This window comes from Candidatus Pelagibacter sp., assembly GCF_052049835.1.
Classification (GTDB): Bacteria; Pseudomonadota; Alphaproteobacteria; order Pelagibacterales; family Pelagibacteraceae; genus Pelagibacter.
Window position 1 is genome coordinate 1 of the sequence record NZ_JBNGZF010000004.1, and the last position, 56525, is coordinate 56525.

At 30.2% G+C, this 56525-nt stretch carries 65 protein-coding genes and 4 tRNA genes (1 of these 69 running past the window's edge); 53 read left to right on the forward strand and 16 right to left on the reverse strand.

Features of this window, described 5'->3' with window-relative positions; translation table 11 throughout:
- Positions 1-743, reverse strand: a 743-nt coding sequence (locus ACTT9R_RS03690) for a glycosyltransferase (RefSeq protein ID WP_440926706.1), incomplete at its 3' end; no start/stop codon positions are given.
- 35 nt (positions 744-778) lie between these two features.
- On the opposite strand from ACTT9R_RS03690, the gene ACTT9R_RS03695 reads away from it, so the two are divergent.
- Positions 779-3343: an NAD-dependent epimerase/dehydratase family protein gene (locus ACTT9R_RS03695; protein WP_440926707.1), complete on the forward strand. Its 2565-nt coding sequence runs from the start codon at positions 779-781 to the stop codon at positions 3341-3343.
- A gap of 22 nt (positions 3344-3365) precedes the next feature.
- On the opposite strand, the gene ACTT9R_RS03700 is transcribed toward ACTT9R_RS03695, so the two are convergent.
- A tRNA-Thr gene (locus tag ACTT9R_RS03700) sits at positions 3366-3441 on the reverse strand.
- A gap of 33 nt (positions 3442-3474) precedes the next feature.
- The gene (gene rlmB, locus ACTT9R_RS03705) at positions 3475-4218 is read right to left on the reverse strand and encodes a 23S rRNA (guanosine(2251)-2'-O)-methyltransferase RlmB (protein ID WP_440926708.1); all 744 of its coding nucleotides are present in this window, start codon (positions 4216-4218) and stop codon (positions 3475-3477) included.
- A gap of 129 nt (positions 4219-4347) precedes the next feature.
- Here rlmB and ACTT9R_RS03710 point away from each other — a divergent pair.
- From ACTT9R_RS03710 to ACTT9R_RS03915, 42 genes are all read left to right on the forward strand, one after another.
- Positions 4348-4433: transfer RNA gene (locus tag ACTT9R_RS03710), tRNA-Tyr, on the forward strand.
- Between the two features lie 44 nt (positions 4434-4477).
- Positions 4478-4551, forward strand: a tRNA-Gly gene (locus ACTT9R_RS03715).
- A 47-nt stretch (positions 4552-4598) separates the two neighbouring features.
- Entirely contained in the window at positions 4599-5789 is a 1191-nt protein-coding gene (gene tuf / locus ACTT9R_RS03720; protein WP_440926709.1) for an elongation factor Tu, read from the forward strand.
- A 10-nt stretch (positions 5790-5799) separates the two neighbouring features.
- Positions 5800-5875: transfer RNA gene (locus tag ACTT9R_RS03725), tRNA-Trp, on the forward strand.
- A 17-nt stretch (positions 5876-5892) separates the two neighbouring features.
- Positions 5893-6084 carry a preprotein translocase subunit SecE gene (gene secE, locus ACTT9R_RS03730; protein ID WP_072090353.1) on the forward strand — a complete coding sequence of 64 codons (192 nt, stop codon included), beginning with the start codon at positions 5893-5895 and terminating at the stop codon, positions 6082-6084.
- A complete protein-coding gene (gene nusG, locus ACTT9R_RS03735; RefSeq protein ID WP_145597949.1) occupies positions 6084-6614 on the forward strand; it encodes a transcription termination/antitermination protein NusG in 531 nt (176 codons plus the stop codon). Before secE ends, nusG begins: the two co-directional genes overlap by 1 nt.
- Positions 6614-7039, forward strand: a complete 426-nt coding sequence (gene rplK / locus ACTT9R_RS03740; protein ID WP_023853690.1) for a 50S ribosomal protein L11 — start codon at positions 6614-6616, stop codon at positions 7037-7039. The genes nusG and rplK overlap by 1 nt, the downstream gene beginning before the upstream one ends.
- Entirely contained in the window at positions 7039-7728 is a 690-nt protein-coding gene (gene rplA / locus ACTT9R_RS03745) for a 50S ribosomal protein L1 (RefSeq protein WP_440926710.1), read from the forward strand. The genes rplK and rplA overlap by 1 nt, the downstream gene beginning before the upstream one ends.
- Positions 7729-7733: 5 nt before the next feature.
- Positions 7734-8252: a 50S ribosomal protein L10 gene (rplJ, locus tag ACTT9R_RS03750; RefSeq protein WP_440926791.1), complete on the forward strand. Its 519-nt coding sequence runs from the start codon at positions 7734-7736 to the stop codon at positions 8250-8252.
- Positions 8253-8257: 5 nt separating this feature from the next.
- Positions 8258-8623, forward strand: coding sequence for a 50S ribosomal protein L7/L12 (gene rplL / locus ACTT9R_RS03755; RefSeq protein ID WP_145597943.1), 366 nt, complete (start codon positions 8258-8260; stop codon positions 8621-8623).
- Between the two features lie 56 nt (positions 8624-8679).
- Positions 8680-12768, forward strand: coding sequence for a DNA-directed RNA polymerase subunit beta (gene rpoB, locus ACTT9R_RS03760; RefSeq protein WP_440926711.1), 4089 nt, complete (start codon positions 8680-8682; stop codon positions 12766-12768).
- Complete coding sequence (rpoC, locus tag ACTT9R_RS03765) at positions 12768-16937, forward strand: DNA-directed RNA polymerase subunit beta' (RefSeq protein WP_440926712.1); 4170 nt, start codon at positions 12768-12770, stop codon at positions 16935-16937. Before rpoB ends, rpoC begins: the two co-directional genes overlap by 1 nt.
- Positions 16938-17109: 172 nt before the next feature.
- On the forward strand, positions 17110-17481 hold the full coding sequence (gene rpsL / locus ACTT9R_RS03770; RefSeq protein WP_440926713.1) for a 30S ribosomal protein S12: 372 nt from the start codon (positions 17110-17112) through the stop codon (positions 17479-17481).
- The gene (rpsG, locus tag ACTT9R_RS03775) at positions 17481-17951 is read left to right on the forward strand and encodes a 30S ribosomal protein S7 (RefSeq protein WP_440926714.1); all 471 of its coding nucleotides are present in this window, start codon (positions 17481-17483) and stop codon (positions 17949-17951) included. Before rpsL ends, rpsG begins: the two co-directional genes overlap by 1 nt.
- A gap of 6 nt (positions 17952-17957) precedes the next feature.
- Positions 17958-20036 carry an elongation factor G gene (gene fusA / locus ACTT9R_RS03780; protein WP_440926715.1) on the forward strand — a complete coding sequence of 693 codons (2079 nt, stop codon included), beginning with the start codon at positions 17958-17960 and terminating at the stop codon, positions 20034-20036.
- A 2-nt stretch (positions 20037-20038) separates the two neighbouring features.
- On the forward strand, positions 20039-20347 hold the full coding sequence (gene rpsJ, locus ACTT9R_RS03785) for a 30S ribosomal protein S10 (protein ID WP_023853699.1): 309 nt from the start codon (positions 20039-20041) through the stop codon (positions 20345-20347).
- 2 nt (positions 20348-20349) lie between these two features.
- Complete coding sequence (rplC, locus tag ACTT9R_RS03790) at positions 20350-21060, forward strand: 50S ribosomal protein L3 (RefSeq protein WP_440926716.1); 711 nt, start codon at positions 20350-20352, stop codon at positions 21058-21060.
- Entirely contained in the window at positions 21060-21683 is a 624-nt protein-coding gene (gene rplD, locus ACTT9R_RS03795; protein ID WP_440926717.1) for a 50S ribosomal protein L4, read from the forward strand. Before rplC ends, rplD begins: the two co-directional genes overlap by 1 nt.
- A 1-nt stretch (position 21684) precedes the next feature.
- Positions 21685-21978, forward strand: coding sequence for a 50S ribosomal protein L23 (gene rplW, locus ACTT9R_RS03800; protein ID WP_072091192.1), 294 nt, complete (start codon positions 21685-21687; stop codon positions 21976-21978).
- A 3-nt stretch (positions 21979-21981) separates the two neighbouring features.
- The gene (rplB, locus tag ACTT9R_RS03805) at positions 21982-22821 is read left to right on the forward strand and encodes a 50S ribosomal protein L2 (protein WP_440926718.1); all 840 of its coding nucleotides are present in this window, start codon (positions 21982-21984) and stop codon (positions 22819-22821) included.
- On the forward strand, positions 22821-23117 hold the full coding sequence (rpsS, locus tag ACTT9R_RS03810; protein WP_023853704.1) for a 30S ribosomal protein S19: 297 nt from the start codon (positions 22821-22823) through the stop codon (positions 23115-23117). Before rplB ends, rpsS begins: the two co-directional genes overlap by 1 nt.
- Positions 23118-23119: 2 nt before the next feature.
- Positions 23120-23518 carry a 50S ribosomal protein L22 gene (gene rplV / locus ACTT9R_RS03815; protein ID WP_440926719.1) on the forward strand — a complete coding sequence of 133 codons (399 nt, stop codon included), beginning with the start codon at positions 23120-23122 and terminating at the stop codon, positions 23516-23518.
- The gene (gene rpsC / locus ACTT9R_RS03820) at positions 23502-24182 is read left to right on the forward strand and encodes a 30S ribosomal protein S3 (protein ID WP_440926720.1); all 681 of its coding nucleotides are present in this window, start codon (positions 23502-23504) and stop codon (positions 24180-24182) included. The genes rplV and rpsC overlap by 17 nt, the downstream gene beginning before the upstream one ends.
- Positions 24182-24592, forward strand: a complete 411-nt coding sequence (gene rplP, locus ACTT9R_RS03825; RefSeq protein ID WP_075503628.1) for a 50S ribosomal protein L16 — start codon at positions 24182-24184, stop codon at positions 24590-24592. Before rpsC ends, rplP begins: the two co-directional genes overlap by 1 nt.
- Positions 24592-24783: a 50S ribosomal protein L29 gene (gene rpmC / locus ACTT9R_RS03830; protein WP_023853708.1), complete on the forward strand. Its 192-nt coding sequence runs from the start codon at positions 24592-24594 to the stop codon at positions 24781-24783. The genes rplP and rpmC overlap by 1 nt, the downstream gene beginning before the upstream one ends.
- Entirely contained in the window at positions 24776-25012 is a 237-nt protein-coding gene (rpsQ, locus tag ACTT9R_RS03835) for a 30S ribosomal protein S17 (protein ID WP_440926721.1), read from the forward strand. The genes rpmC and rpsQ overlap by 8 nt, the downstream gene beginning before the upstream one ends.
- Positions 25012-25380 carry a 50S ribosomal protein L14 gene (gene rplN, locus ACTT9R_RS03840; protein ID WP_440926722.1) on the forward strand — a complete coding sequence of 123 codons (369 nt, stop codon included), beginning with the start codon at positions 25012-25014 and terminating at the stop codon, positions 25378-25380. The genes rpsQ and rplN overlap by 1 nt, the downstream gene beginning before the upstream one ends.
- Positions 25380-25625: a 50S ribosomal protein L24 gene (rplX, locus tag ACTT9R_RS03845; protein ID WP_440926723.1), complete on the forward strand. Its 246-nt coding sequence runs from the start codon at positions 25380-25382 to the stop codon at positions 25623-25625. The genes rplN and rplX overlap by 1 nt, the downstream gene beginning before the upstream one ends.
- Complete coding sequence (gene rplE / locus ACTT9R_RS03850; protein WP_440926724.1) at positions 25625-26179, forward strand: 50S ribosomal protein L5; 555 nt, start codon at positions 25625-25627, stop codon at positions 26177-26179. The genes rplX and rplE overlap by 1 nt, the downstream gene beginning before the upstream one ends.
- A gap of 2 nt (positions 26180-26181) precedes the next feature.
- Positions 26182-26487, forward strand: coding sequence for a 30S ribosomal protein S14 (gene rpsN / locus ACTT9R_RS03855; protein WP_023853713.1), 306 nt, complete (start codon positions 26182-26184; stop codon positions 26485-26487).
- 11 nt (positions 26488-26498) lie between these two features.
- Entirely contained in the window at positions 26499-26894 is a 396-nt protein-coding gene (rpsH, locus tag ACTT9R_RS03860) for a 30S ribosomal protein S8 (RefSeq protein ID WP_145597901.1), read from the forward strand.
- Complete coding sequence (rplF, locus tag ACTT9R_RS03865; protein ID WP_440926725.1) at positions 26894-27433, forward strand: 50S ribosomal protein L6; 540 nt, start codon at positions 26894-26896, stop codon at positions 27431-27433. The genes rpsH and rplF overlap by 1 nt, the downstream gene beginning before the upstream one ends.
- A complete protein-coding gene (rplR, locus tag ACTT9R_RS03870) occupies positions 27433-27789 on the forward strand; it encodes a 50S ribosomal protein L18 (protein WP_440926726.1) in 357 nt (118 codons plus the stop codon). The genes rplF and rplR overlap by 1 nt, the downstream gene beginning before the upstream one ends.
- A gap of 2 nt (positions 27790-27791) precedes the next feature.
- Positions 27792-28307: a 30S ribosomal protein S5 gene (gene rpsE, locus ACTT9R_RS03875; RefSeq protein ID WP_440926727.1), complete on the forward strand. Its 516-nt coding sequence runs from the start codon at positions 27792-27794 to the stop codon at positions 28305-28307.
- Positions 28307-28759, forward strand: coding sequence for a 50S ribosomal protein L15 (rplO, locus tag ACTT9R_RS03880; protein ID WP_440926728.1), 453 nt, complete (start codon positions 28307-28309; stop codon positions 28757-28759). Before rpsE ends, rplO begins: the two co-directional genes overlap by 1 nt.
- A gap of 9 nt (positions 28760-28768) precedes the next feature.
- Positions 28769-30049 (forward strand): preprotein translocase subunit SecY, encoded by a 1281-nt coding sequence (gene secY, locus ACTT9R_RS03885; protein WP_440926729.1) that lies wholly within the window; start codon positions 28769-28771, stop codon positions 30047-30049.
- Positions 30050-30613: an adenylate kinase gene (locus ACTT9R_RS03890; protein ID WP_440926730.1), complete on the forward strand. Its 564-nt coding sequence runs from the start codon at positions 30050-30052 to the stop codon at positions 30611-30613.
- 55 nt (positions 30614-30668) lie between these two features.
- Positions 30669-31052: a 30S ribosomal protein S13 gene (gene rpsM / locus ACTT9R_RS03895; protein WP_023853721.1), complete on the forward strand. Its 384-nt coding sequence runs from the start codon at positions 30669-30671 to the stop codon at positions 31050-31052.
- Between the two features lie 2 nt (positions 31053-31054).
- On the forward strand, positions 31055-31504 hold the full coding sequence (gene rpsK / locus ACTT9R_RS03900; RefSeq protein WP_440907953.1) for a 30S ribosomal protein S11: 450 nt from the start codon (positions 31055-31057) through the stop codon (positions 31502-31504).
- Positions 31504-32532, forward strand: coding sequence for a DNA-directed RNA polymerase subunit alpha (locus tag ACTT9R_RS03905; protein ID WP_440926731.1), 1029 nt, complete (start codon positions 31504-31506; stop codon positions 32530-32532). The genes rpsK and ACTT9R_RS03905 overlap by 1 nt, the downstream gene beginning before the upstream one ends.
- On the forward strand, positions 32532-32975 hold the full coding sequence (gene rplQ / locus ACTT9R_RS03910; protein ID WP_440926732.1) for a 50S ribosomal protein L17: 444 nt from the start codon (positions 32532-32534) through the stop codon (positions 32973-32975). Before ACTT9R_RS03905 ends, rplQ begins: the two co-directional genes overlap by 1 nt.
- Positions 32976-32985: 10 nt before the next feature.
- Complete coding sequence (locus tag ACTT9R_RS03915; protein ID WP_440926733.1) at positions 32986-33903, forward strand: RluA family pseudouridine synthase; 918 nt, start codon at positions 32986-32988, stop codon at positions 33901-33903.
- Here ACTT9R_RS03915 and lipB read toward each other — a convergent pair.
- The gene (gene lipB, locus ACTT9R_RS03920; protein ID WP_440926734.1) at positions 33881-34498 is read right to left on the reverse strand and encodes a lipoyl(octanoyl) transferase LipB; all 618 of its coding nucleotides are present in this window, start codon (positions 34496-34498) and stop codon (positions 33881-33883) included. The genes ACTT9R_RS03915 and lipB overlap by 23 nt on opposite strands.
- Positions 34499-34559: 61 nt before the next feature.
- Between lipB and mgtE the strand changes: the two genes are divergently transcribed.
- Entirely contained in the window at positions 34560-35933 is a 1374-nt protein-coding gene (gene mgtE, locus ACTT9R_RS03925) for a magnesium transporter (protein WP_440926735.1), read from the forward strand.
- A 2-nt stretch (positions 35934-35935) separates the two neighbouring features.
- Here the strand turns inward: mgtE and panC are convergent, their stop codons facing one another.
- A complete protein-coding gene (gene panC / locus ACTT9R_RS03930; RefSeq protein WP_440926736.1) occupies positions 35936-36781 on the reverse strand; it encodes a pantoate--beta-alanine ligase in 846 nt (281 codons plus the stop codon).
- Between the two features lie 4 nt (positions 36782-36785).
- On the opposite strand from panC, the gene ACTT9R_RS03935 reads away from it, so the two are divergent.
- Together ACTT9R_RS03935 and ACTT9R_RS03940 are read left to right on the forward strand one after the other, a co-directional pair.
- Positions 36786-37601 carry a sugar phosphate nucleotidyltransferase gene (locus tag ACTT9R_RS03935; RefSeq protein ID WP_440926737.1) on the forward strand — a complete coding sequence of 272 codons (816 nt, stop codon included), beginning with the start codon at positions 36786-36788 and terminating at the stop codon, positions 37599-37601.
- Positions 37598-38896 carry a UDP-glucose dehydrogenase family protein gene (locus ACTT9R_RS03940; protein WP_440926738.1) on the forward strand — a complete coding sequence of 433 codons (1299 nt, stop codon included), beginning with the start codon at positions 37598-37600 and terminating at the stop codon, positions 38894-38896. Before ACTT9R_RS03935 ends, ACTT9R_RS03940 begins: the two co-directional genes overlap by 4 nt.
- Before the next feature lie 2 nt (positions 38897-38898).
- On the opposite strand, the gene ACTT9R_RS03945 is transcribed toward ACTT9R_RS03940, so the two are convergent.
- From ACTT9R_RS03945 to ruvX, 7 genes are read right to left on the reverse strand one after another with little or no spacing between them, the layout of a single operon-like run.
- The gene (locus ACTT9R_RS03945) at positions 38899-39360 is read right to left on the reverse strand and encodes a RidA family protein (RefSeq protein ID WP_440926739.1); all 462 of its coding nucleotides are present in this window, start codon (positions 39358-39360) and stop codon (positions 38899-38901) included.
- Positions 39357-39572 (reverse strand): hypothetical protein, encoded by a 216-nt coding sequence (locus tag ACTT9R_RS03950; protein ID WP_440926740.1) that lies wholly within the window; start codon positions 39570-39572, stop codon positions 39357-39359. The genes ACTT9R_RS03945 and ACTT9R_RS03950 overlap by 4 nt, the downstream gene beginning before the upstream one ends.
- A complete protein-coding gene (topA, locus tag ACTT9R_RS03955) occupies positions 39569-42154 on the reverse strand; it encodes a type I DNA topoisomerase (protein WP_440926741.1) in 2586 nt (861 codons plus the stop codon). The genes ACTT9R_RS03950 and topA overlap by 4 nt, the downstream gene beginning before the upstream one ends.
- Before the next feature lie 37 nt (positions 42155-42191).
- Positions 42192-42770, reverse strand: a complete 579-nt coding sequence (gene plsY / locus ACTT9R_RS03960; RefSeq protein WP_440926742.1) for a glycerol-3-phosphate 1-O-acyltransferase PlsY — start codon at positions 42768-42770, stop codon at positions 42192-42194.
- Positions 42771-42772: 2 nt separating this feature from the next.
- A complete protein-coding gene (gene pyrC, locus ACTT9R_RS03965; protein ID WP_440926743.1) occupies positions 42773-44059 on the reverse strand; it encodes a dihydroorotase in 1287 nt (428 codons plus the stop codon).
- Positions 44060-45001 (reverse strand): aspartate carbamoyltransferase catalytic subunit, encoded by a 942-nt coding sequence (locus tag ACTT9R_RS03970; protein WP_440926744.1) that lies wholly within the window; start codon positions 44999-45001, stop codon positions 44060-44062. It lies immediately after the preceding gene.
- A 42-nt stretch (positions 45002-45043) separates the two neighbouring features.
- Positions 45044-45499 carry a Holliday junction resolvase RuvX gene (gene ruvX / locus ACTT9R_RS03975; protein WP_440926745.1) on the reverse strand — a complete coding sequence of 152 codons (456 nt, stop codon included), beginning with the start codon at positions 45497-45499 and terminating at the stop codon, positions 45044-45046.
- Positions 45500-45549: 50 nt separating this feature from the next.
- Here ruvX and gatC point away from each other — a divergent pair, with 50 nt between their 5' ends.
- From gatC to ACTT9R_RS04010, 7 genes are read left to right on the forward strand one after another with little or no spacing between them, the layout of a single operon-like run.
- Positions 45550-45837 (forward strand): Asp-tRNA(Asn)/Glu-tRNA(Gln) amidotransferase subunit GatC, encoded by a 288-nt coding sequence (gatC, locus tag ACTT9R_RS03980; protein WP_440926746.1) that lies wholly within the window; start codon positions 45550-45552, stop codon positions 45835-45837.
- The gene (gatA, locus tag ACTT9R_RS03985) at positions 45837-47294 is read left to right on the forward strand and encodes an Asp-tRNA(Asn)/Glu-tRNA(Gln) amidotransferase subunit GatA (RefSeq protein WP_440926747.1); all 1458 of its coding nucleotides are present in this window, start codon (positions 45837-45839) and stop codon (positions 47292-47294) included. The genes gatC and gatA overlap by 1 nt, the downstream gene beginning before the upstream one ends.
- On the forward strand, positions 47291-48754 hold the full coding sequence (gene gatB, locus ACTT9R_RS03990) for an Asp-tRNA(Asn)/Glu-tRNA(Gln) amidotransferase subunit GatB (protein WP_440926748.1): 1464 nt from the start codon (positions 47291-47293) through the stop codon (positions 48752-48754). The genes gatA and gatB overlap by 4 nt, the downstream gene beginning before the upstream one ends.
- A gap of 5 nt (positions 48755-48759) precedes the next feature.
- Positions 48760-49410 (forward strand): O-methyltransferase, encoded by a 651-nt coding sequence (locus tag ACTT9R_RS03995; RefSeq protein ID WP_440926749.1) that lies wholly within the window; start codon positions 48760-48762, stop codon positions 49408-49410.
- Positions 49410-50315, forward strand: coding sequence for an oxygen-dependent tRNA uridine(34) hydroxylase TrhO (gene trhO, locus ACTT9R_RS04000; RefSeq protein WP_440926750.1), 906 nt, complete (start codon positions 49410-49412; stop codon positions 50313-50315). The genes ACTT9R_RS03995 and trhO overlap by 1 nt, the downstream gene beginning before the upstream one ends.
- 14 nt (positions 50316-50329) lie before the next feature.
- Positions 50330-51667, forward strand: a complete 1338-nt coding sequence (locus ACTT9R_RS04005) for an MATE family efflux transporter (protein WP_440926751.1) — start codon at positions 50330-50332, stop codon at positions 51665-51667.
- A 12-nt stretch (positions 51668-51679) separates the two neighbouring features.
- Positions 51680-52207, forward strand: a complete 528-nt coding sequence (locus ACTT9R_RS04010; RefSeq protein ID WP_440926752.1) for a thermonuclease family protein — start codon at positions 51680-51682, stop codon at positions 52205-52207.
- Positions 52208-52209: 2 nt separating this feature from the next.
- Here ACTT9R_RS04010 and ACTT9R_RS04015 read toward each other — a convergent pair whose 3' ends face one another.
- The 4 genes in view from ACTT9R_RS04015 to ACTT9R_RS04030 are tightly spaced (at most 1 nt apart) and all read right to left on the reverse strand, a layout consistent with a single transcriptional unit that may run on beyond the window.
- Entirely contained in the window at positions 52210-52773 is a 564-nt protein-coding gene (locus ACTT9R_RS04015) for a sarcosine oxidase subunit gamma (protein ID WP_440926753.1), read from the reverse strand.
- Entirely contained in the window at positions 52766-55771 is a 3006-nt protein-coding gene (locus tag ACTT9R_RS04020) for a sarcosine oxidase subunit alpha family protein (protein WP_440926754.1), read from the reverse strand. The genes ACTT9R_RS04015 and ACTT9R_RS04020 overlap by 8 nt, the downstream gene beginning before the upstream one ends.
- Before the next feature lies 1 nt (position 55772).
- Positions 55773-56048 (reverse strand): sarcosine oxidase subunit delta, encoded by a 276-nt coding sequence (locus ACTT9R_RS04025; protein WP_145597818.1) that lies wholly within the window; start codon positions 56046-56048, stop codon positions 55773-55775.
- Positions 56048-56525: the 3' portion of a sarcosine oxidase subunit beta family protein gene (locus ACTT9R_RS04030; RefSeq protein ID WP_440926755.1), read on the reverse strand. The gene runs 776 nt beyond the window's last position; only the last 478 of its 1254 coding nucleotides appear in the window; its start codon lies off the right edge, out of view; its stop codon occupies positions 56048-56050. The genes ACTT9R_RS04025 and ACTT9R_RS04030 overlap by 1 nt, the downstream gene beginning before the upstream one ends.

Consider the following 56525-nt stretch of genomic DNA (forward strand, 5'->3'; position numbering starts at 1 on the left):
ATTAAGAATAAGACAAATAGAAAAGGTAAATAAAAATAAAAATTTTTTAAATTAATTTGTCTTAAAATAGGCCACATAAAATATCCATACAAAAATCTTTTTTTTATAAAATGAAAAATATTGACATTTTCGTGATAAATCATTGACTTTGGATTATATAAAAGTTTATTTTTTGTTTTACTCATTCTTTTATAAACAAAATCCCAATCTTCATTTCGAAGCATATTTGAGTCCATGTATCCAAATTTGATAAAATTACTTTTACTCATTATCCAATTGCAACTTGGCATAAAACTAACAAATTTTGGTTTAAGGATATTTTTTTTTTGTAATGACGGATTCATTGTAATTAACAAACTTTTTTTTACTTGACCCACAATATTTCCCTCAAAATTTTGAATTTTAGGATCAACATGTGGCCCTGCAATAATTCCGATTTGTTTATTTTTTAAATATTCAAAACTATTTTCAATCCATCCTTTAGAGGGATAAGCATCAGAATCTATAAATGCCAAATATTTTGTCTTTGCCAATTTTACTGCTATATTTCTTTTTGCACCAATACCTTTTTGAGAAGTAAAAATGAATTTAAGATTTTTATCTTTTTTATTTTTTACTTTTTGATTAAGACAGACTATAATTTTTATCTTTTTATATACTTTTCTGATTTTTATAATTGATTTTTTTACATCCTTGAGCGCAATACACGGTATAATTATAGTGAAATTATTTAAATTATTCATTATAAGAATTTATTTATATCTATATATAGAGTTTTATGAAAAAAAAAATCATTATAACGGGTGGACTTGGTTATATAGGTACTGAGTTATGTAAAATATATTCTGGTTATAGCTGGAATGATCAAATAACTGTAATCGATAATAGATTCGTATCTGAAAGAGTGAGTCAGATTAGAAATTGGAATATGAATTTTGTTCAAGGAGATATTCTTGATAAAGAATTAATATACACTCATTGTCATGACGCTGATATTGTTCATCATCTAGCTGGTATAACTGATGTTCCAAGAGTTCAAAGTGAAAGCAACAAGGATCGCGAAGATAAAATAAAAATAGTTGCAGAACAGGGAACACAAAATATTTTAGATGTAATAAGTGATAAATGTAAAATTATTATGCCTTCTTCTCATGTTGTTTTTGAAGGAATGGAAAAGGTAAAAAAAGATATTAAAGAAGATGAAAAAACCTCACCAGTTTTATCTTATGGTAAGTCAAAAGATTTTAATGAAAAGCAGTTAAAAACTTCTGGAAAAAATTATATTATTTTAAGATTAGGATCAGTTTACGGATACTCAACTGATACAGCTAGAATAGATATAATGGCTAATTTTTTTTCTAAAATGGCTTCACAAAATGGAACCCTAAGACTTTTTGCTGGAGGACGACAGGTTAAAAGTTTAGTTCCATTAATTGATGTGGCCAGATGCTTTAAGTTTATGGAAGAAAGAGAAGATTTATCCTATGATACTTTTAATTTAACTAAAGATACGGTGACAGTTAAAGAAGTTGCTGAAATATGTAAAAAATATAATCCAAAAGTTATCTTAAGAGAAACAAACGATGAAATCCCAAATATGGGATTTTCACTATCTAATAAAAAAATTTTAAACACTGGTTTTAAGTTTTTATATGCACTTGATGAGAGTATTAAAGAAATGATTCTTAAGTGGTCTAAACAAGACTTAATAAAAGATCTAGAACATGTAAGAGATGGGGGTAATGAGTTTATTGATGAACGTGGAAAGATTAGCAACCATGAATTAACTGAGCCAATTAATTTAATTGGTTTAATTGACTCAAAAAAAGGAACAATTAGAGCAAACCATTATCATCCACAACAGGAACAAAAATGTTTATTTACTAAGGGACAAATTATTGAAATTTTTCAAGACATACTTAATCCTAACTCACCAAAAATTACACAAGTTGTTAATGAAGGTCAGTTATCAATAATAAAACCAAACGTAGCGCACACTATGATTTTTACTAAAGACACTACTTTTTTAAATTTAGTAAGAGGAGAAAGAGATCATGAAAATTATGGAATATCTCATACTATAAGACATTGGTTTGTTGATGAGGCAGAGAGAGACCTTCTTATGAGTTGCTATAAATTTGAATGTAGATCTTGTGGAAATGTTAAATTAAAAAGAGTTGTTTCATTAGGTTATCAACCATTGGCGAATAATTTATTAAATAAAAAAGAGGATAAATGTGAGTTATATCCATTAGAAGTAAATTACTGTGAAAATTGTCATAATTGCCAATTATCTGTTGCAGTAGATCCAAAAAAAATGTTTTCTAATTATTTATATACTTCATCTACTTCTGCCAGCTTTAGAGAACATTTTATTATTGCTGCTAAAAATTATGTAAAAGAATTTAAATTAAAACTAAAAAAATCCTATATAATTGATATTGGAAGTAATGATGGTGTAGCTTTAAAACCATTTAAAGATTTAGGTTTTAAAAAAATTCTAGGTATTGAGCCAGCTAAGAACTTAGCAAAACTTGCTAACAAAAATAAAATAAAAACCTTTAATGGGTTTTTAAGTAAAAAAAATATAAAGAATATTAAAAAAAATGCTGATTTAATTTTAGCATCAAATGTTTTTGCACATTCGGATAATTTAAAAGAAATGGCTGAATGCATGATCCAGCTTTTAAGCAAAAAAGGTACAATTATAATTGAGGTTCAGTATTTAATGGATACTCTTAAAGATTTAACTTTTGATAATATCTATCATGAACACTACAATTATTGGTCTTTAACATCTTTAGTTAATTTCTTTAAACAATTTGATGTAAAGATATTTAAAGCAGAAAAAATTGATACTCATGGAGGTTCTATTAGAATTTATATTAAAAAAGGTAAAAATATAAAGATTGAAAATAGTGTAAAAAAATTACTTGAAGAAGAAGTAAAATTTGGAATTAAAAATTTTAAAACGTACCAAACTTTTGGGGAAAAAATTTATAAAATCAGAGAAAATGTCACTAAGAATTTGAAGAGTCTTACAAAAAATAATAAGAGTATTATCGGTTATGGTGCTCCAGCAAAAGCCACAACAGCTCTTAATTTCTTTGGTATTAATAAAGAAATTGAATATATCATTGAGGATAATAAATTAAAACATAACAAGTTTGTACCAGGTATGAAAATTCCTATTAAATCAAAAAAAAACTTAACTAATAAAGATAGTATAGTTTTAGTTTTAGCTTGGAATTTTTTTGAAGATATAAAAAAAAATAATGAGGATCTAAATTGTAAATTTTTAAATATAAAAGATTTAGAAAAAAATAAATTTACTTTTAAATAAAATTAAAAAAAATGAGATTTTGTGGTGCCCCCGCACGGATTCGAACCGCGGACCTATTGATTACAAATCAATTGCTCTACCAGCTGAGCTACAAGGGCATGCGCAATAATTATTAACTATTTGTTAAATAATCAACTCTTTTTTTTTATATAACTAAGGTGGTGAAACACAATTGCAGCACTATTTGAGATATTTAAACTTTCAATCTCTTCATTAATATTAATTTTAACAAAAAAATCTGCATATTTACCAGTATGCTGTCTCATGCCAAATCCTTCTGATCCAAATAGAAGAATATTATTTCCTTCCCATTTTATGTCAGTGAAATCTTTTTGACCTTTCGCATCAAAACCGTAAACCCAGAAATTTTTTTCTCTTAGGTTTTTTAATGTGGAATTAATATTAGATACTTGAAATATATTCACATGCTCCATACAACCACTCGCTGATTTATACATTAGTTTACTATCTCTAGGAAAATGTCTTTCTTTAATTATCAATCCATCTATATCAAATGATGCAGCACTTCTAATTAATGAACCAATATTTCTTGGATCAGTAACTTCATCGAGACAGACAAATGTTAAATTGTTTTTGTCTTTAATAAATTGTTTAAGATCTGGTTGATCTAAATGCTCAATCTCTGCAACATAACCGTTATGCATTAATAGTTCTTTAGAAGTATATTTGTCTAATTCTTTTTTAGATTTAAAATAAACTTTAACATCTTCTAAAATGTTTTTATTTGGGTTTTTTCTATGAATATTTTTTTTAGACTCTTCAGTTAAAAAGACACGTAAAACTTTTCTTTTAGGATTTCTAAGAGCTTCAATAACCGCATGTTGACCAACAATAAAAAATGACGATTTATTCATAAATAAATAAGTGTTTTACACGTTTTTTTTGATATTTTCTTAATAAATGACGTGTTGCATTTGCACAAATAAAATATATAAAACGCATGTTATTTGAAGCTTTATTGAACAAGGGGACACTTCCCCAAAGGAGGGGTTCCAGAGCGGTCAAATGGGGCGGGCTGTAAACCCGTTGACTTCGGTCTTCGAAAGTTCGAATCTTTCCCCCTCCACCATTTAATAAATTTTAGATAACATGGAGTGTTACTCTTGGGGTTGTGCGGGTGTAGTTCAATGGTAGAACGCTAGCCTTCCAAGCTGGATGTAAGGGTTCGATTCCCTTTACCCGCTCCAAGAAATTAAAATTAAAGGAAACAAAAAAAAACTGAGGTAAAAAAGTAATGTCAAAAGAAAAATTTGTAAGAAATAAACCCCACTGTAACATTGGGACTATTGGTCATGTCGACCATGGTAAAACAACTCTTACTGCCGCAATTACAAATGTATTAGCACAAGCTGGCGGTGGAACTGCAGTTGCTTATGATCAGATTGATAAAGCACCTGAAGAAAAAGAGAGAGGTATAACAATTTCAACAGCACACGTTGAGTATGAAACTGAAAAAAGACACTATGCTCACGTAGATTGTCCTGGTCACGCTGACTATGTTAAAAATATGATAACTGGTGCTGCACAAATGGATGGAGCAATTTTAGTTGTTAATGCAGCTGATGGTCCTATGCCACAAACAAGAGAACATATTCTTTTAGGAAGACAAGTTGGTATTCCAGCAATTGTTGTTTACTTAAACAAAGTAGACCAAGTAGATGACAAAGAAATGATCGATCTTGTAGAAGAAGAAATTAGAGAACTTTTAACATCATATAAATATCCTGGTGACAAAACACCAATCGTTAAAGGTTCAGCTTTAGCAGCAGTTGAAGGAAGAGATGATGAAATTGGAAAAAATTCAATTTTAGAATTAATGAAAGCTGTTGATGAACATATTCCACAACCAGCTAGAGAAGTTGATAAACCATTCTTGATGCCGATTGAAGATGTGTTTTCAATTTCTGGAAGAGGAACTGTTGCTACTGGTAGAGTAGAGTCAGGTGTAATTAAAACTGGAGAAGAGGTTGAAATAGTTGGAATTAAAGAAACTAAAAAATCAGTTTGTACTGGAGTAGAAATGTTTAGAAAACTTTTAGATACCGGTGAAGCTGGAGATAACGTTGGAATTTTATTGAGAGGTATTGAAAGAACTGACATTGAAAGAGGTCAGGTTCTTTGTAAGCCTGGCTCAATTACTCCACATACTAAGTTTGAAGCTCAAGCGTATGTACTTAAGAAAGATGAAGGTGGAAGACATACTCCATTCTTTACTAAGTACAGACCACAGTTTTATTTTAGAACAACAGACGTTACGGGTGAAGTAGAATTACCAGCTGGAACAGAAATGGTTATGCCAGGTGATGATGCTAAATTCACTGTTAAACTAATTACCCCAATTGCTATGGCAGAGAAATTAAACTTTGCAATTAGAGAAGGTGGAAGAACTGTTGGAGCAGGAGTAGTAACTAAAATTATAGAGTAACTCTATAAATAGGAGTGTAGCTCAATTGGTAGAGCGCCGGTCTCCAAAACCGGAGGCTGAGGGTTCGAGTCCCTCCGCTCCTGCCAATTTGAGCTTATAAATTATGAGAAACCCGATTAAATTTATACAAGAAGTTAAACAAGAGGCTTTTAAAGTTACTTGGCCTACCTGGAAAGAGACATTGCAAGGTGCCTTAATGGTTTTTGTTATGGCAGTTGTTATGTCTTTATTTTTTCTTCTTTTAGATCAGGTTTTGAAATTTTTTTTAGAACTTTTACTTAAAGTGAGTATTTAATGAAAAATTGGTACATTGTTCAGTCTCATTCTAGTTTTGAGAATAAAGTTGCCTCTTTGATTAAAGAGGAGGCAGATAAAGCTAAAATTTCTGATAAATTTGAAGAGATTATTGTTCCTACCCATGATGTTACAGAAGTTAAGAGAGGTAAAAGAATTCAAAGAAAAAAGAAATACTTTCCTGGATATGTATTAATAAAGAGTGAAATGGATAATAATATTTATCATATGATCAAGAATATAAAAAGGGTCAGTGGTTTTTTGGGCACAAAAGGTATTCCTGTTCCAGTTTCAGATAAAGAGGTAGAGAAGATTTTAGGTCAGATTAAAGATGGTGTTGCTCAGCCAAAATCTGGTGTAGATTACAGTGTAGGTGAAAAAGTTCAGGTTGTAGATGGTCCATTTGCGTCATTTACTGGCATGATCGAAGAAATTGATGAAGAAAAAGCTAGACTAAAGGTGTCAGTTTCTATATTTGGTCGTCCTACACCAGTAGATTTAGAATATAATCAGGTTGAGAAGGTAAGTTAATGGCAAAAGAAATTAGTGGATTTATAAAATTACAAATTAAAGGCGGTCAGGCTAATCCAGCCCCACCAGTTGGTCCTGCATTAGGTCAACGAGGTGTAAATATTATGGAATTTTGTAAAGCGTTTAACGATAAAACTAAATCAATGGCAGGCAAACCTGTGCCGGTAGAAATCACTGTTTATAAAGACAAAAAATTTGATTTTAAAATTAAATCACCTCCAGCATCTTTTTATATTAAAGAGGCAGTCAAACTTAAAGGTGGATCAAAAGAACCTGGAAGAAATATTGTTGCTTCAATTTCTAAAAAACAATTAGAGAGTATAGCAAAAGAAAAAATGAATGATCTAAATGCACATGATATTGAAGAAGCTATAAAAATTATTGCAGGATCAGCTAGATCAATGGGTATTGAGGTAAAAGAATAATGGCATCAAAAAGATACAAAAAATTACCTGAAAAGACAAAAGACTTGAACGCAGAGTCTATAGAAAAATTGTTACCTGAGCTTAAGAAAAATTGCACAACTAAATTTGACGAGTCATTAGATTTAAGTTTTCAAATAAATCACAAGCAAAAGAAAAGTGAAGTTAATATTAGAACAGTTGTTAATTTACCTGGCGGCACAGGTAAGAAAGTTAAAGTTGCTGTAGTTTGTGAAGATAATAAATCGCAAGATGCAAAAGATGCAGGTGCAGATATCGTAGGTGGTGATGAATTTGTTGAAAGAATTAAAGGTGGAGAATTAAATTTTGAAAAATTAATTTGTACGCCAGGAATGATGATTAAACTTTCTAAATTAGGAAAAGTTTTAGGACCAAAAGGTTTAATGCCTAACCCTAAACTTGGTTCAGTTTCTGAAAATATTAAAGAAGCAGTAACTAACGCTAAATCTGGTCAAGTAGAAGTTAGAAATGATAAAGACGGAAATATTGGAGTGAGTATTGGTAAAAAATCTTTTACCGATGATCAATTACTTAAAAACTACAATGCAATTTTAGATGCTTTAGAAAAAGAAAAATCAAATAACACTTTAAAAGGTGATTTAATTAGAAGTGTATTTGCTACATCAACAATGGGTGTTTCATATAAAGTTAAATTAGGGAAATCAATATAGTTATGATGAACAAAGAACAAAAGAAAAATTATATTGAAGAAATGACTAGTAAGTTTGAAAACAGTAAAGCTGTTATGGTTACCCACTATCAAGGTTTAACAATGACTCAATTGGATGAATTAAGAGCCAAAATGAGAGAACATGGAATCATATTTAAGATAACAAAAAATAGAATTACGAAATTAGCTTTAGAAAAAACTAAGTGTAAAGATTTATCAAATTTATTTACTGGTCCTACGGCAGTAGCATTTGGGGAGGATGCTATAATGTCTGCAAGAATTCTTTCAAAATTTGCAAAAGATAACGAAAACTTAAAATTAATTGGTGGAATTATGGATAAAGAGGTCTTAGATCAGGCCGGTGTCCAAAATGTAGCTAGTTTACCTACGTTAGATGAAGCAAGAGCCAATATTGTGGGTATTTTGAACGCTTCTGCATCTAAATTAATCAGTATTTTGCTTGCACATTCAGAAAAAATGAGTAATTTGTCCGCAGAAAATTCTGAAACACAACCCAAAGAGTAATACATATGCCTGACCTAAACAAAATTATTGAAGACTTATCAAGTTTGACTGTTGCAGAGGCAGCTGAACTTTCAAAACAATTAGAAGAAAAATGGGGTGTAACTCCAATGGCAGCAGCAGCTCCAGCAGCAGCAGGTGGTGCGGCTCCAGCAGAAGATAAAGATGATTTTACAATCATGTTAGTTTCTGCAGGCGATAAAAAAATTAATGTTATTAAAGAAGTAAGAGCAGCTACTTCATTAGGTTTAAAAGAAGCTAAAGATCTTGTAGAGGGAGCACCAAAAGAAGTTAAGTCTGGTGTAAACAAAAAAGACGCTGAAGAGATCAAAGCTAAGTTAGAAGCTGCTGGCGCTAAAGTAGAACTTAAATAAATTAAATAGAAAGATTTCGAATACTGATTATTTTTAATCAGTATTTATAAACATAGATGCAATTATCTTTTACTGAAAAGAAAAACATTAGAAAAAGTTTTGGTAAACTAAAAGAAAGTTTATCTATACCTAATTTAATTGAAGTACAAAAAAATTCATACAAAGAATTAACAGAATTTAGTGTTGAATCAGCAGAACTTACAAAAGGTTTTGATAGAGTTTTTAAAAGTATTTTTCCAATTGAAGATTTAAATGACAAAGCAACTTTAGAATATGTTTCATACAGATTAGAGAAACCAAAATTTGATGTTGAAGAATGTATAGCAAGAGGTCTTACTTATTCATCAGCTCTTAAGTGTACTTTAAGATTAGTAGTTTATGAAATAGATCAAGACAACAATACAAAAGATATTTTATCAGCTAAAGAGCAAGAAGTTTATATGGGCGAAGTTCCTATGATGACTAATAGTGGAACTTTTATAACCAACGGCGTTCAAAGAGTTGTAGTAAACCAAATGCACAGAAGTCCAGGCGTATTTTTTGATCATGATAAAGGAAAAACCCATGCAAGCGGTAAACTTTTATTTAATTGCAGAGTAATACCTAATAGAGGTTCATGGTTAGATTTCGAATATGATGTTAAGGATTTTTTATATTTTAAAATTGACAGAAAAAAGAAAATTTTTTCATCTACTTTATTATTAGCTTTAGGTTTTACAAAATCTGAAATTGTTGATGAGTTCTATGAAAGCGAACAATATAATTTTGATCCAAAAACAGAAAAGTGGAAAACTAAATTTAATCCTGAAAACTACAAAGCAAAAAATTTTTCAGAAGAAGTAATTGATGCGAAAACTGGTGAAGTAGTAATTAAATTAGGTGACAAGATTAATTTTTTAAGTGCAAAAAAATTAGCTAATGATGGTTTAAAAGACATACTAGTTTCTAGAGAGTCTTTGTTTGGTAAATTTTTACACAGAGATGTCAAAGTCAACGAAGAAGAGGACGGTGTATTTAAAATTGGGACTGAATTAAATGATACAATTATTCAACAAATTTTAGATGCAAATATACACACACTTCAAATTTCTGTTACAAACTCTATAAACAAAGGGCCTTATCTACTTACAACTATTTTAGCTGATAAAAATAATAATAAAGACGAAGCTATTACGGAAATTTATAAAATGCTAAGACCTGGTGAGCCACCAACAATAGAGATAGCAACTCAAATATTTAATAATCTTTTCTTTAGTTCAGACAGATATGATTTGTCTGATGTTGGAAGAGTTAAAATGAACTCAAGATTAAACCAAGAGTGTTCTGATAAAATTACCATATTAAGAAATGACGACATCATTGCAATTATTCATAAAATGTTGGATTTACGTGATGGTAAAGATGATGTCGATGACATCGATCACCTAGGAAATAGAAGAGTTCGTTCTGTTGGAGAGCTAGTTGAGAACCAAGCTAGAATTGGTGTTTATAGAATGGAAAGAGCTATTAAAGAAAAAATGACAACTTTGGATGTTGAGTCAGCAATGCCACAAGATCTAATTAATGCAAAACCATTAACAGTTTCATTGAAAGATTTTTTTGCAAGTTCACAACTATCTCAGTTTATGGATCAAACAAACCCTTTATCTGAAATTACTCATAAAAGAAGAGTTTCAGCGTTAGGTCCAGGTGGTTTAACAAGAGAAAGAGCAGGTTTTGAAGTTAGGGACGTCCATCCAACCCACTATGGAAGAATTTGTCCAATTGAGACACCAGAGGGTCCAAATATCGGTTTGATTAATAGTTTATCTACTTATGCAAAAATTAATAAGTATGGCTTTATTGAAAGTCCTTACAAAAAAGTAAAAGACGGTATTGTTCAAGATAAAGTCGAATACTTGTCAGCAATGGAAGAAACAAAATTCACTATTGCTCAAGCAAATACAAAACTTGATAAAAATGGAAAAATTACTGAAGAACTAGTTTCATGCAGACAAAACCTTAACTTTCTTTTAGCAAAGCCTGACTCTATTGATTACATTGACGTATCACCAAAACAATTAGTTTCAGTTGCAGCATCTTTAATTCCATTCTTAGAAAATGATGATGCAAACAGAGCTTTAATGGGATCAAACATGATGAGACAAGCAGTTCCATTATTAAAACCAGAGTCTCCACTTGTCGGTACAGGAATTGAAAGTGATGTTGCTTTAGATTCTGGGGTTACTATTGTTGCTAAGCGTGATGGAGTTGTTGATAAAATAGATGGTAAAAGAATTGTTATAAAAGTAACTGAGGAAACAGACTTTAGTAAGTCTGGTGTAGATATCTATAACCTTCAAAAATTTAAAAGATCAAACCAAAATACCTGCATAAATCAAAGACCACTAGTTAGAGTTGGTGATAAAGTTAAATCTGGAGATATTATTGCAGATGGCCCTTCAACAAAATTAGGTGAACTTGCTTTAGGTAAGAACGTTACTGTAGCATTCATGCCGTGGCAAGGTTACAACTTTGAAGACTCAATCTTAATTTCAGAAAGATGTGTTACAGATGACGTATTCACATCTGTTCACATTGTTGAATACGAAATAATGGCAAGAGATACAAAACTTGGTGAAGAAGAAATAACTAGAGATATACCAAATGTAAATGAAGAGGCTCTAAAAAACCTTGATGAATCGGGAATAGTTTATATTGGTGCAGAGGTTAATGCTGGTGATATTTTGGTTGGTAAAGTTACTCCAAAAGGTGACTCAGCGTCTGGACCAGAAGAAAAATTATTAAGATCAATTTTTGGAGAAAAAGCTATTGATGTAACTGATACATCTTTAAGAATGTCTAGAGGATCAAGTGGAACAGTAGTTGATGTAAGAGTATTCAATAGACACGGAATTGAGAAGGACGAAAGATCAATAACTATTGAAAGAGCTGAAATTGAGCAAGTTCAACAAGATAAAATTGTTGAGGAAGAAATATTAGAAAGAAGTATTAAACAAAGAGCTTCACAATTCTTGTCAGGATCATCTTTAACTAAAAAAGTGAAAGATTTATCAGAAGGCACTAAGTTAGATTTTGATAAAATTAATACATTATCAATTAATGATGTCTTCAAAATCACAGTAGGAAATGTAAATGACGAATCAACATTAGCCCAATTGAAAGATCAATATAATAAAGCAAAACAAGATATAACGGAGAGATTTGAAGATAAAGTTTTAAAAATTAGAAGTGGTGATGATTTATTACCTAGCGTTATGAAAATGGTAAAAGTATTCGTTGCTATCAAAAGAAGATTAAGACCTGGTGATAAAATGTCAGGAAGACATGGAAACAAAGGAGTTGTAAGTAAAATTGTACCTGTTGAAGATATGCCATATAGGGAAGATGGTAGACCAGTTGATATTGTATTAAATCCTTTGGGTGTTCCAAGTAGGATGAACGTTGGTCAAATTCTAGAGACACATTTGGGTTGGGCATGTAAAGAATTTGGTGAACAAGTTAAAAAATTAGTTAACGCAAACAACAAAAAAATTGAAAGAACAGAAAAAATCGAAAAATTCTTAAAATCTGTTTATGGAGAAGAAATTTTTAATGATAAAGTTGACAAGTTAAGCAAGAGTGAATTTAAAGATCTTTGTGAAAATTTACAAAATGGTATCGCAATCTCAACCCCTGTTTTTGATGGTGCTAAAGAAAAAAATGTTACTGAGATGCTTGAATTAGCAAATTTACCAGGATCTGGACAAACATATTTATGGGATGGAAGAACTGGTGAGAAGTTTGATAGACCAGTTACTGTTGGAATAATCTACATGCTAAAACTCCACCACTTAGTTGAAGATAAAATTCATGCAAGATCTACAGGACCTTACAGTTTGGTCACACAACAACCTCTTGGTGGTAAAGCACAATTAGGTGGTCAAAGATTTGGTGAAATGGAAGTATGGGCACTTGAGGCATATGGTGCATCATACACATTACAGGAAATTTTAACTGTTAAATCTGATGATGTTGCAGGAAGAGTTAAAGTTTATGAAACTATAGTTAAAGGTGAGGAAAACTTTGAGTCAGGAATACCGGAATCATTTAACGTATTAGTTAAAGAAATTAAATCATTAGCATTAAATGTGGAGCTTAATTAATGAAAAAAGAATTAACAGATCTATTTAAAGGAAGCGAAATTTCAGAGGCTCAAAATTTTAATAGCATTAAAATTTCACTTGCTAGCCCAGAGAAAATCAAATCCTGGACATTTGGTGAAATTAAAAAGCCTGAAACAATTAATTATAGAACATTCAGACCTGAAAAAGATGGGTTGTTCTGTGCGAGAATTTTTGGACCAATAAAAGATTATGAGTGTTTATGCGGAAAGTATAAACGAATGAAATTTAGAGGGATTATATGTGAGAAGTGTGGTGTTGAGGTTACAAAGTCCAATGTAAGAAGAGAAAGAATGGGCCACATTAATCTTGCTACACCGGTAGCACATATTTGGTTCTTGAAGTCTCTTCCAAGCAGAATTGCTTTAGCAGTGGATATGAAGCTAAAAGAAATAGAGAGAGTTCTCTATTTTGAAAACTTTATAGTAATTGAACCAGGATTAACTGGCTTGCAAAAAAATCAACTCTTAAATGAGGAAGAATTAGCAAAATATCAAGACGAATTTGGTGAAGAGAGTTTTACAGCAGGAATTGGAGCAGAAGCCGTTCTAGAGATGCTGAAAAATTTAGATTTAGAATTAGAAAGAAAAAATCTTGTTAGCTTTATTAAAGAAACCAAATCAAAAGTTAATGAAGAAAGAGCAATTAAAAGATTAAAATTAATTGAGTCATTTATTGAGACTGGTCAAAAACCCGAGTGGATGATTATGACTGTTGTGCCAGTTATACCACCAGAATTAAGACCTTTGGTTCCTCTAGACGGTGGAAGATTTGCTACTTCAGATCTTAACGATTTATATAGAAGAGTAATTAATAGAAATAACAGATTAAAAAGATTAATGGATCTTAAAGCTCCAGATATCATTGTTAGAAATGAAAAAAGGATGCTGCAAGAGTCTGTTGATGCTCTTTTTGATAATGGAAGAAGAGGTAGAGTAATTACAGGCACAGGTAAGCGACCACTTAAATCTCTTGCTGAAATGTTAAAAGGTAAGCAAGGAAGATTTAGACAAAATTTATTAGGTAAAAGAGTTGATTATTCTGGAAGATCAGTGATCGTTGTCGGTCCAGATCTAAAACTCCATGAGTGTGGTTTACCCAAAAAAATGGCTCTTGAGTTATTTAAACCATTTTTATACGCAAGATTAAATAAATTAGGTTTAGCTTCAACAATTAAACAAGCTAAAAAATTAGTTGAAAAAGAAACTAATGCAGTTTGGGACGCTTTAGAATTAATAGTTAGAGAGCATCCGGTGCTTTTAAATAGAGCGCCAACACTTCATAGGCTTGGAGTTCAAGCTTTTGAGCCAAAATTAATTGAAGGAGATGCAATTGAATTACACCCTTTAACTTGTGCAGCATTTAATGCTGACTTTGATGGTGACCAAATGGCAGTGCACGTGCCGTTAAGTTTAGAAGCACAATTAGAGGCAAGAATTTTAATGTTATCTACAAATAATATTCTTTCTCCATCAAATGGAAAACCTATTATCGTTCCAAGTCAGGATATGATTTTAGGAATTTACTATCTTTCACAAGAGCCTATATCTGACAAACCTGCTGGATACTTTACAAATTCGGATCAAATTGAATTTGCATTATCGTCTGGTCAAATAAATGTACATAGCACAATCATTTCAAGATACGAGACTGTAGATGAGCAAGGAAATAAGAAAATAGAAAAATACACTTCTACAGCTGGAAGATTTTTATTAGCAAACTTATTACCTAAAAATAGTAACATTAAGTTCTCTTTAGTAGATAGATTGTTGCCTAAAAAAGTAGTTTCAGAAATAATTGATATTGTATTTAGATTTTGTGGTCAAAAAACAACTGTAATTTTCTGTGACAAACTTAAAGATTTAGGATTTAAACACGCTTTTAAAGCAGGAATTTCGTTTGGAAAAGACGATCTTGTAATCCCTGCAAATAAAACTCAATTAATTGATGATACTAAGAAATTAATTGCAGATTATGAAACTCAATATGCCGAAGGTTTAATTACAAGAGGTGAAAAATACAACAAAGTTGTTGATGCTTGGTCTAAGTGCACAGATAAAGTTGCCGGAGAAATGATGAAAGGAATTTCAGCTACAGAAAAAACTGATGAAGGATTAAAGATTAATTCTGTATTTATGATGGCCGACAGTGGAGCCAGAGGATCTGCTGCTCAAATGAAACAACTAGCTGGTATGAGAGGTTTGATTGCTAAACCGTCAGGGGAAATTATTGAAAGTCCAATTATTTCAAACTTTAAAGAAGGATTAACTGCTTTAGAGTACTTTAATTCAACCCACGGAGCTAGAAAAGGATTAGCGGATACAGCTCTTAAAACAGCTAGTTCTGGATATTTAACAAGAAGACTATGTGATGTTGCACAAGATTTAACAATAACAAAAGTTAATTGCAATGATCCTGGATTTATTGAACTTTCTGAAATTTTAGAAGGTGGTAATGTTGTTGTTAGTTTATCTGAAAGAGCATTAGGAAGAGTAACAGCTGCTGATGTTAAGAACCCTTTATCGGGTGAAGTAATTATTAAAAAATCTGAAATGATTGATGAGGCAGGCTGCGATAAAATTGATGCCGCAGGAGTTAAATCAATTAAAGTTTATTCTGTAATGACATGTAGTTCAAAAGAAGGTGTTTGTGCTACTTGCTATGGACGAGATTTATCAAGAGGTAAGATGGTTCATGTTGGTGAAGCTATTGGAATGATATCTGCTCAATCAATTGGAGAACCAGGAACACAGCTAACAATGAGAACGTTCCACGTTGGAGGAACAGCTTCAGTAAAACAAGATTCTCAAATAGTTACTAAAAGTGAAGGAACTTTAAAAATAATCAACTCAAATATTTTAGAGGATTCTAAAAAGAATTTGATTGTTATGGGAAGAAACACTCAACTTTCTATAGAGGATGACAAAGGAGTTCAGATAGCGGTTTATAAAGTTGCTTATGGTTCAAGATTATTTTTCAACAACGGTGACAAAGTCAAAGCAAATACTAAAATATGTGAATGGGATCCTTACACAACACCAGTTATAGCAGAGAAAAGTGGTACAGCTAGTTATGTAGATTTAATTGATGGTGTTTCAATTCAAGAAACTACTGATGATGCAACAGGAATTTCTTCAAAATCAGTAATTGATTGGAGAGGTCAATCAAAAAGTACTGATTTAAAACCTAGAATCACACTTAGAGATGAAAAAGGAAATGTAATTAAAAAAGCTGATGATAATGAAGCTAGATATTATTTAGTACCAGACTCGATTTTATCAATAAAAGATGGTCAAAAAGTTTATGCAGGTGACGTAATTGCAAGATTGCCCAAGGAAACTACAAAAACAAAAGATATTACTGGAGGTCTTCCAAGAGTTGCTGAATTATTTGAAGCTAGAAAAGCTAAGGATAGTGCAATAATTGCAGAAAATGATGGTAGTGTTGTTTTTGGTAAAGAAGTAAGAGGTAAACAAAGAGTATCTATTGTTCCTGAAGACGGATCTGAACCTTCAAATTATTTAATTCCCAAAGGTAAGCATATCAATTTCAACCCTGGTGAAAAAATTCAAAGAGGAGAGTATCTTCTAGATGGTCAACCATTGCCACATGATATTTTAAGAATTTTAGGAATAAAAGAATTAACAGAATATTTTGTTAACCAAGTTCAAGAAGTTTATAGATTACAAGGTGTAATAATAAACGATAAGCATATCGAAACTATTTTAAGACAAATGCTTAAAAAGGTAGAGGTTAAAGTTTCAGGTGACTCAAGTTATTTACCTGGTGAAGTAGTTGATAGAATTAAGTTTGATAATTCCAATGAAAAATTAGTTGCAGAAGGTAAAACACCAGCTGTTGGCGAGAGAGTTCTAATGGGTATCACTAAAGCTTCGCTTCAAACTGAATCGTTTATATCAGCAGCTTCGTTCCAAGAAACTACAAGGGTACTAACAGATGCCGCAATTAAAGGAAAAGTTGATCCATTAAACGGTCTAAAAGAGAACGTAATTGTTGGAAGATTAGTTCCAGCAGGTACTGGTAATATTAAAAATAGATGGAACAATAAAGCTCTAGAGGATGATAATAATTTCTTAGCAGAGCAGGATAAAATAGAAGCATCAGAACCTGAGGAAACACAGGCAAATTAGTAAAAAAATCGCCTAAAAATTGCAGTTTTAGTTTGACAAAGGATTATTATTAAGTAATTTGGCGGTGTTTTTGGTTGGAATGTAGTGCTTCTAACAGTACTAAACGCTGCCACAAAATAACCTGTCAGTTATTTTCATCTAAAAATAAATTAATTAATTTTTAAAAAATTTTATGCCAACTATTAATCAGTTGTTAAGAAAAAAAAGAGTAAAGCAAGTTACAAGGAATAAGGTTCCTGCTTTACAAAAACAACCTTTAAAAAGAGGTGTTTGTGTAAAAGTTTATACAACAACTCCTAAAAAACCAAATTCTGCATTAAGAAAAGTTGCGAGGGTTAGATTATCAAATGGATTTGAAGTTACAGCTTATATTCCAGGTGAAGGTCACAACCTCCAAGAACACTCAGTAGTACTGATTAGAGGTGGTAGGGTAAAAGATTTACCTGGTGTTCGTTATCATATTCTAAGAGGGAATTTAGATACCCAAGGTGTTGCGAACAGAAAACAAAGAAGATCTTTATACGGAACAAAAAAAGGTAAATAATGTCTAGGAAAAAAACACAGCCAAAAAAAAATATAGTTCCAGATCCAAAATTTAATTCAACTATAATTCCAAAGTTAATAAATAATATAATGTACGATGGTAAAAGAGGTATAGCTGCTAAAATTGTTTATGACGCAATTGATAAAATAAAAACAAAAACGAAAGACGAACCAATAAATATTTTTAATGAAGCAATTAATAACATAAAACCAACTGTAGAAGTTAGATCTAGAAGAGTTGGTGGTGCAACTTATCAAGTCCCTGTTGAGGTAAAAAGTAAAAGAGCACAAGCGTTAGCTATCAGATGGTTAGTTGAGTCAGCAAGAAAAAGAAAAGATAAACACATGGCAGATAAAATTTTTAATGAGCTTTACGATGCTTATGAAAAAAAAGGTGCTGCTGTTAAAAAAAGAGAGGATGTACATAAGATGGCAGAGTCTAACAAGGCATTTGCACATTTTAGATGGTAATTAATTATGGCTAGAACTCATACATTAGATAAATATAGAAATATTGGGATCATGGCCCATATAGATGCTGGTAAAACAACCACTACTGAAAGAGTTCTTTATTACACAGGTAAGAGTCACAAAATTGGCGAAGTGCACGATGGTGCAGCAACAATGGATTGGATGGAGCAAGAACAAGAAAGAGGAATTACAATTACATCTGCGGCAACTACTTGTTTTTGGAATGATCATAGAATTAATATTATAGACACCCCTGGTCACGTAGATTTTACTATTGAAGTAGAAAGGTCTTTGAAAGTTTTGGATGGTGCTGTTGCTGTTTTTGATGGTGTTGCAGGTGTAGAACCTCAATCTGAAACTGTATGGAGACAAGCAGATAAGTATAAAGTGCCAAGAATTTGTTTTGTTAATAAATTAGATAGAACAGGTGCTGATTTCTTTAGATGTGTAGATATGATTAGAGATAGGTTAGGTGCAAAACCTTTGGTGGTGCAAGTACCTATAGGCGTTGAAGCTTCCTTATCTGGTGTAGTTGATCTTGTTAAAATGAAAGCTCAAGTTTGGAAAAATGAGGCGCTAGGAGCTGAATGGGAATATAAAGATATTCCAGAAGACTTAAAAGAAATTTCAGAAAAATATAGAACAGAATTAGTGGAAACTGCTGTAGAGCAAGACGAAAAATTAATGGAATCTTACTTAAATGGAGATGAAATTAATGAGGAAGATTTAGTTAAGTGTATAAGAAAGGGAACATTGAATTTTAGTTTTGTTCCAGTTTTAACTGGTTCAGCATTCAAAAACAAAGGTGTTCAGCCCTTACTTGATGCTGTAGTAAATTATTTACCAAGTCCAGTAGATATTGGTTCTATTAAAGGAACTAAATTAGGTAGTGAGGATGAAATGGAAATGAAATTTGAAGATAGTGTTCCATTTTCTGCTTTAGCTTTTAAAGTAGCTAATGACCCATTTGTTGGCTCATTAACTTTTATTAGAATTTATTCAGGTACAATCAAAACTGGTACTGCGGTCTTCAATTCCTCTAAAGAGAAAGAAGAAAGAGTTGGAAGAATGCTTTTAATGCATGCAAATTCTCGTGAAGATATTAAAGAAGCTAATGCAGGCGACATAGTAGCTTTAGCAGGATTGAAAAATACTATCACAGGACACACACTATGTGACAAAGAAAATTCAGTTCTACTTGAACCAATGGAATTCCCTGATCCGGTAATTGAAATTGCAGTTGAACCAAAAACCAAAGCGGACCAAGAAAAAATGGGTGAAGCTTTAGGCAGGTTAGCTAAGGAAGATCCTTCTTTTAGAGTAACATCAGACGAAGAATCGGGACAGACAATTATTAAAGGTATGGGTGAATTACACTTGGATATTATTGTTGATAGAATGAAAAGAGAATTTAAAGTAGAGGCAAATGTCGGAGCTCCACAAGTTGCTTATAGAGAAACCATAGAAGCTGCTTCAGAGGTTGAATACACTCACAAAAAACAAAGTGGTGGTGCTGGTCAATTTGCAAAAGTTAAACTTTTAGTAGAGCCTCAAGAACCAGGTAAAGGTCGAGATGTTGAGAGTAAAATTAAAGGTGGTGCAATTCCAAAAGAATTTATTCCTGGTGTTGAAAAAGGGATAGAAACAATTTCAGATACTGGAATTTTAGCTGGTTTTCCAATGATTGATTATAAAGTAACGATCTTAGATGGTTTACATCACGATGTTGACTCAAGTGTTTTAGCGTTTGAATTAGCAAGTAGAGCTTGCTTTAAAGAGGCTTGTACAAAAGGTGGTTTAAAATTATTAGAACCTGTAATGAGAGTTGAAGTAGTAACACCTGAAGATTACATGGGTGATGTTATAGGTGATTTAAACAGTAGAAGAGGTCAAATCAGTACTCAGGAGCAAAGAGGAAATGCAACTGTAATTACAGCAATGGTTCCTTTGGCAAATATGTTTGGTTATATAAATAACTTAAGATCAATGTCTCAAGGAAGAGCACAATATTCAATGTTTTTTGATCATTATTCAAAAGTTCCTCAAAATGTTCAAGACGAAGTAACTAAGAAAATTGCAGGTTAATCATGGAAAAACAGAACATTAGAATTAAATTAAGAGCATATGACAATAAAGTTCTAGATGCTTCAACAGAAGAGATTGTTAATACAGTAAAAAGAACTGGTGCCACAATCAAAGGACCAATTCCATTACCTACAAGAATTGAAAGATACACAGTATTAAGATCACCTCACATAGATAAGAAAAGTAGAGAGCAATTTGAGTCAAGAACACACAAAAGATTAATCGATATTATTGAACCAACACCACAAACTGTAGAAGCATTAATGAAACTTGATTTAGCATCTGGTGTAGATGTGGAGATAAAAATTTAATTATGAGTGAGATAGCTTTATTAGGAAAGAAAATAGGTATGACGAGAGAATTCTATAAATCTGGTCAATTAGTTCCTGTGACTGTGCTTAAGGTTGAAAAAGCTAGAGTTATTCAGGTTATTGAAGAAGAAAAAAGAGGGTACAAGGCTGTTCAGCTTGGATATGGGAAAATTAAAAATTCAAAATTAACAAAAGCTATGAAAGGTGTTTTTGCTAAAAAAAATACTGAGGCTAAAAAAAAATTAAAAGAATTTAGAGTAAACGACACATCTGTTTACAAAGAAGGAAACGAGTTTGGTTTAGAAATATTCAAAGATATTAAATTTGTTGATACAAGATCAAAAACAATTGGTAAAGGTTTTGCTGGTGCTATGAAGAGACATAATTTTGGTGGTTTAAGAGCCAGTCATGGTGTTTCTATATCTCACAGAGCACATGGTTCAACAGGACATAGTCAAGATCCAGGAAAAGTTTTTAAAGGAAAAAAAATGGCTGGTCATATGGGTGATAAGCTAAGAACAATGCAAAATATTGAAATAATAAAAACTGACTTAGAAAACGAACTTCTTTACTTAAAAGGATCAATACCTGGTTCAAAAAATTCTGAAGTAATGGTTAAAAAATCAGTAAAAAATATAAGTAAAATGACAATTGGGGAGAAACAAGCAGCTGCTGAAGAGGCTAAAAAAACACCTGAGAAAAAGAAAAAATAATGAAATTAGATAAAATTAGCATAGACGGAAAAAAAGATAGTATTGAAGTTTTGGATAAGATTTTTTCTGCCAAAATTAACCATAAATTAGTTAGCGCTGTTCTATATAAATCAAATGCTAATTACAAAGGAAGACATGCCAAAACTAAACAACAAAATGAAGTAAAGGGACCAACTTCAAAAATATATGCTCAAAAAGGAACTGGTGGTGCAAGGCATGCTAGTAGAAAAGCTCCTATATTTGTTGGCGGTGGTATTGCTCATGGACCAAAAGGCGAATTGGCTTATAAAAAAAGAAAACTAAACAAAACTGAGAAAAAACAAAGCGTAGCTTCATTAATTACAGAAAAAAATAATAATAAAAACTTATTAATCTTAAACGACTTTAGTTCAGAAATTAAAAAAACTAAAGAGATGAACTCAATTATTAATAAACTTGAAATTACAAATTCACTAATAATTCTAGACAAAAATTCAAAAGAAAAAATCGAAAAATCTGCAAGAAATATTCCAAATGTTAAAGTTACAGATGTAAATCATTTCAGTGCTTACGACATTATTAAATTTAAAAAAGTAGTTTTCACAGAAAGTTCAGTTAAAGAATTAGAAAAGAGATATTCATAAAATGGAAAAAATTCACTTATACGACAAAATTCTTTCTCCAGTGGTTACTGAGAAATCTACTAATTTATCTGAACTTAATAAAATTGTTTTTAAAGTTCCGGATGGAGCAAATAAGAAAAATTTAAAAAAGAATATAGAAAAAATATTCAAAGTTAATGTGACTAAGATAAATATTATAAACAAACAAAACAGAACAAAAGTTACCAGAGGTAGAAAAGTAAAAGTATCTGGTTATAAAAAAGCAATAATAACTTTAAAAAAAGGTCAGAGTATTGATCTAACAACAGGAATTTAATAAATGGCATTAAAAACTTTTAAACCATACACAAAATCTACAAGAGGCACTATTTTAGTTGATAGAACTGGTTTATGGAAAGGTAAACCATTTAAGTCATTAGTCTCTCCAAAAAATGCAATGAAAGGTAGAAATAACAATGGTCATATTACCTCTATTAATAGGGCAGGTGGGCATAAAAAAATGTACAGACATGTTGATTTTTATAGAAAAAAATTTGACATGGAAGCTACAGTTCAAAGAATAGAATATGATCCAAATAGATCATGTTACATCATGTTAGTTAAATTTGATGATAATACGCATGCATACTTTTTAGCACCACAAAAAATTAAAGTTGGAGATAAAGTTGAAAGCGGTTCTAAAAAAGAAATTAAAGTAGGTAATTGTATGCCATTGCAAGACATTCCAGTAGGTATAAATATACATAATGTCGAGATACAACCAGGCGGTGGTGGAAAAATCGCTAGAGCTGCTGGTTCATCAGTTACCATTAGTGGTCTAGATGGAAACTATAGTTTAATAAAATTAGCCTCAGGTGAAGTTAGAAAAATAGATTCAAGAGCTTTGGCTACTATTGGAATTTTAAGTAATCCAGATCAAAAAAATATTAAAATTGGAAAAGCAGGTAGATCAAGATGGTTGGGCAGAAGACCTCATACAAGAGGTGTTGTTAAAAACCCAGTTGATCACCCACATGGAGGTGGTGAAGGTAAATCAGCTGGAGGAAGACATCCAGTATCACCTACAGGACAATCAGCCAAAGGTTTAAAAACCCGAGATAATAAGAGAACAGATAAATTTATAGTTAAGAGAAGAAATAAGAGGAAGGATACTAAGTAATGGCTAGAGCAGTTTGGAAAGGACCGTTTGTAGAAGAAAGCTTGATGAAGAAAGTGGACAAGTATAAAGACGATCCAAAGAAAATTCCTATTAAAACTTGGTCAAGAAAATCTACAATTTTACCAGATTTTGTAGGGGTCAGTTTTCAAATTTATAATGGGAAAAAATTTATACCTATAACTGTTTCAGAAGATATGGTTGGACATAAATTAGGCGAGTTTGCACCAACAAGAACGTTCTTTGGTCATACACCAGCTGATAAAAAAGCCAAACCAGCAACAGCAGAGAAGAAATAATTATGGGCAAGAAAAAGAAAATAGATAAATCTAACGATAAAACAGTAAAGTCTGTTAACAACGGTATTAGATCAAGTGTTAGAAAGTTAAATCCAATACTTAGAAGTATCGTTGGTAAAAAAGTTGATGTTGCTATTAGAGATTTACAGTTTTCAGAAAAGAGAGTTACCAGAGATGTTAGAAAAACTATTAGTTCAGCCGTAGCCAATGCTGAAAATAATTTTCAATATGACATTGATAAATTAATAGTTAAAGAGGCATATTGTGGAAAAAAAATAGTTATGAAAAGATTTAGACCTAGAGCTAAAGGAAGAGCAGCACCAATATTAAAACCTTGGTCAACTGTTACAATAATTTTATCAGAAGCAAAACAAATGGAGAAGCATGGGACAAAAAGTTAATCCTGTAGGTTTTAGATTAGGTGTCAACAGAGGATGGGATTCTGTTTGGTATGCTAAGAAAAAAGATTTTGGAAATTATTTAATCGAAGATTTTAAAATTAGAGAATATATCAAGAAAAATGTAATCAACTCAGGTGTATCTAAGGTTATGATCGAAAGGACATCAAATAAATGTTATGTTACAATCTATACTTCTAGACCAGGATTTGTGATTGGAAAAAAGGGAAGTGATATTGATAAAATTAAAAACAATCTCTCGAAATTAACTACAAATGAAGTAAATCTAAACATAAAAGAGGTAAAAAAACCTGAGACAAATGCTTATTTGGTAGCTGAAAATATTGCACAGCAGCTTGTTAAAAGAATCTCTTATAGAAGAGCCATGAAAAGAGCAATGCAATCATGTATTAGATTAGGTGCCAAGGGAATTAAGGTATCAGTTAGTGGAAGACTTGGTGGAAATGAAATAGCAAGGACAGAGTGGTTAAGAGATGGAAGCATTCCATCACATACCTTAAGAGCTGATATAGATTATGCAGAGGCAGAGGCTCTTACAACTTATGGAATTATTGGAATTAAAGTTTGGATTTATAAAGGTGAAGTTTTTGCTAGAGAATTTAGTCAAGAGACTAACAAGGTAACACCAAAGGAAGGTAAACAATAATGCTTCAACCAGTTAGAACAAAGTGGAGAAAAGCTCATAAAGGTAGAATTCATGGCACTGCTACAAGAGCAAGTACTATTAATTATGGTGCTTATGCATTAAAAGCTTTGCAACCGGAAAGAGTCACTGGAAAACAAATTGAAGCTGCGAGAGTTGCTTTAACAAGACATATGAAAAGACAGGGAAGAGTTTGGACAAGAATATTTCCAAATATACCAGTTTCTAAAAAACCAATCGAGGTCAGAATGGGTAAAGGAAAAGGTTCACCTGAATACTTTGCATGTAGAGTAAAACCAGGAAGAATATTGTTTGAAGTTGATGGAGTTTCTGAACAAATTGCTAAAGAAGCTCTGTACAAAGCATCAGCAAAATTACCTATTAAAACTAAAACGATAAAGAGATTTGCATAATGAAGAAACAAGAAATTAAAAAATTATCAAAGGACGAAATTGTGAAGAACATTGATAAGCTTAAAAAAGATCTTTTTAATTTCAGATTTCAAAAAATGAATTCACAAGTAACAAACCCAGCTAAAATTGGGGAAACTAGAAAAACAATAGCAAGATTAAAAACAATTTTAAAAGGAAAAGCAAATGCCTAAAAAAATACTTACAGGGGTAGTTATAAGCGATAAACCAAATAAAACAATTACCGTTATGGTAGAACGTAAATATTCTCACCCAGTTCTAAAAAAAGTAATCAGAGTTAGAAAAAACTATAATGCTCATGATGAAAATAATAAGTTCAAAACTGGTGACAAAGTTTCAATTATTGAAAGCAGACCTTTTTCTAAAAATAAAAAATTTGAAGTTATGGAGAGTACAAAATAATGATTGGTGTTCAAACAGAATTGCAAGTAGCTGACAATACTGGTGCAAAAAGAATTGAGTGCATTAAGGTATTAGGTGGATCAAAAAGAAGATACGCTAGCATTGGTGATACAATTGTAATTGCGGTTAAAGAAGCAATGCCTAAAGGAAAAGTTAAAAAGGGATCGGTTTATAAAGCTGTAGTCGTAAGGGTTAAAAAAGGAATTCACAGAAATGATGGTTCAAAAGTAAGATTTGATAATAATGCAGCTGTATTAGTTGATGACAAAGGAGAGCCAGTAGGTACAAGAATTTTTGGTCCAGTTACAAGAGAATTAAGAAGTAGAGGTCAAATGAAAATTATTTCTTTGGCACCGGAGGTTTTATAATGATTAAAAAAGGTTTGAAAGTAAGAGTTTTAACTGGAAAAGATAAAAAAAAAGAGGGTGAAGTTATCGAAATTGATAGAGTTAATCACAGAGCTAAAGTTAAAGAAATAAACATGATTAAAAAACACGTTAAAACAACAAAAGAGAAAAAAGGTGGAATTTTTTCAAAAGAAAGCTTTATTCATATTTCAAACTTAAAATTAATTGATGAAAAAGTAGCTAAGAAAAAAGAGGCTAAAAAATAATGACACCAAGATTAAAAGAAATATTCAATAAAGAAATTCAGCATGCATTAAAAGATCAGTTTGGTTTTAAAAATATTTATATGGCTCCAAGAATTGAGAAAGTTGTTTTAAATATGGGTCTTGGTTTAGATGCTACAGATTCTAAGATTTTAAAATCATGCGAAGAAGATATGGCTAAAATTACTGGACAAAAACCAGTTACAACTAAATTTAAAAAATCAGTAGCAAATTTTAAAACCAGAAAGGGATCAAATGCTGGTTTAAAGGTAACATTAAGAAAAAATAGAATGTATGAATTCTTAGACAGGTTAGTGAATATTGCATTACCAAGAATTAAAGATTTTCGAGGTTTATCACCAAAAGGGTTTGACAAATTTGGTAATTATACATTTGGAATTAAAGAGCATATAATTTTCCCAGAAGTAAGCTTTGATAGAGCAGATAAAGTTAGAGGTTTAGATATAGTAATAGTTATTAAAGCAATAAATAAAGAACATAGTTTTGCATTACTAGAAAAAATGAATTTTCCATTTATTAAACAAGGAGATAATTAAATATGGCTAAGTTAAGCGCTGTTAATAAAAATAAAAAAAGAATTAAGCTTTCAGATAGACTTTATAAAAAAAGACAAGCATTAAAGAAGATTGTAATGGATAAAAAGATTCCATTAGAAGAAAGATTTAAAGCGCAGCAAAAACTATCAAAACTGCCAAGAAACTCTGCTAAAACAAGAGTTATGAATAGATGCGAGATTACTGGAAGACCTCATGGTGTTTACAGAAAATTAAAGATTTCAAGAATTGCATTAAGACAATTAGGATTACAAGGAAAGATACCTGGCTTAGTTAAATCTAGCTGGTAGAAAGGAAAATTATGAGTTTAAGTGACCCAATAGGAGATATGATTGCAAGAGTGAAAAACGCTCAAGCTAGGAATCATAAAAAAGTAGAATTACCTTCATCTAATTTTAAAACAAAAATTGCAGATATACTTAAAAATGAGGGTTTTATTAAAGATTTTAAAGTAAGTTCTGAAGAAAAGAAACCAATGCTATCATTAGAACTTAAGTACCATTCAGGTAATCCAGTAATTAGTGCTTTTGAAAGAGTATCAAAACCTGGGAGAAGAATTTTTTCATCTGCCGATAGTTTACCTAAAATAAATAATGGTTTAGGAATTGCTATTGTTTCGACTCCAAAAGGAGTAATGACTGATATAGATGCTAGAAAACAAAAAGTTGGTGGCGAAATAATTTGTAAGGTGTTTTAATGTCTAAAATTGGTAAAATAAATATATCGATCCCTGAAAAAGTAAAAGTTGCTTTAGCAGGTAATATTATAAATATTGAAGGACCCTTAGGTAAAAAATCAATCAATGTTGATTTAGATATGTTTAATTTAGACATAATTGAAGGAAAAGAAATTTCAATTAAACCAAAAAAAGTAGATCAAAATTCAAAAAGACTTTGGGGAATGAATAGAAGTTTAATAAATAATGCTGTAATTGGATCAAGTACAGGTTATGAAAAAACATTAGAATTAGTAGGTGTTGGTTATAGAGCTGCCTTAAAAGGAAATCAGTTAAATTTACAATTGGGTTATAGTCACGATATCAATTTTGATATACCTGAAGGTATTAAAATTGCTGTTGAAAAACAAACAACATTAAAAATCACAGGTTCTGATAAGCAGTTAGTTGGTGAAGTTGCATCGAAAATTAAAACATTAAGAAAAATCGAACCTTATAAAGGTAAAGGTGTTCGAGAAAAAGGACAATATATTCTTAAAAAAGAGGGAAAGAAAAAGTAATGAAACTAAACACTAGTATTAGAAAAAGATTTAGAGTTAGCAACAAAGTTAAAAAAGTTGCTTCAAAAGATAGATTTAGATTAAGTATTTTTAGATCATCAAAAAATATTTCAGCTCAAATAATTGATGATACAAAAAATGTAACTTTGTTATCAGCTTCATCTGTAGAAAAAGATCTTAAATCATCTGATAAAGTTAATAAAACTCAATTATCTAAATTGGTTGCTCAAAAATTAGCTAAAAAAGCTCAAGAGAAAAAAATTACTAAAATTTACTTTGATAGAGGTTCTTACAAATATCATGGTAGAATTAAAGTTTTTGCAGAAACTCTAAGAGAAAATGGAATGGAATTTTAATTATGGAAAATTTAAAAGATAAAAAAACTGACGATATATTAGAAAAATTAGTCCATATAAATCGTATTACAAAAGTTGTTAAGGGTGGAAGAAGATTTGGATTTTCAGCACTTGTAGTTGTTGGAAATCAAGCAGGTAAAATTGGTATAGCTCACGCAAAAGCTAAACAAGTACCTGATGCTATAAAAAAAGCAAATGAGATGGCAAGAAGAAAACTTACTCATATACCTTTAAGGGAAGGAAGAACTATTCATCACGATGTTAAGGCAAAAGATGGCTCAGGTAGAATAGTGCTAAGAGCTGCTTCTAAAGGAACAGGTATTATTGCAGGCGGTCCTGTAAGAGCGGTATGCGAAGTTTTAGGAGTAAAAGATATTGTTGCAAAATCTATGGGAACTTCTAATGCGCACAATGTTATTAGAGCTACAATTAAAGCATTGATGAAACAAAGTTCACCAAAACAAATATCAGCAATTAGAAACAAAAAAATTTCTGAAATAATTGAAAAAAGAGGATAATGATTACTTTAAATAACAGAGAAAAAATCAATAAATCCAAAATGAGAGTAGGAAGAGGAATTGGTTCTGGAAAAGGCAAAACATCAGGTAGAGGTGTTAAAGGTCAAAAATCAAGATCCGGGGTGGCTATAAAAAGTTTTGAAGGCGGTCAAATGCCATTATACAGAAGACTCCCAAAAAGAGGTTTTAATCCGATATCAAAAGAGAGTATTGCAATTTTAAATCTAGATAAAATTCAATCTTTCATAGACAAAAAAAATATTAGTACAAATGAGGTATTAAACTCAGAATTACTAATAAAACTTAAATTAATAAATAAGAACTCAAAAAAATTAAAAATTTTAGGTTCTGGTGAAGTAAAAGATAAAATTAATATCGAAGCTGACCTGGCCTCTAAATCAGCAATAGAAAAACTTGAAAAAATTGGTGGATCTATTCAATTAAAAAAATAGTTCGTTTATATGAGCGCATCATCATCAACAAATGATTTAAGAAATAGAATTATATTTACTATTTTAATTTTAGCTGTTTATAGATTTGGAACTTTTGTACCTTTACCGGGTATAGACCCAGAACAATTGAAAATAATGATGGAAGGCAATCAAAAAGGATTGCTAGGTATGTTTAATGTTTTTGCAGGAGGTGCAGTTAGTAGAATGGCAATATTTGCTTTAGGTATAATGCCTTACATTTCTTCTGCAATTATAGTTCAACTTTTGACTGGTGTTTCTGATTATTTTAAAAATCTAAAAGCGCAAGGTGAGACAGGAAGAGCCAAAATTACGCAAATCACTAGATATGGAACAGTATTACTTGCAACAGTTCAAGGATATGGTTTGTCTGTTGGTTTAGAGTCATCGGCTGACTTAGTAATTAATCCAGGGGCTTTTTTTAAAATAACTACTGTAACAACCATTGTTGCAGGGACAATATTTTTAATGTGGTTAGGTGAACAAATTACTCAAAGAGGTATTGGAAATGGAATATCGTTAATAATTTTTGCAGGTATTGTAGCCGAAATTCCAAGAGCTTTAGTTACAACTTTTGAATTAGGTAGAACAGGCGCTGTCTCAACATTTATGATACTAGCTATATTTGTTCTATTAATAGTAACAATTCTTTTTGTAGTTTTTATGGAAAGAGCATTAAGAAAAATTCTTGTTAATTATCCAAAAAGACAAATGGGAAACAAGATGTATGGAGGAGAGTCATCACATTTACCTTTAAAAATAAATCAGGCTGGAGTAATTCCTGCAATTTTTGCTTCAGCACTTCTGTTACTACCAGTAACATTCTCAAATTTCTCATTTTCTAACAATGAAACATTTTTAAACTTGAGCTCTTATTTTACTCAAGGACAACCCCTTTATATGTTACTTTATGCGTCAGGAATAATATTTTTTACTTTTTTTTATACTTCTATAACATTCAATCCAACGGAAACTGCTGAGAATCTTAGAAAGTACGGAGGCTTTGTACCAGGTATTAGACCGGGTGAAAGTACAGCCTTATATATTCAAAATATTTCAACAAAACTAACTACTATTGGAGCTCTCTATTTAACATTAGTTTGTTTGATGCCCGAGTTTCTAATTGCAAACTATCCAATACCTTTTTATTTAGGTGGTGCATCTATATTAATTGTTGTTGTAGTAGCCATTGATACTGTAACACAAATACAAACAAGGTTAATGAGCTCACAATATGAACAACTGATAAAAAAAACAAAATTTGGTAAGTAAGTGAATATAATTTTATTTGGACCTCCTGGTGCTGGAAAAGGTACTCAGTCTAAATATCTAGTAAATAAATTAAATGCTTTTCAAATTTCAACAGGCGATCTTTTAAGAGAAGAAATCAAAAAAAATTCAAACATTGGTAAAGCCATAACCAATGATATGAAGAATGGAAAATTTATTAGTGATGATATTGTTAATAAACTTATAAAAAATTTTATTTCTGATCCTCAAAAAAAAAATAAATTAATCTTTGATGGATATCCTCGATCATTAAGTCAGGCTAAAAATTTAGAAGTGTTACTAAAAAATTCAAATCAGTGTATAGATTTAATTTTATTTCTAAACGTTGATAAAGAAACAATTCTTAAAAGGCTTGAGAAGAGAAAAATTATAGAAAATAGGTCTGATGATGATACTCATACGATAGTTAAGAGGTATGAGAAATACATGGAAACAACCCAACCCGTTCTAAATTTCTACTCTGAGAATCCAAATTTTAAAGAGATTAACGGAGGCTTAGAAATTGAGGAAATAACAAGGAAAATAGACACTTTTATCAATGTATAAGACGTTGACTTTGATTAATCTTCTTATATAAAAGTCACAATTTATCACAAAAATTATGGCTCGTATCGCAGGTATAAACATTCCACAGAATAAGCTTGTTCATATAGGTTTAACTTATATTTATGGAATAGGTGATAAATTCTCTCAGCAAATTTGTTCATCTTTAGAAATTCCAAGAGCTAAAAGAGTAAATGAATTAACAGATGAAGAGATTTTAAAAATCAGAGAGTACATCGATCAAAACTTTAAAGTAGAAGGTGATTTAAGAAGAGATTACTCATTAAGTATTAAAAGATTAATCGATTTAGCTTGTTACAGAGGAACAAGACATAGAAAAAAATTACCCGTTAGAGGTCAAAGAACTAGATGTAATGCAAGGACAAGAAAAGGAAAAGCAATCGCTATTGCTGGAAAAAAATTAACACCAACTAAAAAATAGTTATGGCTAAAACTGATAAGGTTGAGAATAAAGATCAGAAGGTAGAAAAGTCTACTAAAAAAAGTGTAAAGAGTTCTTATTCAAAAAAAAAGAAAGTTAAAAAGAATATTTTAAATGGGATTGCTTATGTTCAATCAACATTTAATAATACCATCATCTCTATTGCTGATACAAATGGAAATGTAATTTCCTGGGCATCTGCTGGACAAAAAGGGTTTAAGGGTTCAAGAAAGTCTACTCCTTACGCTGCACAGATCGCAGCAGATTCAGCAGCTTCTAAAGCTCTTGAGTATGGAATGAAAACATTATCTGTTGAAGTTAAAGGACCTGGATCAGGAAGAGAAACAGCTTTAAGAGCATTGCAAGCTAGAGGATTTAAGATTTTGTCAATAAAAGATACTACGCCCATGCCTCATAATGGAACTAGACCACCAAAAAAAAGGAGAGTTTAATGGAAGTTGAAAATGTTAATGTAAAAAATTGGAAGTCATTAATTAAACCATCTAAATTAGATGTTCAAATAAGTGATGACTTAACACATGCAAAAATAGTGGCTGAGCCTTTAGAAAAAGGTTATGGATTAACTTTAGGAAATTCTTTAAGAAGAATTTTATTGTCATCAATAAGAGGTGCAGCTGTAACATCTATTCAAATTGATGGAGTTTTACACGAATTCACTTCTATAAAAGGTGTTAGAGAAGATGTGACCGATATCGTTTTAAATGTAAAATCTTTAGCATTAAAAAGTAATTCAGAGGGTACAAAAAAATTAATCTTAGACGCAAAAGGACCTGGAGAAATTAAAGCTTCAGATATAGCTCCAGTTGCAGATGTTGAAATTTTAAATCCTGATTTAGTTATTTGTAATTTAGACGAAAATACTACTTTTCATATGGAGATGAATGTTAACACAGGTAAAGGATATGTTCCCGCAGAGCTAAATAAACCTGAAGAACCACCATTAGGTCTTATTGCTATAGACTCACTTTATAGTCCAGTAAAAAAAGTTTCATATTCAGTAAGCACTGCTAGAGAAGGCAAAGCATTAGATTATGATAAATTAATTATGGAAGTTGAAACCAATGGATCAATTTCTGCTGAAGATGCTGTAGCTTATTCAGCTAGAATTTTCCAGGATCAGCTTAAAATGTTTATAAACTTTGATGAGCCAGTTGAAGCTCCTGTAAAAGAAGTTTCTACTGAACCTGAATTTAACAAAAACTTGCTAAGAAAAGTGGATGAATTAGAGCTATCAGTTAGATCAATGAACTGCTTGAAAAATGATAATATTATTTATATCGGAGATCTTGTTCAAAAATCTGAAGGTGAAATGTTGCGAACACCTAATTTTGGAAGAAAATCATTAAATGAAATTAAAGAAGTTTTAACAGGCATGTCTCTATATTTAGGAATGGAAATTCCTAACTGGCCACCAGACAACATTGCAGAAATGTCTAAGAAATTGGAGGAAGCAATTTAATGAGACATGGTTTGGCAAATAAAAAGTTAAATAGAACATCAGAGCACAGAAAAGCTTTACTTAAGAATATGCTAAATTCTTTGATTAAGTATGAGCAGATAAAAACTACTTTGCCAAAAGCTAAATTTCTAAAACCTCAAGCCGATAAAATAATAACATTAGGAAAAAAAGAAACTTTACAGACAACCAAAATGTTGGTTTCTAAACTACAAGATATTAAATCAGCTAATAAAGTTAAAAAAACACTTTCTAAAAGATATCAGAATAGAAATGGTGGTTACACAAGAATAATTAAAGCTGGATTTAGATATGGGGACAATGCTCCAATGGCAATAATTGAATTTGTTGATAGAGACGTTGAAGCAAAGAGAGTTGATAAACCAAAAAAAAATACAACAAAAGATACTCCTAAAACGGAAGAGAAAAAACAAGCTACAGCTTAAATCTTAAATCATGAAAAAATCTTACATCGTTGATTCAACGTGTAATGATATGCGTTTGGACAGATGGTTGAGATTAAAAATTGGAAAAATTCCACAAAGTCTTGTTGAAAAATATTTGAGAACAGGAAAAATAAAGCTTAATAAAAAGAAAGTAAAAAGTTCTTTTAAAGTAAAAACAAAAGATGAAATAAATTTATTTAATATTGAATTTAAAGACTCAATTCAGCAAAAAAAGATTAAGTTTTTACCATCAAAAGAAATTGTCAAATCAAATGAGGATCAAATTATTGATAACAATGATAATTTTGTAGTTTTAAATAAAGCTTCAGGTATATCAGTACAAGGTGGAACTAAATCAAAAAAAAATCTAGTTGATATTTTTGCTAAAAGTGAAATTTTTGAAGGAACAAAACCATATACTGTTCATAGATTAGATAAAGATACTTCTGGAGTTTTTATTATGGCTAAAAACAGAGAGAGCGCTCAATTACTTACTTCTTTATTTAGACTAAGAAAAGTACACAAAACTTATTTAGCTATCTGCCAAGGCGAAATTAATAAAAAATCTGGTATATGGGATGATGATTTAATTAGGTACGACGGTGATAAAAAAATAATCGAAAAAGCAAAAACAATTTTTACAGTTATTGATAAAAATTCTGAAGCAAGTTTATTAGAATTAAAACCTGTTACTGGAAGGAAACATCAGTTAAGAAAACAATTATATGCAATTGGAAATCCTATATTTGGAGATACAAAATATAAATTGTCAAATTCCAATAAAGGAGTTAATAAAAATTTAATGTTACATTCATATCAAATTAAATTTAAAATTAATGACATAAAACATACTTATTCAGCGTTGTTACCTGATTATTTTAAAAAACTTTTAAAATCCAAAAGACTTAGATTTTCAAATTTGAAATAAAATTTTTAATTAATATATTACTTAGATTTGAGTAATCCTGATTTAAAATATTTTTTAAATTAGTTACTCCTTTATCTGAAATACCACATGGTATAATTTTTTTATAATTTTCCAGATCATTATTTATATTTATAGCAAAACCATGATAGGCAATCCATTTGCTAACTCTGATACCTATTGCAGCAATTTTTTTAACTTCATTATTAGATTTATGCCATATTCCAATATTATCTTTATCTGGAAAAGTTTCTATTTTATAAAATTTTAAAGTTTGAATTATTGTTTTTTCGATAATTGTTATAAATTTTCTGATATCCTTTTTTTTTCTTAAATCTAAAACAAAATAACAAATTAATTGGCCTGGCCCATGGTAAGTAATTTTACCGCCTCTATTTGTTTTTAATATTTTGACGGATTTATCAATAATTTCATTCTCTTTATATGAAGTTCCTGCAGTAAAAACTTCATTATGCTCTAAAGTCCAAATTAATTCTTGCTCATTATTTTCATATAAATCCTTTAATCTTGACTCTAGTACATTAATAGCATCAAAATAATTTACTGGTTTTATTGACTTTTTGATCTGTATGTTCATTTATAATTTGTATTATCTTTATTATGTATTAATAGTGCAAATCTAAATTATAGGAAGATTTATGTCTTTAACTAAAAAAACTAAAGATAAAAAAGTAAATTTTGAGTTTAATAAAGAATATATAAGAGTTGTTACTAGCAAAATAGCTAACAATGATGCTCAATTTATTACCAATTCATTTAATGAAATGCACCCTGCTGATGCTGCAGATATTATCGAACACCTTAGCGAAGGAGATAGAGAAAGTTTAATTAAACTAAATAATTTCAATATTGATCCGGAGGTTTTTGTTGAATTAAACGAGTCTATTCAATCAGAAATTATCACATATTTATCTTCAGAGTCTATAGTAAGTATTCTAAAAGGTTTAGAGTCGGATGATGCTATATCTATATTAGAAAATGTTCCTGAAGAGGATAAAAATGCTATCCTTAGCTCTTTACCCCCTAAAGATAGATTTGCTCTTTTAGAAAGCTTAAGCTATCCAGAAGACACTGCTGCTAGACTTATGCAGCGTGAATTTACAGCTATACCAAGTAATTGGTCTGTAGGTCAAACAATTGACTATTTAAGAGAAAACAAAGATTTACCAGAGGAGTTTTTAGAAATTTTTATTGTTAATGAGGATTTTAAACCAATAGGTACTGTTCCTTCATCTAAAGTTTTAACAACACCTAGAGATACTAAAATGGTAACAATTATGTCAGAATCTCAATTATTAATACCTGTTGAAATGGATAAAGAAGAGGTTGCTAACTTATTTGAAAATTACAATTTAAATTCAGCCGCCGTTGTAGACAAAAATAATAAATTAGTAGGTATGATTATGAACGATGACGTTTTAACAGTCTTGAAAGAAGAAGCTGAAGAAGATGCTTTAAGATTAGCAGGGGTAGGAGATGAGGAAATTACCGATGGAGTAGTAAAAAAAACAAAAAGAAGATTCAATTGGCTTTTACTTAATTTATTTACTGCCTTTTTAGCCACATGGTGCATTAGTTTATTTGGAGCAACAATCGAACAAATGGTAGTATTAGCTTTCTTGATGCCTATTGTAGCTTCAATGGGAGGAAATGCTGGAATGCAAACACTTGCAGTTACAGTAAGAACTATAGCTACAAATGATTTAACTCAAAATAATTTTTCATCTAATGTATTTAAAGAATTTTCTATTGGTATTTTAAATGGAATTATATTTGCAGGAATAAGTGCTTTAATTGTACAGATATGGTTTCAAGATAGTATCCTTTCACTGATCATAGCGATATCAATGGTACTAACAATGATTATAGCTGGATTATTTGGTATTTTAGTTCCTTTTACCCTAAAAAAAATGAATATAGATCCAGCGATTGCTTCAAGTGTTTTTGTGACAACAATTACAGATGTAATTGGTTTTGTTTCTTTCTTGGGAGTTGGAGCTTACTTTTTATAAAATTACAGGTTATCAATTAATCTGATATTGTTTAAATAATAAGCGATAAATAATCTTGAATTTTTTTTTGTGCTTGAAATTTTTAAATTATTTATATTTCTTAGCTCTAAATAATCAATTTTTATTTCATAATTATTTTTTAATTCATTTTTTTTAAGATTTAAAAAGCTAGAAATTTTTTTCTTATTTTTAATATTTTTTTTAATACTTACTAGTTTTTCATAAATTTTTGCTGCGATAACTAAACTAGATTTATTTAAAAGAAGGTTTCTTGATGAAAGTGCTACATTATTCTTATCGCGAATTGTTTTACAAGGAATGACCTTGGTTTTATATTTTCTTTCTAATTGTTTTTTTACTAAATATAATTGTTGAAAATCTTTTTCTCCCATAAATATTTTTTGGGGGTTTATAATTTTAGTTAGTTTATTCATTACATCTAAAACACCTTCAAAATGACCTTTTCTAAACTTTGCACACAAAATTTTATCTTTTTTAAGTAATGTAATTTGTGATTTTTTTTTATCTTTGTATATGTCTTTAAATTTAGGAAGATAAACAAAATCAACCTTTTTGCTTTTTTTAAGAATTTTTAAATCCTTCTTGATATTTCTTGGATAAGATCTTAAATCTTTTTTGTTATTAAATTGTTTTGGATTAACAAAAATACTAACAATTGTTTTTTTACAAAGTCTATTTGATTTGTCTATTAGTGACAAATGACCTTTGTGTATTCCTCCCATAGTAGGAACAAAGCCAAGGTCATTAAATGGCCTTAATGATTCAAATAATGAGGTATTGTTTAATAAAATTTTCATTTGTATTAAAATATTTAATAAGTAAAACATTTAAATGATTAAACAAGCAATTATTCCTTTGGCTGGTTTAGGCACTAGGCTGCTGCCTTTAACTAGTGTATTTGCTAAAGAGCTTCTACCTATAAACGGTAAGCCAGGAATTGAGTATATCCTAGATGAATGTATTGGTGCCGGTATCAAAGAAATAGTTTTTATAATATCTACCAAAAAACAAATGATAAAAAAATATTTTTACAGTGATAAATTTTATCAAAACATTATTAAAAAAAAGAAAAATAAAAGAATAATTAATGAGTATAAAAAAATACTAAAATATAAAAAAAAAATAAAATTTGTATATCAAAATATTCCTAAAGGCACTGGTGATGCTGTACTTAAAACACAAAAGTATATCAAAAATAAATATTTTTTGATGCTATTACCTGATGATCTAATAATTAAAAAAAATTGCTCAAAAGCCATGATTAGAGCTCATAATAAATATAAAGCCTCTGTTATGGCTTCTATGAAAGTAAATAAAAAAACTGTCTCTAGATGGGGCATTTACAAATTAAATAAAAAATTAAATAAAACAGATTATGTAATTGATGGCGTGGTAGAAAAACCATCTCTTAAAAATGCTCCATCAAATAATGCAGTAATAGGAAGGTACATACTTCCACGTACTATTTTTAAGAAGCTTAAATCTTTAAAACCAAGTAAAGGAAATGAAATTCACATAACGGATGCAATTCAAGAATTAATAAATAATAAAGAAAAATTTGTAGCTCACAATTTTGAGGGAAAATATCTTGATTGTGGGACAATGAGGGGTTACATCAATTCTTCTAAAATAATAGGTAAATTATGAAATTATGTATGATTGGTACTGGTTACGTAGGTTTAGTAAGTGGTGTTTGTTTTGCTGACTTGGGTAATGATGTTATATGTGTTGATAAAGATAATAACAAAATTAATAATTTAAAAAAAGGTATAATACCTATTTATGAGCCTGGTTTAGAAGAATTAGTTTTAAAAAATTATAAAAATAAAAGACTAAATTTTTCAACAAACTTAAAAGAATCTATAAAGAAATCTGATATTGTTTTTGTATGTGTAGGTACCCCAACCAAAAGAAATAGCAATAGCGCAGATCTCAGCCAGGTTTATTCTGCAGCAAAAGAAATCTCTAAATCTATAAATAAATTTAAAATTATAATCAATAAATCAACTGTTCCTGTAACAACAGGAGATGAAGTAGAGAAGATTATTTCCAAAAAGGTAAGTAGAAAGTATTTCTCCGTGGTTTCAAATCCAGAATTTTTAAGAGAAGGAGAGGCAATACGAGATTTTATTTATCCTGATAGAGTTGTTATTGGTTCTAATGATGAAAAATCTAAAAAAATATTAAAAAACTTATATTCTCCATTAATATCTAAAGGCGCAAAGTTTGTATCTACAAATAGACGTGCTGCAGAATTAATTAAATATGCGTCAAATGCTTTTTTAGCTACGAAAATTACTTTTATTAATGAAATAGCAAATTTATGTGAAAAAACTGGTATTGATGTTGAGGATATTTCAATAGGTATAGGTCTTGATAAAAGGATTGGAAGTAGGTTTTTAAGAGCAGGGCCAGCTTATGGTGGATCTTGTTTTCCAAAAGATACTAAAGCAATTGTTTCTACAGCAAATAAATTTAAAACTAATTTATCCGTAATAAAAAGTGTAATTAAATCCAATGAAATTAGGTCAGAAATATTACAAAAAAGAGTTAATTTAATATTAAAAAATAAAGTTAAAAATAAAAAAATATCTTTTTTGGGGGTAACATTCAAAGCTAACACAGATGATATGAGAGATTCATCAAGCTTAAAATTAATTCCTTATTTATCAAGGAAAGGTGCTCAAATTAAATACTATGATCCAACTGGGTCTAAAAAGGAATTTAGTAAATTAAAAAATGTTCAATTCTCAAAATCAATACAAGATTCTATTAAAGGATCAGATTTAATTATAATTCATACTGAATGGAATGATTTCAAATCAATAAACTTTAGAAAATTTTCTAAAAATAAAAATCTCATTATTTATGATATGAGAAATATTTTTCCTCCTGATAAGATTAACAAGATGGGTTTTAAATATTTTGGAATTGGAAGATAATATTAATTTAATTCAAAAATTGCATCAACTTCAACTGATACACCTAAGGGCAAACTATTAGTGCTTACAGCAGCTCTAGTATGCATACCATCCTCACCAAAAATTAAAGCAATCAGATCAGACGCTCCATTTATAACTTTTGGTTGATCAGTAAACTCGTCAATAGAATTTACAAATCCAGTTAATTTAATACATGATTTTATTTTATTTAAATCTCCATTACATGCACTTTTAGCTTGTGATACTATACTTAAAGCACATCTTTCAGCAGCCTTATACCCATCCTCAGTGGACAATTCCTTACCTAACTTACCTTTAATTAATTCTCCATTTTCTGAAATTGAAATTTGACCAGAAATATATAGTAGTTTTCCTACTATTTTTGTAGCAACGTATGAACCAACTGGAGCTTTTGGCTCTGGAAGTTTTATTTTGTTTTTAATTATGCTCTCTTCAAAACTCATTTTTCTTTTTTCTTAAACCAATCAGTTAAATATTTTTTTTCTTTAACATTATTAGTATCCAGGCCAAAACCTGATGTTTTTTTTTTAACTTTCCCACCTAAACACTTTAAATATTCTTTAGACAATTTTTTATATGAAGAACAATTTTCATTACCCATAGAATAATTGTTTATAAAAAAGGATAGGATAATTAAGAAATATAATTTTTTCATTTAGCTTTACGTTTTTTTTGCCTCTTATTCTTATCGTATTCTCTTCTTTTCTCAATAAGAATTAGAGCTTCTTCCATTGTGATTTCAGTTGGGTCTTTTTCCTCAGGTATTGTTGCATTTAAAGATTTGTATTTTATGTAAGGTCCATATTGACCCTTCATTATTCTCACAGGCTTCTTATCTTCAGGGTGCTCACCTAAGTCTTTAATAATTGATGACGACATTCTTCCTGGTTTTGCTTCAGCTATAAGAGTAATAGCTCTATTCAACCCTATTGAAAAAATTTCATCGACGTTTTCTATCCTTGCCGATTTATTCTCACATTTTAAATATGGACCAAATCTACCTGTATTTAAGGTGATTTCTTTTTGATTCTCTGGATTGATACCCAGTGATTTTGGAAGTGAGCATAAAAATTTAGCTTTTTCTAAATCTACACTTTCTAATTCAATTCCTTTTGGAATTGATACATTTTTTAATAGTTCATTTACTTCAGGCCTCTTTTTTTTTGTTTTTTTTCTCTTTTTAGGTTTTTCTTCTTCAATATTTTCTTCAAGAATCTTCTCATATTGGAGATAAGGACCAAACCTTCCATTTTTGAGAAAAATATCATTTCCATTTTCATGTTTTCCTAAAAATTTCGGCTCTGCAAGTTGTGACTGAGCTGCTGCTTTAGCTTTTGACAATGGTCTTGTAAATTTACATTCTGGATAATTCGAACACCCTATAAAAGCACCTCCTCTAAAACTATTTTTTAAACTTAATGAACCAGTATCACACAACTGACATTTTCTAACTATCTTTCCTTCGTTATCAGTATCAAAGATTAATGCTCCTAAACTTTCATTTAAAAGATCCAAAACTTCTCTGGTTCTTTTTTCTTTTACCTCTGAAACATTGCTATTAAAGTCTTTCCAAAACATCTCTAGAACTTTTAACCAACTTTCTTTACCTGAGGTAATTTCATCTAATTGATCCTCTAATCCAGCTGTGAAGTTATAATCAACGTATTTTGAAAATAGTTTTTCCAAAAATGCAGAAATTAATTTACCTCTGTCAGTTGGAAAAAATCTTTTGTTAACTATTTCTGCATAACCTCTATTTGCTATTGTTGAAATTATACTTGCATAAGTTGAAGGCCTACCAATTCCTAACTCTTCTAATTTTTTAACCAAACTTGCCTCAGAATAACGTGGGGGAGGTTGGGTAAAATGTTGTTCATCAATAAGAGCTTCTATATTAATTAGTCCTTTTGACATCTCAGGTAAAATTTGCTCATCATCATCTTTGTTTTGATTTGAATAAACTTTTAAAAATCCATCAAATTTTAAAACTGATCCGCTTGATTTACATATAGTTTTACCATCTTCAGACTCAATCGTTATTGTATTTCTATTAAATTTTGCTGTTTCCATTTGAGACGATAAAGCTCTAGACCAAATTAAAGAATATAATTTTTGCTGGTCAGAACTTAAATACTTTTTAACAGAATCCGGGTTTCTATTAATATCAGTTGGTCTTATTGCTTCATGAGCTTCCTGAGCATTTTTTGCTTTTTTACCCGAGTAATTATTTGGTTTTTCTGGCAAATATTCGTTTCCATATTCTTTTTTAATAAAATTTCTAAAATCAGAGACAGCATCAGCTGATAAATTAGTTCCATCCGTTCTCATATAAGTAATCAACCCAACTGTATCTCCTTCAATTTCTATCCCTTGATAAAGTTTTTGTGCTATTTGCATTGTTCTTGATGCGCCAAAACCTAACCTACTAGAAGCAACTTGCTGAAGTGTTGAAGTAGTAAAGGGTCCTGAGGGATTTCTGCTGACAATTTTTGAGGAAATATCAGTTATGTTAAATTTTTTGGTCTTAATATTGGAAATTGCCTTTTCAATTTCCTCTTTATTTTTAAATGAGAATTTTTCAATTTTTTCTCCGTCAATTTGAGAAAAACTTGCTGTAATTTTGCTTTTGTTTTTATCTTGAAAATTAATACTTAAAGTCCAAAACTCTTCAGGTTTAAATAATTCAATTTCATGCTCTCTTTCAGTGATTAATTTCAGTGCAACAGATTGAACTCTACCTGCTGATTTTGATCCAGGTAATTTAGTCCACAGTATCGGAGATATATTAAATCCCACCAAATAATCTAATGCTCTTCTAGCCATGTATGCATCAACTAATAGGGGCTCTATCTGTCTTGGATTTTCAATACCATGTGTGACGGCTTTTTTGGTTATTTCATTAAATACCACACGTTCAATTTCTTTGTCTTTTAAAAGTTTTTTTTCACCTAAATATTCTTTTACATGCCATGCTATTGCTTCGCCCTCACGATCTGGGTCAGTAGCAAGAATTATTTTTGAAGAATTTTTTGCAGCATCTGTAATTTCTTTAAGATATTTTTTTGAAAAACTATCAACTTCCCATTCCATTTTAAAATTTTGATCAGGATCAACAGATCCATTTTTTGAAGGAAGATCTCTAATATGACCATAGCTAGCTAAAACGGTATAATTATCACCTAAATATTTATTAATTGTTTTCGCTTTAGCAGGGCTTTCAACTATGACTAGATTCATAGAATAACAAACTACTCAAAAGAGTTTGATAGTCAAATTAATAAATTTTTGTCTTAGTTTCTTCTTTATTTTTCAAGCGTTTAATATTTTCCCTGTGGGTAAAAAATATTAAAATAAACATTATCACGTAAAAAAATACATTTTCTGATCCCTCTATTATAAAAATATAAACAGGTATGGAAAGTGATCCAATTAAGGAAGCTAAAGATGAATATTTAGACACAAAAAAGATTATTAACCAGCAAATACCAAACACTAAGCCAAAAATAATATTTAAAGAAAAAAGTATCCCAACATATGTCGCTACACCTTTTCCGCCTTTAAATTTTAACCATACTGGAAACACATGACCTATAAAAGCGCATAAAGCTGATATATATACTGCATCAGGAAAATTATTTTTAATGTATAAAACAGGTATTACTGCCTTTAACACATCAAGTATTAGTGTTGAATAACCAATTAACTTGTTACCAGTTCTTAAAGCATTTGTTGCGCCAATATTACCAGAACCGATTTCTCTAATATCTTTTTTTAAAAATACTTTAGTTAAAATTAATCCAAAAGGAATTGATCCCATTAGGTATGAGATTATACCTATTATAAAAAGTTCCATTTTTATATTTTAAATAATTCTATACCTTTTACAAATGTATTGGTTACTTTTCCTTGAAGTTTCTTATCTTCAATTGAAGTATTTTTAGATTTCGAGATTAAATTTTCTTTTTTTACAATCCATGGTTTATTGATATCTACTATACAAAAATCCGCATCATTACCAATAGACAGGTTTCCTTTATTTATATTTAATATTTTTGCTGGGTTAGAGGTTAAAGCTTGAATTATAGTTTCAAGTTTTACAGATCCATTATGAAATAATTCTAAACTTAAGGATAACAATGTTTCAATACCAGATGCACCAGTTGCAGCTTGTGCAAAAGTTAATCTTTTAGATTCTTCATCTTCAGGTTTATGGTCAGAAACAATTACATCAATAGTTTTATCTTTTAATCCTTGAACTAAAGCTTCTCGATCTTCTTCTCTTCTCAGTGGAGGTGATAATTTTAAAAATGTTCTAAAATCTCCAATATCATTTTCATTTAATGAAAGATTGTTTATTGATACACCGCAAGTAAATTTAATGTTTTGTTTACGTTCTTTAATTATATCCACAGATTTTCCTACTGATAGTTGAGATATATGATATCGACATTTAGTTTTTTCTAAGAGAGTAAGATCTCTTTCAATTATAATTCTTTCAGCAATATCTGGTATGCTTGATAAGCCTAGTTTTGTTGCAATAATACCAGAATTAATCATGCCATTTTTAGCTAAATCGTAATCTTCAGCATGTTGCATTATAAGACATCCCAAATCTTTAGCTGAATTCATAATTCTAGACATAAGTCTAGTATTTTGAATTGTTTTTACTCCGTCAGTAAAAGCAATAATTCCTTTTTTAGCTAGTAACCCAAATTCAGTCATATTGGTGCCGTCAGTGTTTTGAGTTAATGAAGCGCAAGGAAAGATATTTATTTTAGACTTATCACGTCCTCTTCTTTTTAAAAAATCTACAATTGATACATTATCTATAATTGGATCTGTATTAGGCATGGTTACGACGGATGTTACTCCTCCAGATAATGCTGCATTACTTAAAGTCCTAAAATTTTCTTTATATTCATATCCTGGCTCGCCTACAAAAACTCTCATATCCACTATACCAGGAAATATATATTTACCTTTTAAGTCAGTAGGTTTTTCTCTAATTGGTAAATTGTTTGTATTTACCTTTTTTCCTATTGCTTCTATCTTTCCGTCCTCTCCAATTATTAATCCACCATTTTCGTTTATGGAATTATGAGGATCTATAATGTTTGCATTTATAAAGTATTGTTTTTTCATTTATTCACAAAATATTTTTAAACATGCCATTCTTACAGCAACACCTAATTCAACTTGTTCTTTAATTACACTCTTGTTTATGTCATCAGCTAATCTTGTATCAATTTCAATTCCTCTATTCATTGGACCAGGATGCATAATTAAAGCATCAGATTTTGCATGATCAAGTTTATCTGGTGTTAATCCATAATATTCGTAGTACTCTCTGTTCGATGAAAGATATGAACTGGTCATCCTTTCATTTTGTAATCTAAGCATCATAACAATATCACAATCTTTGAGGCCTTTTTTCATATCAGTAAAAGTATTTACACCAAATTTTTCAATTTCTTTTGGAATCAGGTTAGATGGAGCAACTATATTAACCTCAGCTCCTAACATTGTGAGAAGATAAATATTTGATCTAGCTACTCTTGAATGAAGTATGTCCCCACATATTGCTATTTTTAATCCTTGAATTTTTTTTTTTCTATTTCTAATTGTTAATGCATCTAATAATGCTTGGGTAGGGTGTTCGCGTCTACCATCACCAGCATTTAATACTACACAATTAACTTTTTGAGATAATAGATTACATGCACCAGAGTCTTGATGTCTGATCACAATTATATCAGGATGCATTGCATTTAAGGTCATTGCAGTATCAATCAAAGTTTCACCTTTCTTAATGGCAGAGTTACCCATATTCATTGACATAACATCCGCACCAAGTCTTTTTCCAGCAAGTTCAAATGAGCTTTGAGTTCTAGTTGATGGCTCAAAGAATAAATTTATTTGTGTTTTACCTCTTAACACATCAATTTTTTTATTTTTACTCTGATTTAATTTTATGAAACCTTCTGACACATCCAGGATATAGTTAATATCATTAACTGATAAATCTTGGATACCTAACAGATGTTTTTGCGAGATTTTAATAGCTTTATTGGTTTTAATTGCCATTAAAATTAACTCTATAGCTATAAAGCCCCTAAATGGCAAGGATTAATTATTTAAATAATCTATAGCTCCTTGAAGAATAAATGCAGCTGCATTTTGATCTATGTTTTTTTCACGCTTAGAAACATTAACATCAAGCTGACTGGATAGATTAAATGCGCCAACAGTTGAAAGTCTTTCATCCCATAAGCAAACATCTACATCAATATTTTGGTCTAAATTTTTAGATACATCACTTACTGATTGAGCAGAGGGACCTAATGAACCATCCATGTTGATCGGATATCCAATGACAATTCCTTTAATATTGTTTTCCTCTATTATTTTTTTTAATTCGTTGATTAGATTATTATTATTGGTTTTATTGATCGTTTTAAAAGGTGTGGCTATTGACTGTTTTTCATCACAAATTGATATACCGATTCTTTTTGAACCAAGATCTAAACCAATCAATCTTGAGGTTTCAGACTGTTTTTTTTTGAATTCTTCAATAGTGATCATATTGTATATTTTAAACTTAAGTGATAGTTTGCGACATATTTAAATACCATATGAGCATCGATCTTAAAACAATAAAACACATATCTAAACTATCAAGAATTTCTGTAGATGAGAAAAAAGCAGAGAAACTTGCAGGGGATTTAAATTCAATTTTTGATTTTATTGAAAAACTTAACGAATTAAAAACTGACAATGTTGAACCATTAACTTCTATTGCTGAAACAACTCTAAAACTTAGATCAGATGAAGTAAAAAGTAAAAACTTGAGAGATCAAGTGATAAAAAATTCTCCTAAGGAAAATGAAGATTATTTTGTAGTACCAAAGGTAATTGAATAATGTCAGATATAACTAAACAATCATTATCTGAGTTAGTAGATGATATAAAAAGTAAAAAACTTTCCTCAAGTGAGGTTACAAAAGCATTTGTTGAAAGATCAGAAAAATCAAAAGAATTAAATGCATATATAACTGAAGATTATGCAAATGCTTTAAATAAAGCAAAAAAGTTTGATGAAAAACCTAATCTTGATCTTAAATTGCCTGGCATTCCAATGGCAGTAAAAGATTTATTTTGTACAAAAGATTTAAGAACTACGGCAGGTAGTAAGATTTTAAATAATTTTGTTCCAACTTACGAGTCAACAGTCACACAAAACATTTGGAATGAGGGAGCTATCCTAATGGGTAAATTAAATTGTGATGAATTTGCAATGGGTTCATCTAATGAAACTAGTTTTTTTGGTAATGTACAAAACCCAATTGATAAAAATTTAGTTCCAGGAGGATCCTCTGGTGGATCGTCTTCTGCTGTAGCAGCTCAATTAACACCAATAACTATTGGAACAGATACAGGTGGGTCTATAAGACAACCTGCTTCATTTACTGGAACTGTCGGATTAAAACCTACTTATGGTAGTTGCTCTAGATATGGAATTGTAGCATTTGCATCATCCCTAGACCAAGCCGGTCCAATGGCACAAAATGTTAGAGATTGTGCATTGTTACAGGAAATTATTAGCACTTATGATGAAAAAGATTCTACTTCAATAGATTTTAAAAGAAACGAGTACAGCAAAGAATTAACAAAAGATATCAAAGGAAAAAAAATAGGAATACCCAAAGAATATAGAGTAGATGGCATGCCTAAAGAAATTGAAGACCTATGGAAAAAAGGTATTGAATACGCAAAAGATTGTGGTGCTGAGATTATCGATATATCTCTACCTCATACTAATTATGCACTACCAACTTATTACATCGTAGCACCAGCAGAGGCCTCATCTAATTTGGCTAGATACGACGGTGTTAAATACGGATTTAGAGCTGAAGGAGAAAATCTTATTGATATGTATGAAAAAACTAGATCTGAAGGATTTGGTGCCGAGGTTCAAAGAAGAATAATGATTGGAACTTATGTTTTATCTTCAGGATATTATGATGCTTATTATCTTAAAGCACAAAAGGTAAGAAAACTTATTAAAAATGATTTTGATGATGCTTATAAAAAAGTTGATGCAATTCTAACCCCATCCACTCCAAGTTCAGCTTTTAAAATTGGTGAAAAAACAAATGATCCGGTTTCAATGTATTTAAATGATATTTTTACTGTTCCTGTAAATTTAGCAGGTTTACCCGGAATTTCTATACCTGCAGGCCATGATGCTAAAGGATATCCATTAGGATTACAGATAATAGGTAAAGCTTTTGATGAACAAAATATTTTAAACATTGCATATGCTATGGAAGAAAAAATTAATTTTAAAAACAATATTACTGATTGGTGGATTAAGTGAGTAAGAACAAATCTGAATATCTAATTAATAGACATGATAATCAATATGAAGTTGTTATTGGTTTAGAAGTTCATGCACAAGTTACATCGGAGTCAAAATTATTCTCAACATCAGCGACCAAATTTGGAGCTGAGCCAAATACCCAAGTAAGTTTAGTTGATGCAGCATTTCCAGGAATGTTGCCGGTAATAAACGAGTATTGCGTAAAACAAGCTATCAAAACAGGAATTGGTTTAAAAGCTAAAATCAATAAGAGATCTGTCTTTGATAGAAAAAATTATTTTTATGCAGATTTACCTCAAGGGTATCAAATCTCACAATTCAAAGATCCAATTGTAGGTGAGGGCAAGATAATACTTGATATGCCAGATGGTCAAAAAGAAGTAGGTATAGAAAGATTACATTTGGAGCAAGATGCAGGTAAAAGCATTCATGATCTAGATCCTAAAAATACTTTTGTAGATTTAAATAGATCAGGTGTGGCCTTAATGGAGATTGTTAGTAAACCTGACTTAAGATCCCCAGATGAAGTAAATGCATATATTAAAAAATTAAGATCTATAATGAGATATTTAGGAACCTGTGATGGAAACATGCAGGAAGGATCTTTAAGAGCCGATGTAAATGTATCTGTTAGAAAAAAAGGTTCAAAAGAGTTTGGGACCCGATGTGAGATTAAAAATGTTAACTCAATAAAATTCATGCAGATGGCAATTGAATATGAAGCTAATAGACAAGTTGATTTAATTGAGGATGGTCAAACGATTGATCAAGAAACAAGACTTTTTGATACTAAAAAGAATGAAACTAGATCAATGAGATCAAAAGAAGATGCTCACGATTATAGATATTTTCCAGATCCAGACTTATTGCCATTAGAAGTTTCAGATGATTTTATTGAAAACTTAAAATCAGAAATTCCAGAGCTACCAGATGAAAAGAAAAAAAGATTTATAGAAAAATTCAAGTTATCTCCTTACGAAGCAAACATTTTAGTTTCTGATATTGAAACATCAAATTACTTTGAAAATGTAATTAAGAAGTCTGATGTAAAACTTGCAACAAATTGGATAATTGGTGAATTATTTGCAGCGTTAAATGAAAAAAATTTAGAGATAACTGAAAGCCCTATAAGCGCAGGCAACTTATCAAAATTAATTAATTTAATTAAAGACGGAACAATTTCTGGAAAAATTGCAAAAACAGTTTTCGAACAAATGATGGAAGGCGACAAAGATCCTCAGAAAATTGTTGAAGAAAAAGGTTTAAAACAAGAGAGTGATCCAAAAGCACTTGAGGCGCTGATTGATAAGGTTATTGATGATAACAGAGACAAAGCCACCGAATATAAATCAGGTAAAGTTAAATTATTCGGTTTCTTTGTAGGTCAAGTAATGAAAGTTTCTGGTGGAAAAGCAAATCCTCAATTAGTTAATGAGATTTTAAAGAAAAAACTTTAGAATTTATGGGTTCAGACCTAAATATAACTAAAGAACTCCAAGAGTATATTTTAAGTCATGGATTTAATTTACATCCAGTCCAAAAAGAAATAATTGATTACAACACTTCTCTTGGTGATATCAAAAGAATGCAAATCTCAGTTTCACAAAGTCAATTTCTGCATTTAATTATAAAAATTTCAAATATCAAAAAAATTTTAGAGATAGGTACATTTACAGGATTAAGTACGTTATCTATGGCTTTGGCATTATCAGATGACGGCAAAATAATTGCTTTAGATAAAAATGAAGAAACTAATAAAGTTGCAATAGATTTTTTTAAAAAAGCTAATCAAGATCATAAAATAAAAACATTAATTAAACCTGCTTTAGAAAGTTTAGATGAAATTAAAAATGAAAAGTTTGATTTAGTTTTTATTGATGCTGATAAAATGAATTATATTGAATACTATGAACGTTCTTTACAATTATTGAACAAAAATGGTCTAATAATCATTGATAATGTTTTATGGTATGGAGAAGTTGTGAATGAAAACAATAATGATAAATTTACTAAAAATATTAAAGAGTTTAATAGTCATATTTCAAAGGATACAAGGGTTGAAAAGTTAATAATTCCTCTTGGTGATGGTATGACTGTTTGTAGAAAATTATAATGTTTGAAGTAGTTGGTTTTTATAAATTTGTCAAAATTTCTTATCTAAAGAAAAATCAAAAAGTTTTATTAGAAACTTTAAAAAAGAAAAACATTAGAGGTACTATAATTATTTCCAAAGAAGGTGTAAATGGAACTATTTCTGGTAAAGCTACAGACATTAAATTCACAATTAACAATTTAAAAAGAGTTTTTAAATTTAAAGAATTTAACAGCAGCAATAAGTCTAAAAACTCATTCCAACCATTTCATAAACCTAAAGTGAAAATCAAAAACGAGGTTGTTCCTATGAATTTAATTTTAAACAAAAGAATAAAGAAAAAGGATAGCCATGTAGATCCAATTAAATGGAATAAGCTGATTAAAGAAAATGATACTGTTCTTATAGATGTGAGAAAACCATTTGAACATGATGTTGGAACATTTAAGGGAGCAATAAATCCTAATGTTGATAACTTTAGAGATTTTCCAAAATATCTAAAAAAATTAAAAAAAAATCAACCTATAGCTATGTTTTGTACTGGTGGAATTCGTTGTGAAAAGGCATCTGTATATTTGGAGAATAAAGGGTTTAATAACATTTATCAGTTAAATGGTGGAATTTTAAATTATCTTAAAAAAACAAATAAGAAAAAAAGTTTATGGAAAGGTGAATGCTTTGTTTTTGATAACAGGATTAGTTTAAAACACGGTCTAAAAGTTGGTTCTTATTCAATTTGCAGTGGTTGTAGGAAGCCTGTATCTCGTAAGGATAAAAAATCAAAAAAATATGAAGAAGGTGTTTCATGTCCAAATTGTCACGACAATCTAACAGATCATCAAAAATCAAGATTTAGGATGAGACAAAAACAAATTAATCTTGCTAAAGAAGCAGGAAAAAGACATATCTTCCAAAAAGAGTATTAACAAATCTTAAAATAATGAATTTATTAAAAGATGAAGTTTCGTTGTTAGTAAGAAAACTTGCTGTACCAGCAAGTGTAGGAACCTTATTCCAAACACTTTATACAATCGTAGATACTTTTTATGCAGGAAAAATATCGCCAGAAGCCTTATCTGCTTTGAGCAAGTCTTTTCCGATATATTTTTTGATTATTGCGACATCCATTGGAGTTACCGTAGCAGGAACATCATTGATTGGTAGTAGTATCGGAGAAAAAAACGAAAAAAATGTTTTAAGTTATTTTGGAAATGTAATCATTTATTCGATTATAATCTCGATAGTTGTATCTATTTTAGGATTTACTTTTGGTGAAAAGATATTCTTATTAATGAATTCCTCTCAAGAAGTAACAATTCTTGGACTCGAATATATAAATGTAATTTTTTTAGGTACGATATTATTTATTGTAGTAGTAGCATTAAATTCATTCTTACATGCAGAAGGAGATACTAAAACTTACAGAAATGTTTTAATATTTTCTTTTTTCTTAAACATTATTTTAAATCCAATTTTTATATTTGGTTTTTTATTTATACCACCATTAGGAATAACTGGTATTGGGATAGCAACTTTAATTGCTCAATTTGTATCTTTGTTGGTTATTTTGATAAAAATATTAAATAATCAAAGAATTAAACAAATAACTTTAGACCACTTCAAAGCTAAATTTTTTTTCTTAAAAAATATTTTTTTTCAATCAATGCCAATTACAATTGCTATATTAGGGTATTCTATTGCTGCAACAATTGTTTTTACATATGTTGGGTTATTTGGTGAATATGCTGTAGCAGGGTATGGATCTGCCACAAGAATTGAGCAAGTAGTTTTGTTACCAATATTAGGAATTAATACAGCAATAATTTCTATAATAGCGCAAAATATTGGTGCAAAATATTACGATAGAGTGGAGCAGTCCTATTTTACTTCAATAAAATACGGTTTAATTATAATGTTAATCGCAGGTGTAGTTATTTTTATAAGTGCTGACATTGTACCTAAATTCTTTTCTTCAAATCCAGAGGTAATTATGCATGGCTCGATGTACCTTAAGATTTCAGCATTTATTTTACCTGCTTATCCAATATTTTTCTTATCAAATGGATTCTTTATGGCTTTAAAAAAATCTGAAAAAGCCATGGTTAATAATATTGCCAGAAATGTTATAGTACCAGTTTTATCCTTTTACATCGCAAAGTATTTAAATGCAGATTTTAAAACTTTTTTTTATATTTGGGCTATCTTTCAATGGTTGATATCATTGATGTTACTTTTTTATGTCAAATATTATATTAAATATAAACTAGCTAATATTTAATATTTTTTAAATATGTTTTTTACAAAAAGAAAAGCGATAATTTTAATTATAATTTGTTCGATTTTTTTTATTCTCACATATAACGATGTTAGGTCTGAAGAGATTAAAGAAATTTCTGGAAATGCTCAAATTATTGATGGTGATACAATAAAAATAAATTCAAAAAAGATAAGATTATACGGAATTGATGCACCTGAATTCAAGCAAATGTGTAAAAAACCATATCTAACAACAATTTTTTTTACTTTTACTAAAGATTATCCATGTGGAAAAATTTCAACACAAAAATTACAAAAAAAAATAAATAACAAAGTAATAACTTGTAAAATTTTGGATGTAGATAGATACAAAAGATTTATTGGAGAATGTTATAAAAGAAATTTAAATTTGAATTCTTGGCTAGTTTCAAACGGTTATGCAGTAGCTTATAGAAAATACTCAAAAAAATATATATCAAACGAAATTAATGCTAAAAATGAAAAAAAAGGCCTTTGGCAAGGTAAATTTGAAATGCCATGGGACTTTAGAAGAAAAAAATAAGTTTATAATCTTGAACCACAGTCTTCAATCCAAGAACAAAGATGTTCAGCAAAAGATCTTCTAACAAACAGATTTAAAATATTTTCATCTTTATGGTGCAGAATTACATCTACATGATTTAAAACAGTCTGAGTTGTTGATCCTTTTTTTTCTTTAAATTCATTAAAATTAAAGGGAGATCCTGCAGAAAAGATTTCATAGACATTTTCACCTTTAAGTTCTAATTGAACAAATTGATCTGTTACATCTATAACAGCACCTAAATTTGTTTTTGAAATACTATTAAATAACATTTCATATAGATCGGATTTATTAGTGTCTTTACTTGCCAGCTCATTTGAGATTATCATCCATTCGTCTGGACTAAGCCATATTGCTGTTAATTTATCACTCATTGTTGAAGTGTTCGATTCTGTAGGCAAGATCATATTAAGATTTTTACCAACATTTGTTAAAAATTCTCTTTTTTTACCTCTCAAATTAATTTTTATTACTGGAGAGATTTCCTTTACAGAAATACTTTCTTGCTTAATTTCATTTTTAATAACTGAATTATAGTTAAGCATTTAACCTCTCATTTTTCTCGTCATAAAAGACTGGACTTGCAACAGTAACATTAATATTTTTATTTTCCATCGGCACAAAAAGTTTTTTTCCCATCATATCTTTTCCACCTCTAACTACTGCAAGTGCTATTGATTTCTTTAGGTTTGGACTGAAATAACTTGAAGTTACATGTCCAAGCATTTCTACTGGACTTTGATTTACCTCAGAAACTATTTGTGCTCCTTCTTCTAAAACAATATTTGCATCATCAGTTAATAAACCTACTAATTGTTTTCTATCTTCTCTCATTGTATCAGATCTATAAAGAGATCTTTTTCCTATGAAATCGTATTTCTTCTTGCTTACTATCCAATCCATTTGAAGATCGAAAGGAGTCATTGTTCCATCTGTATCTTGACCAACAATAATAAAACCTTTTTCTGCTCTTAATAAGTGCATTGTCTCAGTTCCATAAGGAGTAATGTTAAACTCTTTACCTGCCTCTATACATTTTTCCCATAAATCTTTTCCATAACTTGCTTGAACATTTATTTCGAAGCTAAGTTCTCCAGTAAAACTAATTCTCATTATTCTGCATTGAATATTTCCAATTTTTGCTTCTTTAAAAGACATATGAGGAAAATTTTCATCTGATAAATCTAAATCAGGAATTATTTTTTTAAGAATTTTTTTACTATTAGGTCCGCACAAACTGGCTGTAGCATAATGATCTGTTACAGAGGTTAAGTAAACATCAAGCTCAGGCCATTCTGTTTGAAGATAATCTTCAAGTTTTCCTAAAACATTCGCTGCACCACCAGTTGTAGTGGTCATGATGTAATGATTTTCACCTAATCTAGTGGTAACTCCATCATCATAAACCATACCATCTTCATTTAACATTAGGCCGTATCTACATTTTCCTATAGCTAATTTTGACCAAGCATTTGTATAAACTCTGTTTAAAAATTCAGAAGCATCACTTCCTTGAATGTCAATTTTACCAAGAGTAGAGGCATCTAATATACCGGCACTTTCTCTAGCAGCTTTACTTTCTCTTTGTACCGCTTGATGCATAGTTTCTCCGTTAATAGGGTAGTACCATGCTCTCTTCCATTGACCGACATTTTCAAATTCAGCTTTATTTTCAACATGCCAATCATTCATTGGTGTTCTTCTAAAAATATCAAAAAACTTTCCTACATTTCTACCTACAATAGTTCCAAATGTTAATGGTGTGTAAGGAGGTCTAAATGTAGTAGTTCCTAATTCTCCCATTTTAACACCGGCAGTATCTGCAATTATGCCTAAGGCATGCATATTTCCTAGTTTACCTTGATCAGTTCCCATTCCAGTTGTTGTGTACCTCTTAACATGTTCGATAGATCTAAAACCTTCTCTTAATGCCAATTTGATATCTTTAGCCGTTGCATCGTTTTGATAATCTACAAATGGTTTAGTTTTGCCCAAAGGTTTATCGGAAGGTAGTAACCAAATATTTCTATTTGAATTTTCCTCATCAATCTCAACTTTAATATTATCTAAATCCGTTTCTTTTATATTTAGAGTATCTTTAAGTTTCTTATTTAAATTTTTAATGATTTCATCAATTTTAAAATCTCCACCACAAGATCCTACGCTTATTTGTTCTGATGTATTCTGATTTGGTAAGAAAATCTGTTTTTCCTCATCAAACTTAAGTTTACTACCTGATTGTGTATATAAATGAACAGCAGGCGTCCAACCACCAGCAACTCCTAAGCAATCACACGAAATAGAAATTTTACTTCCAGTGACTGATGTTCCATCATTAGACAGCTTCATGATTGAAATATTATTTAATCTTTTGTATCCACCTGTATCAACAATTGTATGTGACCAATAAATTTTAATACCTGCTTCTTCTACTTTTTTTACAATTTTACTTTCGGATTGCTCTCTAATATCAATGATTGCTTCAACATTGATACCTTTGTTATATAATGATAAAGCACTTTCGTAGGCACTATCATTATTAGTAAAAAATACATTTTTACTACCACATGCAACACCATAAAATTCACTGTATTTCTTTACAGCAGATGAAAGTATTATTCCTGGTCTATCATTATTATTAAATATTAAAGGTCTTTCCAATGCACCTGTAGCTAAAATAACTTTCTTAGCTCTAATTTTAAGAAGTCTTTGTCTGATTTTATTTGTTTTATCTTTAGTCTCTAAATGATCAGTTAGGTTTTCTCTAGCCAAAAGATAATTGTATTGATGATAAGCAGCCACACTTGTTCTAGTTTTTATCTCAAGATTTTTAATAACTTTAAGCTCCTCTATTTCTTTTTTTATCCACTCTGAAGGGGTTTTATTATCAATTTTGTTAAATTCGTTATTTTCATAAATAGTTGATCCACCAATTTCATTTTTTTCATCAACTAACAACGTTTTAAAATTATTTTTAGCTGCATTTTTTGCTGCCAGTATTCCCGATATACCAGCGCCTACAACTAATACATCGCAGTGAACATTTCGGTGGTCATAAATGTCAGGGTCAATTGATGTTGGTGATTTCCCTAAACCAGCTGAGTGTCGTATGAAAAATTCATATTTCTCCCAGAAACTAGCAGGCCACATAAATGTTTTATAATAAAAACCTGCTGGAAAAAAAGGGGAGAGAAAATTGTTTATTCCACCAATATCAAACTCAACACTTGGCCAACAATTTTGACTTGATGCCTCCAAACCCTCATAAATTTCCACTTCAGTTGCTCTAACATTGGGTTCCGTTCTATTGGTACCAGGGTTTATTTGAACTATAGCATTTGGTTCTTCAGAACCACATGTCATAATTCCTCTTGGCCTATGATATTTAAAACTTCTTCCAACTAAATGGACATCATTTGCAAGTAATGCCGATGCTAAAGTATCGCCTTTAAATCCATGGTAAGTTTTGCCATTAAATTTAAAGGAAATTCTATTAGTTTCATCAATATACTCGCTGGATTTTACTCTTAAGTTTTTAGTCATTTTATTGAGCAGGTGGTTTTTCACCCATTTTATAAATTGCTTTTATTTCATCGTTAGAAGTATCCCTAACCATATTAAACCATTTACGACAACCATGTGCATGGTTCCATCTTTCAAATTGAACACCTTTAATATTTTTTCTCATAAATAAATATTCTGCCCACTCATCATCACTTAATTCTGTTGGTTGCTTAGGTCTCTCGATATGAGCTTCACCGCCAGCCTTAAATTCTTGCTGATCTCGTTCTCCACAGTATGGACAGTTTATTAAAAACATTAATGAGCAACCGCTGCAGCCCCATGTTCATCAACAAGGTCTCCGCTTACAAATCTATTTAAATTAAATGCAGCATTAAGTTTGTGTGGTTCATCATTTGCGATAGTATGTGCAAACAAATCTCCAGATCCAGGAGTTGCTTTAAATCCTCCAGTACCCCAACCACAATTAAAGTATAATCCTTTAATTGAAGTTTTACTTAAAATTGGACTAGCGTCAGGACAAATATCTACTATTCCTCCCCATTGTCTTAACATTCTCATTCTACTGAAAATTGGATATAATTCTAAAATAGCATTTAGTGTTCCTTCAACTATTTGATGACTACCTTTTTGAGTATAAGAAACATAATCATCTGTTCCAGCACCAATGACCAATTCTCCTTTGTCAGATTGACTGACATAAGCATGCACTGCATTAGACATTACAACTGTATCAATAATTGGTTTTACAGGTTCAGAAACTAAAGCCTGTAAA

What these genes read in the sequence shown, in the direction of transcription:
- ACTT9R_RS03695 (WP_440926707.1), top strand. Translation starts at nt 779, where the DNA reads ATGAAAAAAAAAATCATTATAACGGGTGGACTTGGTTATATAGGTACT.
- rlmB (WP_440926708.1), bottom strand. Translation starts at nt 4,218, where the DNA reads ATGAATAAATCGTCATTTTTTATTGTTGGTCAACATGCGGTTATTGAA.
- tuf (WP_440926709.1), top strand. Translation starts at nt 4,599, where the DNA reads ATGTCAAAAGAAAAATTTGTAAGAAATAAACCCCACTGTAACATTGGG.
- secE (WP_072090353.1), top strand. Translation starts at nt 5,893, where the DNA reads ATGAGAAACCCGATTAAATTTATACAAGAAGTTAAACAAGAGGCTTTT.
- nusG (WP_145597949.1), top strand. Translation starts at nt 6,084, where the DNA reads ATGAAAAATTGGTACATTGTTCAGTCTCATTCTAGTTTTGAGAATAAA.
- rplK (WP_023853690.1), top strand. Translation starts at nt 6,614, where the DNA reads ATGGCAAAAGAAATTAGTGGATTTATAAAATTACAAATTAAAGGCGGT.
- rplA (WP_440926710.1), top strand. Translation starts at nt 7,039, where the DNA reads ATGGCATCAAAAAGATACAAAAAATTACCTGAAAAGACAAAAGACTTG.
- rplJ (WP_440926791.1), top strand. Translation starts at nt 7,734, where the DNA reads ATGAACAAAGAACAAAAGAAAAATTATATTGAAGAAATGACTAGTAAG.
- rplL (WP_145597943.1), top strand. Translation starts at nt 8,258, where the DNA reads ATGCCTGACCTAAACAAAATTATTGAAGACTTATCAAGTTTGACTGTT.
- rpoB (WP_440926711.1), top strand. Translation starts at nt 8,680, where the DNA reads ATGCAATTATCTTTTACTGAAAAGAAAAACATTAGAAAAAGTTTTGGT.
- rpoC (WP_440926712.1), top strand. Translation starts at nt 12,768, where the DNA reads ATGAAAAAAGAATTAACAGATCTATTTAAAGGAAGCGAAATTTCAGAG.
- rpsL (WP_440926713.1), top strand. Translation starts at nt 17,110, where the DNA reads ATGCCAACTATTAATCAGTTGTTAAGAAAAAAAAGAGTAAAGCAAGTT.
- rpsG (WP_440926714.1), top strand. Translation starts at nt 17,481, where the DNA reads ATGTCTAGGAAAAAAACACAGCCAAAAAAAAATATAGTTCCAGATCCA.
- fusA (WP_440926715.1), top strand. Translation starts at nt 17,958, where the DNA reads ATGGCTAGAACTCATACATTAGATAAATATAGAAATATTGGGATCATG.
- rpsJ (WP_023853699.1), top strand. Translation starts at nt 20,039, where the DNA reads ATGGAAAAACAGAACATTAGAATTAAATTAAGAGCATATGACAATAAA.
- rplC (WP_440926716.1), top strand. Translation starts at nt 20,350, where the DNA reads ATGAGTGAGATAGCTTTATTAGGAAAGAAAATAGGTATGACGAGAGAA.
- rplD (WP_440926717.1), top strand. Translation starts at nt 21,060, where the DNA reads ATGAAATTAGATAAAATTAGCATAGACGGAAAAAAAGATAGTATTGAA.
- rplW (WP_072091192.1), top strand. Translation starts at nt 21,685, where the DNA reads ATGGAAAAAATTCACTTATACGACAAAATTCTTTCTCCAGTGGTTACT.
- rplB (WP_440926718.1), top strand. Translation starts at nt 21,982, where the DNA reads ATGGCATTAAAAACTTTTAAACCATACACAAAATCTACAAGAGGCACT.
- rpsS (WP_023853704.1), top strand. Translation starts at nt 22,821, where the DNA reads ATGGCTAGAGCAGTTTGGAAAGGACCGTTTGTAGAAGAAAGCTTGATG.
- rplV (WP_440926719.1), top strand. Translation starts at nt 23,120, where the DNA reads ATGGGCAAGAAAAAGAAAATAGATAAATCTAACGATAAAACAGTAAAG.
- rpsC (WP_440926720.1), top strand. Translation starts at nt 23,502, where the DNA reads ATGGGACAAAAAGTTAATCCTGTAGGTTTTAGATTAGGTGTCAACAGA.
- rplP (WP_075503628.1), top strand. Translation starts at nt 24,182, where the DNA reads ATGCTTCAACCAGTTAGAACAAAGTGGAGAAAAGCTCATAAAGGTAGA.
- rpmC (WP_023853708.1), top strand. Translation starts at nt 24,592, where the DNA reads ATGAAGAAACAAGAAATTAAAAAATTATCAAAGGACGAAATTGTGAAG.
- rpsQ (WP_440926721.1), top strand. Translation starts at nt 24,776, where the DNA reads ATGCCTAAAAAAATACTTACAGGGGTAGTTATAAGCGATAAACCAAAT.
- rplN (WP_440926722.1), top strand. Translation starts at nt 25,012, where the DNA reads ATGATTGGTGTTCAAACAGAATTGCAAGTAGCTGACAATACTGGTGCA.
- rplX (WP_440926723.1), top strand. Translation starts at nt 25,380, where the DNA reads ATGATTAAAAAAGGTTTGAAAGTAAGAGTTTTAACTGGAAAAGATAAA.
- rplE (WP_440926724.1), top strand. Translation starts at nt 25,625, where the DNA reads ATGACACCAAGATTAAAAGAAATATTCAATAAAGAAATTCAGCATGCA.
- rpsN (WP_023853713.1), top strand. Translation starts at nt 26,182, where the DNA reads ATGGCTAAGTTAAGCGCTGTTAATAAAAATAAAAAAAGAATTAAGCTT.
- rpsH (WP_145597901.1), top strand. Translation starts at nt 26,499, where the DNA reads ATGAGTTTAAGTGACCCAATAGGAGATATGATTGCAAGAGTGAAAAAC.
- rplF (WP_440926725.1), top strand. Translation starts at nt 26,894, where the DNA reads ATGTCTAAAATTGGTAAAATAAATATATCGATCCCTGAAAAAGTAAAA.
- rplR (WP_440926726.1), top strand. Translation starts at nt 27,433, where the DNA reads ATGAAACTAAACACTAGTATTAGAAAAAGATTTAGAGTTAGCAACAAA.
- rpsE (WP_440926727.1), top strand. Translation starts at nt 27,792, where the DNA reads ATGGAAAATTTAAAAGATAAAAAAACTGACGATATATTAGAAAAATTA.
- rplO (WP_440926728.1), top strand. Translation starts at nt 28,307, where the DNA reads ATGATTACTTTAAATAACAGAGAAAAAATCAATAAATCCAAAATGAGA.
- secY (WP_440926729.1), top strand. Translation starts at nt 28,769, where the DNA reads ATGAGCGCATCATCATCAACAAATGATTTAAGAAATAGAATTATATTT.
- rpsM (WP_023853721.1), top strand. Translation starts at nt 30,669, where the DNA reads ATGGCTCGTATCGCAGGTATAAACATTCCACAGAATAAGCTTGTTCAT.
- rpsK (WP_440907953.1), top strand. Translation starts at nt 31,055, where the DNA reads ATGGCTAAAACTGATAAGGTTGAGAATAAAGATCAGAAGGTAGAAAAG.
- ACTT9R_RS03905 (WP_440926731.1), top strand. Translation starts at nt 31,504, where the DNA reads ATGGAAGTTGAAAATGTTAATGTAAAAAATTGGAAGTCATTAATTAAA.
- rplQ (WP_440926732.1), top strand. Translation starts at nt 32,532, where the DNA reads ATGAGACATGGTTTGGCAAATAAAAAGTTAAATAGAACATCAGAGCAC.
- ACTT9R_RS03915 (WP_440926733.1), top strand. Translation starts at nt 32,986, where the DNA reads ATGAAAAAATCTTACATCGTTGATTCAACGTGTAATGATATGCGTTTG.
- lipB (WP_440926734.1), bottom strand. Translation starts at nt 34,498, where the DNA reads ATGAACATACAGATCAAAAAGTCAATAAAACCAGTAAATTATTTTGAT.
- mgtE (WP_440926735.1), top strand. Translation starts at nt 34,560, where the DNA reads ATGTCTTTAACTAAAAAAACTAAAGATAAAAAAGTAAATTTTGAGTTT.
- panC (WP_440926736.1), bottom strand. Translation starts at nt 36,781, where the DNA reads ATGTTTTACTTATTAAATATTTTAATACAAATGAAAATTTTATTAAAC.
- ACTT9R_RS03935 (WP_440926737.1), top strand. Translation starts at nt 36,786, where the DNA reads ATGATTAAACAAGCAATTATTCCTTTGGCTGGTTTAGGCACTAGGCTG.
- ACTT9R_RS03940 (WP_440926738.1), top strand. Translation starts at nt 37,598, where the DNA reads ATGAAATTATGTATGATTGGTACTGGTTACGTAGGTTTAGTAAGTGGT.
- ACTT9R_RS03945 (WP_440926739.1), bottom strand. Translation starts at nt 39,360, where the DNA reads ATGAGTTTTGAAGAGAGCATAATTAAAAACAAAATAAAACTTCCAGAG.
- ACTT9R_RS03950 (WP_440926740.1), bottom strand. Translation starts at nt 39,572, where the DNA reads ATGAAAAAATTATATTTCTTAATTATCCTATCCTTTTTTATAAACAAT.
- topA (WP_440926741.1), bottom strand. Translation starts at nt 42,154, where the DNA reads ATGAATCTAGTCATAGTTGAAAGCCCTGCTAAAGCGAAAACAATTAAT.
- plsY (WP_440926742.1), bottom strand. Translation starts at nt 42,770, where the DNA reads ATGGAACTTTTTATAATAGGTATAATCTCATACCTAATGGGATCAATT.
- pyrC (WP_440926743.1), bottom strand. Translation starts at nt 44,059, where the DNA reads ATGAAAAAACAATACTTTATAAATGCAAACATTATAGATCCTCATAAT.
- ACTT9R_RS03970 (WP_440926744.1), bottom strand. Translation starts at nt 45,001, where the DNA reads ATGGCAATTAAAACCAATAAAGCTATTAAAATCTCGCAAAAACATCTG.
- ruvX (WP_440926745.1), bottom strand. Translation starts at nt 45,499, where the DNA reads ATGATCACTATTGAAGAATTCAAAAAAAAACAGTCTGAAACCTCAAGA.
- gatC (WP_440926746.1), top strand. Translation starts at nt 45,550, where the DNA reads ATGAGCATCGATCTTAAAACAATAAAACACATATCTAAACTATCAAGA.
- gatA (WP_440926747.1), top strand. Translation starts at nt 45,837, where the DNA reads ATGTCAGATATAACTAAACAATCATTATCTGAGTTAGTAGATGATATA.
- ACTT9R_RS03995 (WP_440926749.1), top strand. Translation starts at nt 48,760, where the DNA reads ATGGGTTCAGACCTAAATATAACTAAAGAACTCCAAGAGTATATTTTA.
- trhO (WP_440926750.1), top strand. Translation starts at nt 49,410, where the DNA reads ATGTTTGAAGTAGTTGGTTTTTATAAATTTGTCAAAATTTCTTATCTA.
- ACTT9R_RS04005 (WP_440926751.1), top strand. Translation starts at nt 50,330, where the DNA reads ATGAATTTATTAAAAGATGAAGTTTCGTTGTTAGTAAGAAAACTTGCT.
- ACTT9R_RS04010 (WP_440926752.1), top strand. Translation starts at nt 51,680, where the DNA reads ATGTTTTTTACAAAAAGAAAAGCGATAATTTTAATTATAATTTGTTCG.
- ACTT9R_RS04015 (WP_440926753.1), bottom strand. Translation starts at nt 52,773, where the DNA reads ATGCTTAACTATAATTCAGTTATTAAAAATGAAATTAAGCAAGAAAGT.
- ACTT9R_RS04020 (WP_440926754.1), bottom strand. Translation starts at nt 55,771, where the DNA reads ATGACTAAAAACTTAAGAGTAAAATCCAGCGAGTATATTGATGAAACT.
- ACTT9R_RS04025 (WP_145597818.1), bottom strand. Translation starts at nt 56,048, where the DNA reads ATGTTTTTAATAAACTGTCCATACTGTGGAGAACGAGATCAGCAAGAA.